This is a genomic window from Brasilonema octagenarum UFV-OR1 (genome assembly GCF_963888615.1).
Taxonomy (GTDB): Bacteria; Cyanobacteriota; Cyanobacteriia; order Cyanobacteriales; family Nostocaceae; genus Brasilonema; species Brasilonema sennae.
In genome coordinates, this window is record NZ_CAWPKW010000233.1 from 1 (window position 1) to 55,456 (window position 55,456).

Annotated in this window: 39 protein-coding genes, 3 tRNA genes and 3 rRNA genes; 23 read left to right on the forward strand and 22 right to left on the reverse strand. The window is 43.2% G+C overall.

Translation table 11 applies throughout. The features are described 5' to 3' along the window. Nucleotides 1-346: 346 nt before the first annotated feature. A complete protein-coding gene (locus tag AC5590_RS18765) occupies nt 347-817 on the forward strand; it encodes an MgtC/SapB family protein (protein WP_246163056.1) in 471 nt (156 codons plus the stop codon). A 418-nt stretch (nt 818-1,235) separates the two neighbouring features. Further along, nucleotides 1,236-1,964: a hypothetical protein gene (locus tag AC5590_RS18770; protein WP_498823639.1), complete on the forward strand. Its 729-nt coding sequence runs from the start codon at nt 1,236-1,238 to the stop codon at nt 1,962-1,964. Between the two features lie 71 nt (nt 1,965-2,035). Here AC5590_RS18770 and recF read toward each other — a convergent pair whose 3' ends face one another. The 7 genes from recF to AC5590_RS18805 all read right to left on the reverse strand — a co-directional run bounded on the left by recF (nt 2,036) and on the right by AC5590_RS18805 (nt 10,424). Next, nucleotides 2,036-3,235, reverse strand: coding sequence for a DNA replication/repair protein RecF (gene recF / locus AC5590_RS18775; protein WP_169265012.1), 1,200 nt, complete (start codon nt 3,233-3,235; stop codon nt 2,036-2,038). A 279-nt stretch (nt 3,236-3,514) separates the two neighbouring features. Next, a complete protein-coding gene (gene atpC / locus AC5590_RS18780; RefSeq protein WP_169265013.1) occupies nt 3,515-3,928 on the reverse strand; it encodes an ATP synthase F1 subunit epsilon in 414 nt (137 codons plus the stop codon). Nucleotides 3,929-4,094: 166 nt separating this feature from the next. Beyond that, nucleotides 4,095-5,543, reverse strand: a complete 1,449-nt coding sequence (atpD, locus tag AC5590_RS18785) for a F0F1 ATP synthase subunit beta (protein ID WP_169265014.1) — start codon at nt 5,541-5,543, stop codon at nt 4,095-4,097. A gap of 330 nt (nt 5,544-5,873) precedes the next feature. Continuing rightward, on the reverse strand, nt 5,874-6,125 hold the full coding sequence (locus AC5590_RS18790) for a hypothetical protein (RefSeq protein ID WP_169265015.1): 252 nt from the start codon (nt 6,123-6,125) through the stop codon (nt 5,874-5,876). A 377-nt stretch (nt 6,126-6,502) separates the two neighbouring features. Further along, nucleotides 6,503-8,815 carry a xanthine dehydrogenase family protein molybdopterin-binding subunit gene (locus tag AC5590_RS18795; protein ID WP_169265016.1) on the reverse strand — a complete coding sequence of 771 codons (2,313 nt, stop codon included), beginning with the start codon at nt 8,813-8,815 and terminating at the stop codon, nt 6,503-6,505. Next, entirely contained in the window at nt 8,812-9,810 is a 999-nt protein-coding gene (locus tag AC5590_RS18800; protein WP_169265017.1) for an FAD binding domain-containing protein, read from the reverse strand. The genes AC5590_RS18795 and AC5590_RS18800 overlap by 4 nt, the downstream gene beginning before the upstream one ends. 32 nt (nt 9,811-9,842) lie before the next feature. Next, nucleotides 9,843-10,424 carry a (2Fe-2S)-binding protein gene (locus AC5590_RS18805; RefSeq protein ID WP_169265018.1) on the reverse strand — a complete coding sequence of 194 codons (582 nt, stop codon included), beginning with the start codon at nt 10,422-10,424 and terminating at the stop codon, nt 9,843-9,845. Nucleotides 10,425-10,921: 497 nt separating this feature from the next. Here AC5590_RS18805 and AC5590_RS18810 point away from each other — a divergent pair, with 497 nt between their 5' ends. Together AC5590_RS18810 and AC5590_RS18815 are read left to right on the forward strand one after the other, a co-directional pair. Beyond that, a complete protein-coding gene (locus AC5590_RS18810; protein ID WP_169265019.1) occupies nt 10,922-11,746 on the forward strand; it encodes a SirB1 family protein in 825 nt (274 codons plus the stop codon). 135 nt (nt 11,747-11,881) lie between these two features. Further along, the gene (locus AC5590_RS18815; RefSeq protein WP_169265020.1) at nt 11,882-12,127 is read left to right on the forward strand and encodes a peptidoglycan-binding domain-containing protein; all 246 of its coding nucleotides are present in this window, start codon (nt 11,882-11,884) and stop codon (nt 12,125-12,127) included. Between the two features lie 88 nt (nt 12,128-12,215). On the opposite strand, the gene AC5590_RS18820 is transcribed toward AC5590_RS18815, so the two are convergent. The 6 genes from AC5590_RS18820 to AC5590_RS18845 form a co-directional block, all read right to left on the reverse strand. After that, entirely contained in the window at nt 12,216-12,674 is a 459-nt protein-coding gene (locus tag AC5590_RS18820; RefSeq protein WP_169265021.1) for a chemotaxis protein CheW, read from the reverse strand. Then, nucleotides 12,674-15,829, reverse strand: a complete 3,156-nt coding sequence (locus AC5590_RS18825; protein ID WP_169265022.1) for a hybrid sensor histidine kinase/response regulator — start codon at nt 15,827-15,829, stop codon at nt 12,674-12,676. The genes AC5590_RS18820 and AC5590_RS18825 overlap by 1 nt, the downstream gene beginning before the upstream one ends. A gap of 358 nt (nt 15,830-16,187) precedes the next feature. Beyond that, nucleotides 16,188-20,306, reverse strand: coding sequence for a GAF domain-containing protein (locus tag AC5590_RS18830; protein ID WP_169265047.1), 4,119 nt, complete (start codon nt 20,304-20,306; stop codon nt 16,188-16,190). Nucleotides 20,307-20,340: 34 nt separating this feature from the next. After that, nucleotides 20,341-20,874 (reverse strand): chemotaxis protein CheW, encoded by a 534-nt coding sequence (locus AC5590_RS18835; protein ID WP_169265023.1) that lies wholly within the window; start codon nt 20,872-20,874, stop codon nt 20,341-20,343. Between the two features lie 71 nt (nt 20,875-20,945). Then, nucleotides 20,946-21,338 carry a response regulator transcription factor gene (locus AC5590_RS18840; RefSeq protein ID WP_169265024.1) on the reverse strand — a complete coding sequence of 131 codons (393 nt, stop codon included), beginning with the start codon at nt 21,336-21,338 and terminating at the stop codon, nt 20,946-20,948. A 347-nt stretch (nt 21,339-21,685) separates the two neighbouring features. Then, complete coding sequence (locus AC5590_RS18845) at nt 21,686-23,125, reverse strand: response regulator (protein ID WP_169265025.1); 1,440 nt, start codon at nt 23,123-23,125, stop codon at nt 21,686-21,688. A 394-nt stretch (nt 23,126-23,519) separates the two neighbouring features. Here AC5590_RS18845 and AC5590_RS18850 point away from each other — a divergent pair, with 394 nt between their 5' ends. From AC5590_RS18850 to AC5590_RS18865, 4 genes are all read left to right on the forward strand, one after another. Further along, nucleotides 23,520-26,090, forward strand: coding sequence for a dynamin family protein (locus tag AC5590_RS18850; protein ID WP_169265026.1), 2,571 nt, complete (start codon nt 23,520-23,522; stop codon nt 26,088-26,090). 360 nt (nt 26,091-26,450) lie between these two features. Then, nucleotides 26,451-29,867: an acetate and sugar kinases/Hsc70/actin family protein gene (locus tag AC5590_RS18855; RefSeq protein ID WP_169265027.1), complete on the forward strand. Its 3,417-nt coding sequence runs from the start codon at nt 26,451-26,453 to the stop codon at nt 29,865-29,867. Nucleotides 29,868-29,968: 101 nt separating this feature from the next. Beyond that, nucleotides 29,969-31,123, forward strand: a complete 1,155-nt coding sequence (locus AC5590_RS18860) for a hypothetical protein (protein ID WP_169265048.1) — start codon at nt 29,969-29,971, stop codon at nt 31,121-31,123. Between the two features lie 54 nt (nt 31,124-31,177). Beyond that, a complete protein-coding gene (locus AC5590_RS18865) occupies nt 31,178-31,387 on the forward strand; it encodes a hypothetical protein (protein ID WP_169265028.1) in 210 nt (69 codons plus the stop codon). A 68-nt stretch (nt 31,388-31,455) separates the two neighbouring features. Here AC5590_RS18865 and AC5590_RS18870 read toward each other — a convergent pair whose 3' ends face one another. From AC5590_RS18870 to AC5590_RS18895, 6 genes are all read right to left on the reverse strand, one after another. After that, the gene (locus AC5590_RS18870; protein WP_169265049.1) at nt 31,456-33,336 is read right to left on the reverse strand and encodes an ABC transporter ATP-binding protein; all 1,881 of its coding nucleotides are present in this window, start codon (nt 33,334-33,336) and stop codon (nt 31,456-31,458) included. 229 nt (nt 33,337-33,565) lie between these two features. Next, a 5S ribosomal RNA gene (rrf, locus tag AC5590_RS18875) occupies nt 33,566-33,683 on the reverse strand. A 95-nt stretch (nt 33,684-33,778) separates the two neighbouring features. After that, nucleotides 33,779-36,665: ribosomal RNA gene (locus AC5590_RS18880) — 23S ribosomal RNA — on the reverse strand. Nucleotides 36,666-36,938: 273 nt separating this feature from the next. Further along, nucleotides 36,939-37,011 (reverse strand) — tRNA-Ala (locus AC5590_RS18885). A gap of 84 nt (nt 37,012-37,095) precedes the next feature. Further along, a tRNA-Ile gene (locus AC5590_RS18890) sits at nt 37,096-37,169 on the reverse strand. Nucleotides 37,170-37,327: 158 nt separating this feature from the next. After that, a 16S ribosomal RNA gene (locus AC5590_RS18895) occupies nt 37,328-38,819 on the reverse strand. The 16S, 23S and 5S rRNA genes sit together here with 2 tRNA genes alongside, the layout of an rRNA operon. 333 nt (nt 38,820-39,152) lie before the next feature. Between AC5590_RS18895 and glyQ the strand changes: the two genes are divergently transcribed. The 7 genes from glyQ (at nt 39,153) to AC5590_RS18930 (ending at nt 47,168) form a co-directional block, all read left to right on the forward strand. Continuing rightward, complete coding sequence (gene glyQ, locus AC5590_RS18900) at nt 39,153-40,046, forward strand: glycine--tRNA ligase subunit alpha (RefSeq protein WP_169265029.1); 894 nt, start codon at nt 39,153-39,155, stop codon at nt 40,044-40,046. A 292-nt stretch (nt 40,047-40,338) separates the two neighbouring features. Beyond that, nucleotides 40,339-42,696, forward strand: a complete 2,358-nt coding sequence (locus tag AC5590_RS18905; protein ID WP_169265030.1) for a ComEC/Rec2 family competence protein — start codon at nt 40,339-40,341, stop codon at nt 42,694-42,696. Nucleotides 42,697-42,747: 51 nt separating this feature from the next. After that, nucleotides 42,748-42,832, forward strand: a tRNA-Ser gene (locus tag AC5590_RS18910). Between the two features lie 84 nt (nt 42,833-42,916). Then, nucleotides 42,917-43,438, forward strand: a complete 522-nt coding sequence (locus tag AC5590_RS18915) for a Ycf51 family protein (RefSeq protein WP_169265031.1) — start codon at nt 42,917-42,919, stop codon at nt 43,436-43,438. Nucleotides 43,439-43,504: 66 nt separating this feature from the next. Next, nucleotides 43,505-44,680: an iron-containing alcohol dehydrogenase family protein gene (locus tag AC5590_RS18920; RefSeq protein WP_169265032.1), complete on the forward strand. Its 1,176-nt coding sequence runs from the start codon at nt 43,505-43,507 to the stop codon at nt 44,678-44,680. 168 nt (nt 44,681-44,848) lie between these two features. After that, on the forward strand, nt 44,849-46,033 hold the full coding sequence (locus AC5590_RS18925; protein WP_169265033.1) for an aspartate aminotransferase: 1,185 nt from the start codon (nt 44,849-44,851) through the stop codon (nt 46,031-46,033). Between the two features lie 106 nt (nt 46,034-46,139). Further along, nucleotides 46,140-47,168, forward strand: coding sequence for a 1-acyl-sn-glycerol-3-phosphate acyltransferase (locus AC5590_RS18930; protein ID WP_169265034.1), 1,029 nt, complete (start codon nt 46,140-46,142; stop codon nt 47,166-47,168). A gap of 229 nt (nt 47,169-47,397) precedes the next feature. Here AC5590_RS18930 and AC5590_RS18935 read toward each other — a convergent pair whose 3' ends face one another. Next, nucleotides 47,398-47,754: a Dethiobiotin synthetase gene (locus AC5590_RS18935; protein WP_169265035.1), complete on the reverse strand. Its 357-nt coding sequence runs from the start codon at nt 47,752-47,754 to the stop codon at nt 47,398-47,400. Between the two features lie 178 nt (nt 47,755-47,932). Between AC5590_RS18935 and AC5590_RS18940 the strand changes: the two genes are divergently transcribed. From AC5590_RS18940 to AC5590_RS18950, 3 genes are all read left to right on the forward strand, one after another. Next, on the forward strand, nt 47,933-49,330 hold the full coding sequence (locus AC5590_RS18940; protein WP_169265036.1) for a TldD/PmbA family protein: 1,398 nt from the start codon (nt 47,933-47,935) through the stop codon (nt 49,328-49,330). A 214-nt stretch (nt 49,331-49,544) separates the two neighbouring features. Next, the gene (locus AC5590_RS18945) at nt 49,545-50,189 is read left to right on the forward strand and encodes a Uma2 family endonuclease (RefSeq protein ID WP_169265037.1); all 645 of its coding nucleotides are present in this window, start codon (nt 49,545-49,547) and stop codon (nt 50,187-50,189) included. 11 nt (nt 50,190-50,200) lie between these two features. Beyond that, on the forward strand, nt 50,201-50,341 hold the full coding sequence (locus AC5590_RS18950; protein ID WP_169265038.1) for a hypothetical protein: 141 nt from the start codon (nt 50,201-50,203) through the stop codon (nt 50,339-50,341). Nucleotides 50,342-50,559: 218 nt separating this feature from the next. Here the strand turns inward: AC5590_RS18950 and AC5590_RS18955 are convergent, their stop codons facing one another. Both AC5590_RS18955 and AC5590_RS18960 read right to left on the reverse strand, forming a co-directional pair. After that, nucleotides 50,560-51,384, reverse strand: a complete 825-nt coding sequence (locus tag AC5590_RS18955) for a DUF4351 domain-containing protein (protein ID WP_169265039.1) — start codon at nt 51,382-51,384, stop codon at nt 50,560-50,562. A gap of 75 nt (nt 51,385-51,459) precedes the next feature. Beyond that, nucleotides 51,460-51,666 (reverse strand): hypothetical protein, encoded by a 207-nt coding sequence (locus AC5590_RS18960; RefSeq protein WP_169265040.1) that lies wholly within the window; start codon nt 51,664-51,666, stop codon nt 51,460-51,462. A 129-nt stretch (nt 51,667-51,795) separates the two neighbouring features. Here AC5590_RS18960 and AC5590_RS18965 point away from each other — a divergent pair, with 129 nt between their 5' ends. The 5 genes from AC5590_RS18965 (at nt 51,796) to AC5590_RS18985 (ending at nt 55,437) form a co-directional block, all read left to right on the forward strand. Next, nucleotides 51,796-52,761 carry an effector-associated domain EAD1-containing protein gene (locus AC5590_RS18965; protein WP_169265041.1) on the forward strand — a complete coding sequence of 322 codons (966 nt, stop codon included), beginning with the start codon at nt 51,796-51,798 and terminating at the stop codon, nt 52,759-52,761. 1 nt (nt 52,762) lies between these two features. Next, nucleotides 52,763-53,722, forward strand: coding sequence for an AAA family ATPase (locus AC5590_RS18970; protein WP_169265042.1), 960 nt, complete (start codon nt 52,763-52,765; stop codon nt 53,720-53,722). Continuing rightward, a complete protein-coding gene (locus AC5590_RS18975; RefSeq protein WP_169265043.1) occupies nt 53,719-54,882 on the forward strand; it encodes a hypothetical protein in 1,164 nt (387 codons plus the stop codon). Before AC5590_RS18970 ends, AC5590_RS18975 begins: the two co-directional genes overlap by 4 nt. Nucleotides 54,883-54,964: 82 nt before the next feature. Then, nucleotides 54,965-55,198, forward strand: coding sequence for a hypothetical protein (locus AC5590_RS18980; RefSeq protein WP_169265044.1), 234 nt, complete (start codon nt 54,965-54,967; stop codon nt 55,196-55,198). Nucleotides 55,199-55,203: 5 nt separating this feature from the next. Continuing rightward, a complete protein-coding gene (locus AC5590_RS18985; protein ID WP_169265045.1) occupies nt 55,204-55,437 on the forward strand; it encodes a hypothetical protein in 234 nt (77 codons plus the stop codon). Nucleotides 55,438-55,456 lie beyond the last annotated feature (19 nt).

The window sequence follows — 55,456 nt, forward strand, 5'->3', positions numbered from 1 at the left end:
GGGAGACCCTCCCGCAGCGCTGGACTCACCGTAAGGCGTGGCGTTAGCCATAGGGTCAAATTACTTGCGTAGGGAAGGAACTTTGAAGAAACACAGGGGTGTAGGGGAGCCAGTACTGCAGGAGGGTCTCCCGACCTAGGTATCTGGCGTGTGTAAGGGTGTAAGGGCAACGCCTAGAGCGCGAGCGCCGAACGGTGTAGGGGTGTTAGGGAAAAAGGTGTTTCTTTCATTCGTTGCGGGTGGCGCGCCGCCCGTCGGGCGCTCTCAAGAAAGCTCTTTGAGGTGTGCTTAGCTTCGCTAAAATCAAGTAAGTACACCAGTGATTGTATATTAATCTTTATCAAGAATGGACAAGGATTTCCCATTGCGCAGCATCTACTATCTTCCGGCTAATGATTGGTTAAACATCACCTTTAGGTTGTGCCTTGCTTTACTCGTTGGGGGAATAATTGGCATAGAACGCCAAATTAGACACAAACCAGGTGGTTTGCGAACTCATATGCTAGTGAGTTTTGGTGCAGCTGTGTTCACTCTCGTATCTTTGTTGACAGGTGCAGATAAACCAAATGGTGATGCTCTCTCGCGAGTGATTCAGGGTATTGCTGCTGGTGTAGGATTCCTTGGTGCAGGAGAAATTGTACGTCCATCTTCCCAAGAATCAGGGCGAACTGAAATTAAGGGACTCACCTCAGCAGCAGCTATTTGGGTTTGTGCGGCTTTGGGTATTGCTGCTGGATGTGGTTTGTGGCAATTAGGATTAATAGCAGCTTCCTTGTCTTTGTTAGTTCTAAACGTTTTTAAACGATTTGAGAAGTAGGATTAGTGAAATAAGTGGACAGATGTGTTTAATGTCTGCAGCGAGTGAAGCATTCGCCCTTAACGTGCCCTCTGGGCATACGCGGCGGACATGTTTACGATTATTTATGTCCACTTACTTATTAATTGATGATTTCTAATTTATAAGTAAGTCGGCACGAGAAAACCTATCTATCTATGTATGTATGTTTCGTTTGGTAAAAAACTGTCAAATGAGCTATTTCTAAACTATTTGCTTACTTGACGTTTCGTTATATAGATTCATTTTTAAACGCCGACTTACTTAACTCATTAAATATAGTTAGCTTATGATGATTTTTTTGCATATTATAACACAGGCTTAACTGAACCGTATTGATCTATCGAACGGTAACGAGGTAAAATATTAAGATGCAATAATTACATGGAAAATTTAGTTAATGATATCAAAAAAACAGTGTATAAGTTTAATGATTCTAGCAACACTATTTGGTGTTAGTGCTACTGCGGCAAGTGCTTTGGAACGGCGTACGGACAAGGAAATACCTATCAATGAGTTATTTAAAGAAATCTATCAGGCTGATATAAGCAGTAACAATTTGAACGCTGTACTTTGGATGCCATTCGAGTATTGGAAAGCTTCATTATCACATGATAAACAAGTTTCTCCTGAGGTAAAAAAATTGCTAGAGTCAGAGCTTGGTTCAGTATTTATCCTTGCCGTCGTACAAGCAGAGTCATCTCCTCAAACAAACTTGAATTTTAATTTTTTTCCTGAAGAAACGGTACGAAGAGGGCTAAAAGTTATACATGTTAGTCGTGATGGACAATTAAGAACTTTAAAGTTAGTAGAAAAAAATAGTAATTTTATGAATGTTCTTAAAGAGACTATTCGCCCAATGTTGTCACAAATAGCAGGTCAGATGGGTGATAATTTTTGGTTATTTGTGTATAGCGATATTGATTCTTCAGGTAGACGTCTAGTTTCACCTTATGAACCCGGAGAACTAAGGGTATCCCTTGGAGATAGAAGGGGTATTCAAAAGTCTCAAATAAAATTTGAGTTTCCTTTCAATTCGCTTTTTGTGCCAAGAATGTGTCCTAATGGCAAGCCTGCACACGTGTCATGGAAATATTGTCCATGGGATGGCACTCGGCTTTCAAACTAGAAATCTGATGCATTCGAAAGGGAACCAAATTTGTAGCTAAATCCAGAATACAGACAGAGAAAGCATTCTGGCTAATAACCAATAACTGTTTTTGATATCTTACCAGAATCCACACAAAGAATTTGCGAGGAATTTAGCCACTGTGAATCAAAAGAACCCAAATGAGTTGTGGTGATTAGGGTTTGAAAACGATCTTGAATGGCATCGAGTAGCTGATTCTGTCGAGATGGATCAAGTTCTGCTAAGACATCATCAAGTAGTAGCAGGGGTGGTTCGCCAACCACTTGTTCTATAAGTTCCAATTCTGCTAGCTTTAAGGCTAGTACTAGGGTTCGTTGCTGACCTTGAGAACCGTATTGACGGCATGGTGTTTGATTAATTGTCAATTCTATTTCGTCACGATGAGGACCAACAAGGGTTGTACCTTGATGTAACTCTTGCCAAGCACGCTGCTCTATTTTTTCTAAAAAAGCTTGCTGTACTTGCTCTGGATTGTTCTGGTCTAATGAAACATTGGGTGAGTACTTAAGTTGTAGAATTTCTGTACCACCACTGATACTAGCGTGCCAAGCACTAGCAATAGGGGCTAGTCGCTGTATGGCACGATCGCGTCGTCGAATCACCCGTGTTCCTGTCGTAGCCAACTGTGCATTCCAAATATCTAACTCAGAATGTTGTGGAGTTTGGGCTTTTGAACTTGTCAGATGCAGTGGTTTTTCTTGTGGACGCGCAGCCGTTTCCCGTAACGATGGCGACTGGTGTTGCAAAGTGCTTTTCAAGAAGGCATTGCGCTGCCGCAAAACCTGGTTATATTGCTGTAGAATATGAGCATAGACAGGTTCAAGTTGGATTAACAGAGTATCCAGCCAGTTTCGGCGACCTTCAGGGCCACCGCGAATAAGATCTAAATCTAAACTAGAAAACTGTACTGCATTCAGGACACCAAGAAAATCCATTTGACGCCGCAGAGTTTCACCATTTAAACCAACGGTACGGCGACCATTTCGACGCAAGGTGAGAGCAAGGTCACTGATGCCAGTTTGTCGCTCTAAAGTGCCAACAAGCATGGCTATGGTTTCTCCATCTTGAATTAAATCGCGATCGCGTGCCATTCTGTGCGATCGCAATGTTGCCAGCAATTCCACCGCCTCCAACAAATTGGACTTGCCCTGAGCATTATTGCCTACCAAAATTGTTTTGGGAGCACTAAACTCAACTTGCTGCTGTTTATAGTTGCGAAATTGTCGCAGATGAAGGGTTTTCAGGTACATATGCTATTGAGACTCCCCGGATTGCTTACTGCTTTGACTTTAGCGGAGCTTTCCTTTAGGAATCGCCTGTGACAAGCCGTCCCTTGAACGCACTGCAGAACTGGCAAAAGCTAATAATGCACTCCGAGGTAGTATCTGTCCTCAGACATTAGTCTACAGCCACGCCTAAAGTATGGTAGAAAGCAAGCTAAGCCTCCTAGTAACCTCATGTTCCTTCAGACTTGCTGGAAACTTCTGTCAGAGAACAATTTGTAGATAGAGCAACCTACCTACAAGTAACTAGACTGTACCACCTGCAGCTTGAAAACGAGCACGAGCGCGTTTGTATGCTTGGTTTGCTTGGATTTGGCTTTGGCGCTCTTCTGCTTGTACTTGATTCAAACGGGTTTCAGCTTCATTCAAAGCAGCACGGGCTTCCTCAATGTTAATTGCGTCACCCCGCTCAGCACTGTTTACTAGAATTGTGACTTCATCTTTTTCAACTTCGGCAAAGCCACCCAACAGGGCGATCGCTGTCCAACCCTGATTTTTCTCAGCACGCACTCGCATAACGCCCGTATCTAGGGCTGCTAACAGTGGTGCGTGTCCGCTGAGGATACCGAGTTGACCGGTGGTGCTGGGCAAAATGACTTCTTCAGCTGGGGCGTCCCACACAGTTTGATCTGGGGAAATTACACGAACAGTCAATGTCATATTTCAGTTATCAGTTATCAATTATCAGTTATCAGTGAGCCAGCGCGAATGACGGGTCTCCCGACCTAGGCGACTGCGAACCCGAAGGGTTATCGGTCATCAAGTATCAGTGAACAGTGATCAGAATTAGTATGATAACTGTTCACTGATAACTGTTCACTGAATATTAGCCTTTGAGTTTTTCGGCTTTGGCGACTGCCTCGTCAATATTGCCGACCAAGTAGAAAGCCTGCTCTGGCAGATTATCGAATTCTCCAGCAAGAATTCTCTGGAAGCCTTTGATGGTTTCTTCCAGCTTCACGTACTTACCAGGAGAACCGGTGAACACTTCTGCCACAAAGAACGGCTGGGACAAGAAACGCTCAACTTTGCGTGCACGCTGCACAGTCAGACGGTCATCTTCAGACAGTTCGTCCAAACCGAGAATTGCGATGATGTCTTGGAGTTCCTTGTAACGCTGTAGTGTTGATTGTACAGCACGAGCAGTGTTGTAGTGTTCTTCGCCAACAATATTGGGTTGCAACATGGTGGAAGTAGAATCTAGGGGGTCTACCGCTGGATAAATTCCCTTAGATGCCAAACCCCGAGATAGTACAGTTGTTCCATCCAAGTGAGCGAATGTGGTAGCGGGTGCGGGGTCGGTTAAGTCGTCGGCTGGTACGTATACCGCTTGAATTGAGGTAATTGACCCTTCGTTGGTGGAAGTGATGCGCTCTTGCAGTGCACCGACGTCGGTTCCTAATGTTGGCTGATATCCTACAGCAGAAGGCATCCGTCCCAACAGAGCTGACACTTCTGAACCTGCTTGCACAAATCGGAAGATATTGTCAACAAACAGCAGCACGTCTTGCTTGTTCACATCGCGGAAGTACTCTGCTATTGTCAACCCAGATAGACCTACCCGCATTCTTGCTCCGGGTGGCTCGTTCATCTGACCGTACACTAGGGCAATCTTCGATTCGTTGAGGTTATCTTTGTTGATTACCCCAGATTCAATCATTTCATTATAAAGGTCATTGCCCTCACGGGTGCGCTCACCTACTCCCGCGAACACTGACACTCCACCGTGTTGTTGTGCGATGTTGTTAATCAACTCCATCATAATGACGGTTTTGCCTACGCCAGCACCGCCAAATAGACCAATCTTACCACCGCGCCGATAGGGAGTTAGCAGGTCAACAACTTTAATCCCGGTTTCAAACACGGAAGGTTTGGTTTCCAAGTCTGTGAATTTGGGAGCATCCCGGTGGATGGGCAATTTTTCCTCAGAATCGACAGGTCCCCTATTGTCCACAGGTTCGCCCAAAACGTTGAAAATCCGACCCAGCGTGACTTTACCAACAGGCACACTGATAGGAGCGCCAGTATCAGTAACTTCAAGACCACGCACTAAGCCATCGGTAGTACTCATGGCGACAGTTCGGACTTGGTTGTCACCTAGCAGCTGCTGCACTTCGGTAGTAACTGAAATTTCTTGTCCTGCTTCGTTAGTGCCTTTGATAGTCAAAGCGTTGTAGATTTGAGGCATTTTCCCGTTGGGGAACTTGACATCAACAACCGGACCAATAACTTGGGTAATGTAACCAATGTTTGTTTTTTCTGCTGTGGTGACCATGCTGAGCCTTAATGATTGAAGCTATATTTGGGATCGGGTCCTCAAGGACATAAGATTTTGCTCTTGTCTCTTCAAGATTAGCACTGAACGATCCCCTCTATTGCGCTTAAATTTCTCCTTAAGAATCAGGCTGTTGAGCGGTAATTAGGTTATGCTCAATATCCGCGTCTAAAAAAAGTTCAGATTGAACAAAGAAGGTTTTATCACGGTCACAGTTAAATCCAATCGTGAAAACTAACTGTATTTCTTGCTGTGTAAGAATTTTGGCGCGACCATGCCTACTGATTACAGCGTAAATAAGCGTACAACAAAAAGGCATACAATACCTTATCAGTTATCATCGTTATCATCGTCATCATCGTCATCATCGTTATGATCATATCTAGTACCTGGCAACGATGTAGGCGTTGTGGTTGGCTGTACAGTTGATGTAGGCGCTGTAGTTGATTGTGTTGATGAAGGTAAAAAAGAAGTCTTTCTCAACACCAATGCAATTACACCAAGGACTATGGCAGCAGTTGCAGTTGTAGATAAGACTATAACTTTAACTTTTTTGTATTTGTTTTTATCCTCAATTTTCATGTTTAAGTTAAATCTAGTCATAGAAGGTTACAATTTCTGAACTGTTACCAACAACTGTCTACAGGTTAGTGTGTGTCGTTTAGGGGTGTGGTCAAAAGTCGTTGGTAGAAGGTAAAGTTGATAGCCCGTGGTTTTGCATAAAAAGAAATGACCAAAACATGGATTTAGCTGACGGTTTCCATCAGCTAAATCCATGTTGGTGTCAGAGATTACTTCAACGGTTCAAGCTTATACAGCAATAGCCATGTACGTTAGGACATATAATTAGATGAGCGCTGTTGAATATATATGGCTCTAGCCAGGGGACGAGGGGCGAGAAACAAAGATGTTTTGGCAAAACGTCTCTACTGTATTGCTTATCACCAACTGTATTGCCTTTACAGCAGCTTGTCAGGAGTTATTGGCAACTCGCGAATGCGCTTTCCTGTTGCATGATAGATAGCATTGGCAACTGCTGCTGCAACGCCAGTAATCCCGATTTCACCAACACCGCGCACGCCCATCTTACTAATGTGTGGGTCGGGTTTATCAATGAATAGCACGTCAATGTCAGAGACATCTGCTTGCACAGGAACGTGGTAATCTGCCAAGTTACGCACAACGAAACGACCGCTTTGTTGGTCGAGTACTGTCTCTTCCATTAATGCCATGCCTAACCCAAAAGTGATACCGCCTAGAATTTGGCTCCGTGCTGTTTTGTGGTTGAGGATGCGTCCAACATCAATAGCGCTCACAAAGCGGGTTACGCGTACCTGTCCCAAACGTGGATGAACGCGCACCTCCACGAAGTGTGCACCAAAAGATTGAAATGCATACTGTTGCATGTCGGAGTTTTCATCTTTGCCAACGCAGATTCTTACGACTTTGTTGTCCGTTCCTTGTTGTGACTCCGAGGCAGCAGTGTTTGCGATCGCTTCAACTTCTACTATCGGCAAATTATTACGCTGTAAAAGTTCCGCGTAAGTTTCACCTCTTGATGGCTCGTTGTTGAGGAAAACACGTCCGTTCTCGGTTGAAATTGCCTCTTGGGCGACTCCATACAATGGTGACAACTCGTCATCAATCGCAAGGCGAATCACCCGACTACGTAATTCTTGTGCGGCTCCTTGCACAGCGGGTGCAACACTTGCAGCTGACTGCGAACCACCAGCAACAGGTGCTACAGGCATGGATGATTCACCCAGCTTAAATTCAATTCGTTCGACACCTAGCCCAAGCACATCAGCGACGATTTGCGTCATGATAGTGTAAGTACCTGTACCAAGATCATGTGTTGCACTCGATACGATAACGCGTCCATCGGCGAAAAGTTGCGCTTTTGCTGACGCTGGAGAACGCAGCCCCGGATAGGTTGCACTGGCCATTCCCCAACCAATAAGATAGTCAGAGTCGCGCATAGAACGTGGTTTGGGGTTACGGTGTGACCAGCCAAATCTTTCTGCACCCAGTTGGTAACACTCCTTGAGATATTTGCTTGACCACGGCTTGCCTGTATGGGGATGCACATCGGCATGGTTAATAATGCGGAGTTCTACAGGGTCGATTCCTAACTCATACGCTAATTCATCAAGTCCTGATTCTAAAGCAAACATACCTGGTGCTTCTCCAGGTGCCCGCATAGCTGTTGGAGTGCCAGTGTTGACTCGAACTAAATTATGTGCCACTTCTAAGTTTGGAACTGCATAAAATTTTATACTTGTCAACCCGCACGGCTCAATAAATTCATCTACCTCGGCAGTTTGCATTGTTGTCACATGCTTAATGGCAGTAAGTTTTCCGTCTCTTGTCGCCCCAAATGCTAGTTGTTGAATAGTGCGCGAACGATGACCACAGGAGGTAAACATCTGCTGACGCGTGACCATAAGTTTGACCGGACGACCGACTAGACGTGCAGCGACTGCTGCCAAGATAGTGTGCCACCATGTAAAACCTTTGCAACCAAATCCACCTCCCACATAGTGCGATATGATACAAACATTTTCTTCAGGTATGCCAAGCGCGTCGGCGACAATATTGCGGGTACCAATCACCCACTGTGTCGCATCGTAAACTGTCAGTTGCTCACCATTCCACACGGCAATGGAAGCCGACGACTCCATTGGGTTATGATGTTCAATTGGCGTTGTGTAAGTCTGTTCAATCTTCACTTCAGCTTCGGCAAAACCTTTGGCAACATCACCTCGTTGTACTTGCAGTTCTGAACCAAAGAACTGTTTTGGTTGATATGCCTTGGGTGATTCTGATTCTATTTCAATGCTTGGCTTTTCTTCCTCATAACTAACACGAACGAGCGATGCAGCGTATTTAGCTTGCTCTAACGTTTCAGCGACAACTACGCCGATATGTTGTCCGTCATAGAAGACTTCGTCTGATTGCAATGGCACCAACTTTTCACCCAGCTTACCTTTGACCATACTTTCATCGGTCGTTGAGTTGAGTTTTGGCGCGTTGAGGTGGGTGATCACAATAAGCACACCTGGTGCTTTCTCTGCCTCAGAAGTATCAATGTCTATTATCCGACCTTTGGCAATAGTACTCTGGATGAGAACAGCATGAGCGATGTTATCTTGCGGAATCTCGGCTGCATAGCGAGCCGCACCCATAACTTTGAGTCGTCCATCAACACGGTCAATTGGTTTACCGACAATCGGCTCTCTTTGTTTTGGGGGGGAAATGATACCTGTACTCATGCTTGACCTCCTGAGATTGCTGCTACGGTCTTGAGTGCTTCTTCCAAAGTTCGTTTTGCTAACTCAATTTTGAATTGATTGTGTCGATATGGTCTAGCTTCACGCATCGCCGCATTTGCTGCTGCTGTGAAAGTCTCTTGTGTAGCTGGTGCACCGACTAATACTTGCTCTGCTTCTAATGAACGCCACGGCTTTGTTCCTACACCACCAAGAGCAATACGCGCGTTGCGAATCACTTCCTCATCTATTTCGAGGACTACGGCTGCGGATACGAGCGCAAAGGCGTAAGACGCTCTGTCTCGTATTTTTAGGTAGTGCGATCGCCAAGCTAATGGCATTTCTGGCAAATCAACTGCTGTAATAATCTCACCGTGTTCCAGTACCGTTTCCAAATGCGGTGTCTCACCAGGTAACAGGTGAAAGTCGGTGATGGGAATACTCCGCTCGCCTCTTGGTCCTTGTGTTTGCACAACTGCATCCAGCGCAACTAGCGCAACACACATATCACTGGGATGTGCGGCGATACAGTGTTCACTGGTACCTAAGACTGCATGCATCCGGTTGAAACCTTCTAATGCGGCGCAGCCTGAACCCGGCTGACGTTTGTTGCAGGCGAAGGCTGTGTCATGAAAGTAAGAGCAGCGTGTTCGCTGCATTAAGTTCCCGCCAACTGTTGCCATGTTCCGTAGTTGGGCGCTGGCTCCTGCAAGAATGGCTTCTGACAGCACAGGATAGCGCTCCTGAACTAACGAATTGTATGCAGCATCGCTGTTGCGCAATGTCGCTCCAATTCTGATACCACCGTTATCTTTAGTGACAATTTCTGTAGACGGTAATTTGCGAATATCTACAAGTTGACTTGGTGTATGTACACCTTCTTTCATCAAGTCAAGTATGTTGGTACCACCTGCAATGAACATTGCTTGTGGCTCGCGAGTGAGTGTTGCGATCGCGTCGTCTGAGTTAGCGGCGCGTACATAAGTAAATGGATTCATCCGTTTTGCCTCCGTTGTTTTGCTTGAGGTGCTCAGGCGTTTGCGTTAGAATTGTCCTCGCCGTCGCACAATTCACGAACGGCTGCAAAAATATTTGCATAAGCGCCACATCGGCAAATATTGCCGCTCATTTGTTCGCGAATGTCAGCGTCAGTTTTTGCGTGTCCTTCTAAGAGCAGTCCCACAGCAGACATAATCTGCCCTGGAGTGCAGTAACCGCACTGAAAAGCATCGTGGTGGAGAAATGCTTCTTGTACTGGGTGCAAATCTTCACCCTCGGCTAAACCCTCGATAGTCGTGATTTGCTCACCATCATATGAGACAGCAAGCGTCAGGCATGAGTTGATACGATATCCGTCACTAAGTACAGTACACGCACCGCACTGTCCGTGGTCACAGCCCTTTTTCGTACCTGTTAGTCCAATATATTCTCGTAGGACATCCAGTAGAGTGACACGCGGGTCAATCTGCAAATTGTATTCTGTACCGTTGATATGTAATGTTACTGGGATGGTACTAGTAGAAGGTACAGAAGAGGGAGAGGGCGAATTTGACTGTGGTATTTGGTCGAGTATTGAGACGCGTTTTGACGTAGTTGTGCTCGTGTTCTCCATGTTCTCGCTCCTTTAAGAAGGCTCTTGGGTATTTTATAACCACAGATGAACATAGATACATTAGTCTATTTATGTACATCTATGGTTTTATTTTCATCAATTTAACCGTATTAAAAGTTTAATTTTGTGAATGATTGTTTTTACTTATAACCGACAGCAGCTTGTCCAACATAATTGGTAACGTATATTAAGCTCTGTATCATTAACATGAGCTACCACAGACAAGCAACTTCTTTATACTTTTTAGATAGTATTCAAAGCAGATTTAGTATAATCTCTAAAAAATTTAACTTTTCTGTAAAAGTGATGAAAAAGATAGAGGTAAATCTAGCGGGAGTGTGCTAAAGCTACTGTCAGTTCCACTTTTGACTTGACTGTCGGCTGAATTTTGAATTTCCATTTTTTAAATCGCAATAGCAAGTTTAATATAGAACTAGAAAAAAGCTTTATACGCGTTTTCGTCTTTTTTTTGAACGTATATTCAAGAACATCTGCTTATGAACTTCTCGTCAGCGCGGCAATATTTTGAGCAACAAATTCAGCAGCCTGATGAGCATATTGACTTAGCAAAGGCAGCTTTATATATTGCACAGGAAGAATATCCCAACATCGACCCAGAGGAATATCTTAATGCTTTTGATACAATGGCTGTGGAGCTAGAAGAACGCTTACCATCCCAGAGATATCCCCTGCGAGTTATTCAAAGTATCAATCAGTATCTCTATTATGATCTGGGATTTGCTGGAAATCAAAAAGATTACTATGACCCTCGCAACAGCTTTTTAAATAATGTCATTGATCGTCGCTTGGGAATTCCTATTACCTTAGCACTTGTTTATATGGAGGTCTCCCGAAGAATAGACTTTCCTACAGTAGGAGTAGGAATGCCAGGACATTTTCTGATTCGTCCTGATATTCCAGATACGGAGATTTTCATTGATGCGTTCAATTTTGGGGAAGTCATGTTTCCACAAGATTGTCAAGAACGCCTCAATCAAGTTTATCAACAACCCGTGCCGCTGCAACCAGAATTTTTGGCAACAGTGAGTAAGAAGCAGTTTTTAGCACGGATATTGGCGAATTTGAAATATATTTACCTGAATCAGCAGGAGTTGGAAAAAGCTTTAGCAGCCGTTGAACGGATTTTACTACTGTTTCCTGGCGCGGCATTAGAATTGCGCGATCGCGGTCTTTTGTGCTATGAACTCCGTCTATTTGCTCAAGCTGCTAACGACTTGGAAACTTATCTGATAAAAGCTCCCCAAGCCGAGGATGCTGTTACAATTCGACAGATACTGAGTTTGCTTAAAAGAATGTCTTAAGTTATACTCCACCATTGGAAGGGGGTAGAAATATTTAAATTTTAATTACACTGCATAAGTAAATTTTACTGACATCTATTAAAACTAGAAAGAACTTTTTGACGGAATGACCTTTTTTTCACGGAGTTAAAACTTATGTCAGGACAAGCTCTAGGTACTGTAAACATGCCCAAATTAAGCAAAAATAGTCAAGGTGAAGCTGTCAAGATTTTACAACTACTTTTAGACAACTTTCATGGATACTCTATTGGTGTTGACGGCATTTTTGGTTCAAATACAGAAAATGCTGTCAAAGACTTTCAAAATTCTCGTGACTTTATTAATGATCCTCCAGGAGTTGTGGGTTATCAAACTTGGGAGGCTTTAGCTAATAGAGAATAATTAGTGTTTACAAAAGGTGGATCATCCCACCTTTGTCTTTCGACTAGAATAGTGGGAATTTTTTCATACTTTAGTACCTGTGTATTAGTTAAACCGGTTCTGCGATACGCTTCAAATCGAGCAGAAAGATTGTTTTTACAACTTCTTCTTCGGATAAAACAGCGACATGACTGACCATCTCAATAATAGGTTTACGATAATTGCTAGACCTTGGTAAAAAGCGAATCGTTTCTTTAGATAATTCCACTATATCGGGTGGTTCATCTACCAAAATTCCGTAGAGTTCCCGTTGTGAATTGTGTGCAACCAGCAAAAAAGATGGGTGATCAGATGAGTAAAGGAAATTATCTTCGCCTAAGAATTGATGTAGATCCAAAATCTTAATCATGTACTTACCGATCTGCACTAGCCCCATTGTTGGCAGGCTTTTGCTATTTGCAGATGATAAATTCACTACCTTGAGCACATCACTCATCGGGAGCGCAAAGAGATAATCTGCAATGTTAAAAACAAGAAACTTGTCTAACTGTGACTCGTTGTTGTGCATTAATCTCTCCTAGCAAGAACTCCAGTATTTTTCTCAAGGACATCTGTCAGTGTGCTCAACAGTATATGCTCCAGATAAGGTTTGATAATATAAGCGTTAGCTCCCAACTTTAAAGCAAGTTGGCGGTGCTTCTCACTACTTCTGGAAGTTAGCATCACAACAGGAATATTTACCAAAGTTGGGTCTTGCTGACGATCTTTGAGAAACTCAAACCCATTCATTCGTGGCATCTCGATATCACACAATACTAGATGAATATCTGTGTGAGCTTGGAGTCGTTCAATTGCTTCGTAACCGTCTTTTGCCTGAAGTACTTGATAGTCTGCTTTTTCTAAGGTCAAAGCTACAGTTTGGCGGACGGTAATGGAATCGTCCACTACGAGAATAGTTTTTTTTGGTCTTGGTTTGTGGTGACTTAGAGTTGGTGCTTCTGGCAGGGCAGTACTCGCTTGGGATAGTAATCGCGGCTGTTCTATCCTGGAGGTGAACATCAGGGGCGTTGAACTCACGCCCAGCCGTTCGCCCCTAAAAGCGCTGTTCCTTGCCCAATGACTATTATCCTGTTTTTGCCGTTGCGACAAACATTCCATCAATGCTAACCCATCAAGTACTAGCGTTAGCCGACCATCAGGTAGAATACTACTCCCGTAGATGTAAGGGGGAGGGACAATCATTGCTCCTAATGGACGGATAACCAATTCCTGATCACCGATGAGCTGATCTACTTCCAAACCGAAAAGTTTATCTTGAGAACGAATCAGAATAATTGGCAACTCAAGCTTCTGAGAAACACCATTCGGCTTGGTATTAAATACTTCAGGTTGACTGACAGATGAGAAATAATTCAGGACTTTGGTGAGTTGGTAACAAGGAATCAGTTTCATAGAAGCACCCTGACCCCACCGCAGGACTTTGCCTTCTTCCCAGGAGCGAATCTGGTCTGCTTTAGGAATAAGAACTTCCTCGATAGAATTAGTAAATAAGGCGTAGATTTGGTCGCCAGCTTGAAAAAGCAGTAAGTTGGCCAGCGTTAAGCTCAGAGGAATTTGCAGTCTGAACATTGTACCTTGAGTCTGTTTAGAAAATATTTCAACAGAACCTTTAATTGTTTGCAAATGAATGCGAACAACATCCAGACCAATTCCTCGTCCAGAGAGGTCATTGATACTAGAAGCTGTAGAAAAGCCTGGTTGAAAAATGAACTCTGTTAGCTGAGCTTCATTTAGACTGCTAGCTTGTTCTGGTGAGACAAGTTGACGTTCTACCGCTTTGGCGCGAATCTTTTCAAAATCTAATCCTTGACCATCATCCCTAACTTCAATCACTAAGTACTTACCCTGATGGTAAGCAGAGATTTCAATCTGACCTTTCTCTGGCTTGCCCCGTTTTTGTCGGATTGAGTTCAATTCAATTCCGTGGTCAAAAGCATTGCGAACTAGATGCAACAGGGGATCATACAGTTTGTCAACCACTGCTTTGTCAACTAAGGTGTCACTTCCAGATAAATTCAGTGTTACCTGCTTTTTGTGTATAACTTCTAGCTGACGCAAGATACTGGGAAAGCGTTCAAACAAGTGTCTCAAGGGCAACATCCGGGCTTCCATGAGAGAATCATGGGTATGAGTTAATAACCGACGTTGTTTTTCCAAAGTCTCCTGGGACTGACGATTAAACATCTCAATAGCATCGGTTGTTTCTCCCAATTGCACCATGTCTTCTAGAAGTGATTGAACAAGATTATGAAACTCGCTGTAACTAGTCGTCAGTTCCAGAGAATCGAAATATCCTTTGTCTTGCCCATTGCGAAATAACCACTTTTGTTCTGGAACACTGAACTGGCGTTGTGACAAATCTTGTAACTGATGAAGCAACTGCTGATGTTGTTGTAGTTTTAAAAGAAGTACTCGAACAGCAGCCGACAGTTGTTCCTTTTGAAGAAATTGGCGATTTTGGTTTGTTAGCAATTCTCCGATGAGGTAATTCAGTTGTTCTAACTCCCCAACATTAACCCGCACAGTACGATTTGAGGAGGAGATGGCAGGTTCGGTAGGTGAGGAGATCAAAAGGTGGGAAGAAGTCCGCACTGGTTCTTGTTCCTGCGTTAGCGTCACCTCCTGGTGAGGCTTGGCTTCAAATCCCACAGGACATGAAGGAAAAGAGTCGCTTTGATGAGTGTTTTGATAATCAGACGCTGATTCATCAGTATCTGGTTCAGTCTCAGGTGTCGTTTGAGTTACTCCTGGGGGGTATCTCCTGTGCAGACGCTGCCCCAACGACAGTTGCTCCTGGGGGAGCTCCTCTCTGTTGGACTGCCTCACCTCCTCTTGAGCATGGACTGGTTCATTTCGGGACGCTTGAGGTAAATGCTGGAGTCGTTCCCCCAGTTTTTCTAACGCTAAGGATACTTGACCGCCTTGACTTCTGTCACCGTTTAGTACGGCTTTTCGTGCTTCTTGGAAGTTTGCCAAAGCAATGTAGCCAACAACCATCGCTTGCTCGGGATAGTTTTCCAAAGCAATCAGCGCCGTTTGAGCTATAGCTCCAAACCCTGGTAAATTTAGCGACTCAGCTAAACCAAAGAAAACCTCTGCTTGTACCCGAAGCGTAGTAGCAACTTGTTCGGAATGACCACTGGTTATGGCTGTCGCTAGCAGATCTAAGCGTTGAGTGACTCCAACTTCAAAGATGGACTGCGTTAAATCAAAGCCCAATTCTTGTGAACTGGGAAGGTAAACTTCTTGACTAAAACAGTCTCCTAACTTTTCTTGCAGTTGGGCAAAAATACTGGCGATTCGGTCGAGAATATCAACATCATTCACCCACCCTGCTGTCAGTTCAGCAGTTAGGAGTAAGCGCAAACACTCATAACTCTCGAATAGTAAAGCTTCAATTTCTTGGTCAATCGATAAGTCAGGTTTGCAAATTGCTCTAAAAATATCTTCCAACGTGTGAGCTACAGTTGTAATCGCTTCCAAACAGATGCTGGCTGCTGCTCCTTTGAGGGTATGAGTAGCACGCATCAGCGTATAAACTTTATTGACACTGAAGTCAACTCTTAGACTGAACAATTCTTGTTCTATCACTTGCAGCAGTTCTGGTGCTTCTTGGAGAAAGTAGCGGTAGCTTTGCTCTTGAATGTTTGGGTCGTTAGTCATTAGTGGTTAGTCGTTAGTTATTAGTGATACCAAGTTGCGTTCTCTTGTAGTAGCGCTTTAGGGGAGATTGCTTCGTTCCACCCTTCGGGTTCGCCAGTCGCCTCTGTCGGGAAACCCTCCTGCAGCGCTGGTCTCACTTCGTTTCACTCGCAATGACAGGTGATACTTTTGATTGCAACTTGGTATTATTAGTCATAAGTACTTACACAAAAGAATAAATAACCAAGAAAGAACTCCGCAGAGTAGGAATATACCCTACAGGCACGCAATGCAAAGGCGTAGCATTTCCTTGATTTTGATTTTGAGTTCTGACCACTGTATTCTTTTGAAAAAGCAACAAATGACTAATATTTATTCATCAATCGACCTTGAACTGGTCAGCACTAGTTTGGAGATTTTGAGCCATTGCTAAGATTTCCTTAAAAGATGTGGAAATTTCCATCGAATCCTCCTTTGTATTGTTGGCAATATCTGCCACTTCTGTCATAGTTTGTGTGACTGATTGGATGCTTTGAGTTTGTACTTGTGTTGTTTGCGTAATACCTTCCACAAGTTGGCTGATTTGAGTCGTGGCTGCAACAATGGCGTTTAGATTTTGGCGAGCTTCATGTACCTGCGTTGTTCCTGTCGCAACTTGCTGAATCGCATTTTCCATAGCTACAGAAACTTCTGCTGTGCCCTTTTGGATTTCTTGAACCAGCTGCTCTATCTCAGTTGCTGCTTCAGCAGACTGACGCGCTAAAGAACGCACTTCATCGGCGACAACAGCAAAACCACGTCCATACTGTCCGGCTCTGGTTGCTTCAATTGCTGCATTTAAGGCAAGCAGTTGAGTCTGAGTTGTAAAGTTGCTAATCAAATTCACGACTTTGGAAACCTTTTGAGAAGATTCCGAGAAGCGCTTAAGGCGCTTACTGGTTTCTGCCACTGTTTCCCGAATGTCAAGAATTCCATCCACAGTCCGGTTCATAGCTGCATCTCCTTGCTGAATGGTCTGGTTTGCCACCTGCACTGCTTCTTCCACCTGTTGGGCGTTTGTGGTTACGGCTTTTGTGGAATTGACCATCGTTTGGATTTGCTCCAAAGCATGAGTTAAGAATTGAAACTGCTGCTGCGCTTGGGTGGCTAAACCAACGATAGAAGATTCGTTTGCTTGAGAGGTTTGAGCGAGTTGTCTCGATGCTGTCTGCACCTGCATGACGATTTTTCGCAGGCTTTGCAGGGTGACATTATAAACGTCGGCGATCGTACCTACTTCACCTTCGGTCACAGGTAAGCGAATAGTCAGGTTCCCTTGTAATGCTGGTTGCACTGCTGACAGCAACTGCATAACTTCTCGTTGAAGTTGCTCTTTAGCTGCTCTTTCCCTTTCGCTTGCTTGAACCAATTGCTGTGCTTGAGTTTTTAGTTGCTCCAAGTATTCTGCTTGTTGTAAAGCAAGACCAACTTGCACCCCTACGTGAGCTACCAAGTTGAGATCTATTTGCTCCCAATGACGTGGTGCATCATTCTGATAAGCTCCCAATAATCCCCAAAGTTGGTCGCCCTTAAAGACAGGAGCAACTATAGAAGCCTTTGTTCCCCACCTTTCTATGAGTTCAATGTAGCATTCATCGCATCCAGAAGCTCTGAGATTATCAATGCTGAGAGTTTCTCTACGGCGAAACCGACCACCTTTTGTTTCTTGAAGACAAGTATCGTCAGCTCGAGCTAGCTCAGTTCCCACAACTTTAACCCAATCGCTGCCAACATCCTCAACGATAAATTCACCATTCCAGTCAGGATCAAAGCGGAAGATAGCGATTCGGTCAGCTTTAAGCAGTCTCCGTAATTCCGAGACAGCCATCTTGAGCAGGTTGTCAAGTGAAAAATTCTCTTGAATCAGAGCTAAGCCGAGTCTATACACCAGTTTGCTGTAAAGTGTTTCCTGTTCAACTGACTTGGCTAACTTCTGTGATTGCACACGCAGTTCTTTAATATACTCTGCCTGTTGTAAAGCGACTCCCAGTTGCGAGGCAATCTGCATCAGTACCTTAATTTCAGCTTCTTCCCAGTGCCTTGGTCCACTGTGTTGAAACGCTGACAACAAGCCCCAGAGTTTTTGTCCTTGGAAGATAGCAACCACTAAGAACGATTTAACCCCAAATCCCTCTAAGGTTTCTATATGGCAATCAGATAGATTGGCTTTGTAGATATCATCCGCAAAATAAGGTTCATTGTCACGTAATCTACCACCTTGATGTTCTTGCACATAGCTATCTTCCCAACCGCTACCAACTAATTTAGACCATCCGCCGGACTCAGACTCAACGATAAAGTCACCGAAATAATCTGGACGAAATTTGTAGATAGCCAATCGCTCTACACCCAGAAGTTTCCTGATTTCCTGTGTTGCTGTTTTAAAAATGGTGTCTATATCCGATGTTTGACGAATCTTTTCAATAACCTTGGCTGCGCCTCGTTCTCGCTCTGCAGTTCTGGCTATGTGAGTGGCTTGCTCCTGTAGTTGTTTGAGGTACTCTGCCTGCTGTATGGCTATCCCTAGTTGATTGCTAATTTGGGTCATCGCCTTAATTTCATGCTCTTGCCAATCACGCGGACTAGAGTTTTGATATGCCGCTAATAAACCCCAAAGCCTGTCTCCTTTGACAATCGGAGTAATGACGTAAGCTCTTGTTTGCAACCGCTCCAAAGTGTCAATGTAACAAGGTAAAAATCCTGCTTGGTAAATATCGCTGACAACCCGAAAGTTTGTTTTAGTGGAAAATCGTCCCCCTTGAGTTTGTTGGAGATAGGTGTCTGTAATACTGGCTTTTCCTCCACCAAGAATTTTGGCACTGCACTCGCTAACGTTTTGTGGCAGGGTGGGGTTGTCAAATTGCTCCTGCATTACAGATTTCCATTCACTGGATACCGACTCAGCAACAAACTCACCGCTCCAATCTAAATTAAAGCGATAAATAACGACACGCTCTGCCTTGAGGATATTTCGGACTTCATAAGTTGTCGTCTTGAAAATGGTGTTAATGTCAGATAATTGACGAATTCTATCGATCGCATTCGCCACGATTTGCTCCCGCTGGGCCGCCAGTTGCTCTGATTTCAGTTTTAGTTGAGCTGCTGCCTTAATCTGCCTGAGAATAATGCTGAGACGACTACTGACTAGTGACAACAGAGCAACCTCAGAATCTTGCCAGCGTCGAGGTCCAGAGTTCTGATACACACCTAGTAAACCCCAAAGTTGTTCCCCTTCAAAAATTGGGGCAATGATGTAGGCTTTACTCTGGTATTTCTCTAGAGTTTTGATGTAGCAGTCAGAAAAACCAGCAGCATAGATGTCGTCCACACGATTAATTGTCTTGCCCTTGACAAAATCTCTTCCTTGTGTATCCTTCAGGTAGGTGTCACTGTGAAACCTAGCAACATTGCCAAACATCTTCACCGTGCAGCGGTCATAATCCAATGTATCTTTTGATTTCAAACTGACGTCTTTCTCTTGCTCTTGCATCAAAGCAACCCAGCCCGAGGCGAGAGATTCAGCAATAAATGCGCCACTCCAATCAGGGTATAAGCGATAAACAACGACTCGGTCAGCCTTGAGAAACTGTCGCAGTTCTTGGGTGATGTTGCCAAGGATAACGCTTGTATCAGAAGATAGTGGTATTTGTTCCAAGATTTGAGCTAAAACCTTTTCTTGCTTAGCCTCCTCTTTTTGTTGGCTAAGAAGTTCTACTGTTTGTAAATTTAGCCTCAGTTCAGTGACAATTTGGTAAAGCAGGCTCACTTCAGCTTCTTGCCATTGACGAGAAGCTGAACATTGCTGCATCACAAGCAAGCCCCAGACTTGTTCATCTATGACAATGGGCAAACTCAGACTGGCTTGGACTTGGTAATGTTTGAGTAGTTGGAGTTGATAAGCACTCTTGACGTTTTCGTAAACATCGTCTTGGATAACGACTTGCTGTTGTTGGTAGCTGTGTTGATTTTCACTGCCAAAGGCGATCGCACTCAGAGATTCCCCCAGGCTTGGAGTATATCCTGCTACCATTGATTCTGTTGCTACGATGCCATGCCTTTCAGACTGAAAACGGTAAATGAGCGCCCGATCTACCTGTAAAAGCTTACGAACCTCAATGACTGTAGTTCTTAACAAGGTGTCAACATTTTCTGCTTGACGCATCTGAGCGAAAATGCTGAATAATTTTTGCCGAGTCTGCTTCGTATGTTGCTCACAAGCGACAGCCAGATGAGTTTGATATTCTGTTTGCAACTGTTGAACGCACTTTTCCAGCAGAAGAACTTTTTGCTGAGCTTCAGGTTTTAGTGAATCTCCTAGAAGATCTGCTTTAATAGCATTCACTAATTCAGAAGCTTGATGTAACTCAGAATAACCGATGAACTCTGCTGTTTTTACATTACCATTTTGGGACTGGGAATCAAATATCTGCTTGGTTTGCTCAAAATCCTGTAAAACCATGTTTACATCCTTGAAGATTATCGTTTGATGATTGCTAAGAAACTGTTGTTCGGTGTATTTGCCACAGGGGATACTGAGTAATTGCTGTGACATCTAACACAATATTGCCATTTGGCAAAGCTCCTAGAACAAAAGGTAGGAGTTTAGGAGGAAATAAGCCAGGTGCTGCTTTTTGCAGTTGTTGCAAGTCGTATGATTCAATGTCATCAACTTGTGGTACTACTAGACCTATAGCTTGTTCGTTGACCTTAACGACTATTGCCACAGGAGTTGCCTGCATCGTCAGATGAGGATATCCAATAAGATGGTTTAAGTCTAAAAGCCACAGCATTTCTCCTCGCCAGTGACAAATTCCCAAAATACAACTTGGCATTTCAGGAATAGGTAGAATGGATGCTAAATTAACCCGCGATATTTCGGCAATTTGTTCTAGAGGTAATAGTCCACTATCCTGAAGTCCAAGGGGAAAGCGAAGCAATTTAGAAAGGTTAATTTCTGGGAGGAGTGGATTTAGTTCCAGTGGCTCAAAACTAGTCACTGCGAGTACAGATTTCGGTTCTGTCTGCATAATTTGTTTAGTTCTAAATTATCGTTACAAATTGCTATTCGATTAATTTTTTAATCCCAAATTGCGAATAACTAAGTGATTTTTCTACGCCAATATTGAAGCTGTGAAGTTAATTGCTGAATTGTTTGAACTAAGTGTTGGTGGTTTACTGGTTTAGGTATATAAGCATCAGCTCCCAACATCGAACCCCAAAGTTTATCAGCTTCTGTTCCTTTGGTTGAACACATCACGACTGGGATTCCTTGGGTATTAGCATTGGTCTTCAGTTCACGGCATAATTCAAACCCACTTTGTCCTGGTAAAATGACATCAATAATAACCAAATCAGGCGTCTGAAATTGCAATTTTAGCTGTGCTTCTTCACTGCTGATAGCAGTGACGACCGTTAAACCTGCTTGCTTGAGATAACTAGTTAACACTTGAGTTTCTGTCAAGCTATCTTCAACTAAAAGCACTGTGGTCATAAAAAACGTTCCTGTATACTCGGGAATAGGGAACTGTTAACTCTTAACAGAACCTCGTAAAATCTCACTTTTGCAAAAGGTCTATTAATAACTAATGATCCTGTGGCGCTCCGCCACGCCAAAAGGCTATCGGGTATGCCTGCAAAACGTCGTAAACGTTCATGCGTAGCCTGCGCTTTGCGATGAGCGCCAGTCGCTTGAGCCAGTGGAAAACAAGGACTGCATAGCGCTGGCTCACTAATGACCAGTGATTAATGACCAGTGACTAATGACCAGTGACTAATGACTAATGACTAATGACTAATGACTAGTGAATTTAATTGGATAGAAATCTACTTATCTAAAAACTAAACTTGAACTGTTTGTAGATGAGTTGATTGCACAGCCAGAGGAGTTGGTAGATGCTTCTGTAAAACTTTTAGTACCTTTTCTTTGGTAATGGGCTTTGCTAAAAAGCCAGAGGAGCCAACTATCTTTGATCTCACTCTATCAATTATACCGTCACTGCTAGTAACAATAACTACTGGCGTATTTTTGAAAGCTGATACGCGGCGAATTTGAGTACAGATTTCATACCCGTTGGCGATCGGCATGATTAAGTCTAAGAAAATGAGATTTGGTTTGTACTCTAGCAAAATTGGCAGTGCTGTGACTGGGTCTTGAATATTGACATACCTATAGCCAGCTAGCTTTAGAATCTCGCTCATTATGAGATTCTCGCTTTGGCTATCATCTATGTAGGCGACTATTGAGGCAGTCTCTTTAGGTTGAATCAATTCTATTTTTGGAGAGTCAAAGGTTGACTGAGGGCGATTGTTCTCCTTACTCGGTTCCGTTAACTCTGGAGTTTGAAAGGAGGTAATCTCTTTAGGTTGAATCAAGTCTATTTTTGGAGAGTCAAAGATAGAGTCAGGAGTAGTGTTATCCGTACTCAGTCCCATTAACTTTGGAGTTTGATGGAAGTCAGTTTTTGTTGAGGGGTTGGGTAAGATTTGAGACGATGAAGTATGTGTTTTGTTCCCAACTAAAACAGCTGAAGCTTGGGTTTGTTTTTGCCTGGAGGGCGCTGATATCGTTGCTCTGGGAACTCTTAAGTCTGGGACGTTTAAGAGTTCTATAACACCCTGATGGGCTAAATCCTGTACAATTGTTGCCGCAGTTGTCACACTTTGTCTGGTGTGTAAGGCGATATCCCAAATTGTGTTTTCACCATTAATGAGTTGCCTGAGACGGAAGAGAGTTTTAGAGATTTTTAAATTTTGTTCAGAAGTAAATTGTTTAAAAATCGGTGCCATGTCAGGGCAAAGTGTTCCTAAACCCATCTTTCGCCATTGCTTGCACAGATCAAGGGCTGTGTATAACGATTGATTTACTTCTATTAGGGCAATAGGATACAGTTTTTTAGGCAACCAAACGCTTTTCAAGTCTGAATGAGCTACTAAGCTAAATAAAACCTCTTCAACTATTTTTTCAATAATACTTTTTGCACTCGTCAGACTTATCTGGTTTTTATTAATACTTTCGTTCAGTAAGTGATATTCCCACAGTTCATTCTCTTTCAAATTACGAGCATCAAATATCAAGTTAGGGCAATCTTGCTTTAGTGCTCTATACCAACGTCGAACACGGTGAACTCCTCCCGTAGCATATAGCAAACGTCCTAAGAAGAAATACAGATGCCACTCGTTAGCCCCTGATGAAAAAATTAGTTCTCCACTAGCTCGTTGCTGACTTAACGCTGCTAAGCTTTGAGCAATATTCGTGAAGCTTGGAGGGACTGGTTGCATTAGGCAATTTTCCTTCATGAAAAGTTACTTATTTTCTCTTGGAAGTTGCACCCAGTGGTTTTTAATATATTAGGTTTCGGTTTTTACTGCTAAACAGCAATACTTCGGCTCAATACTTGTGGTAGACAAATGTTATTCCAATGATAGATCAGCAATATTACGTAAAAACAATCAAATTTTAAAGAATTATGAAGAAAGTCTTAAGCAAATTAACTCATTTCACTCTTAGAATGAGTGTGATTTTGGATCACAAGCAGTCGCTCAGCTACATAAGCTCGCTATACTACTGCCATGATAGAAGGAACAAATTGCTGAAATTGGTAAACTGGAAATTTTTATGTAAAAACATAAGATACAACAGAAAAATTATTTGAGTTCGGAATCAGCAAATTATATGAACAGCGATATAGCAGTAGAAAAATTGCGCCGCTACAAAGAGTATGGGGAATCTGTCATCCAAAGCCTTGAGTTGGTTTCACAAAACCCACCTCCTCAAGAAAGTTGGGTTCCTAGTAATCTTCATGAAAGTATCCAGCGCCTTCAGCAGTCTGCTCAAAGAACGGTGCAACTTGCATCCTCGCCAGTCAAAATCGGTATCATGGGGGAATTCAGTAGTGGAAAAACTTTACTTTTAGGCAGTTTGATTGGTTACGCAGATGCTTTACCAGTCAGTGAAACCCCCACGACAGGAAATGTGACTGCTATCCACCTTGTTCAACAACCAAACTTTCAAACAACGAAACTTGGCAAGTTTACAGTTGAATATCTTTCTAATGAAGGAGTAAAAGAGTGTCTGCGCTTTATCTTAGAGGAAGCGCAGCAACGAGCAAAAGCTACAGAACTTCCTGACTCACAGCTTGATGCTTTAAAAAGTTTACACCCCACGCGAGAAGTTGACATTAACGGTATCCTAAGATGGTGCGAGCAAGCGTGGAAGCTGCAAAGTTTGGAACTACGCTCTGTGCTTAAGGAACTGGTTGCTTTTGTCCGTACCTACAGCGCTTATAAAGAAGATATCTGTGGTAAAAGTTACCAAATTGACAACACGACTGCTCACAAAGGACTAAGACTTGCACAAGCGCCGATAAATATTTTAGAACTTAGCTTTGACCATTTGCCCTCTACTCCCAAACGCTGGGAGAATTTAGCACAGCCATCAGCTCAAGATTTGCAAAATAGCTTCTCGCTGATTCGTCGTGTAGATGTGACGGTTGAAATATCAAAAGAAATTTGGGATTTGTCTTCTTTACAAGGGACTAATGAATTTATTCTTTTAGATTTTCCAGGATTGGGATCTGCTGACTCTGGTGTGCGAGATGCTTTTTTATCTTTACGAGAACTCACAGATGTACAAACTATTCTGTTGCTGGTTAACGGTAGATATCCTGGTGGTGCAACCGCAGCGAAAATCCGCAGTATGCTAGAACGGGATAAGGGACAAGACCTGAGAGACCGTATTATTGTAGGTGTAGGGCGCTTTAATCAACTTCCCCTGACAAGCAGCGATGAACGGATTATTGATGAGCTTTTGTATGAGATGCTACTTTCAGAAGAAGTTGTTCTTGATGAACTCGGTATTCTGAAATTGGCGATCGCCAGCGCCAACAATTTGACAACAGAAAAAAAGAATATTGTTTTGTTGTCCCAACTTTATGGATTAACAAAACTCGCAGAACTTTCTTCTCTTGTACAAGTTTGCTCAAAAGAATTCTTAAGCGAACTGGACAAACCCAACAAACCAGAGGAAACTGAACTGCGGCAGAAATGGCAGCAATTAAGTGAAATGCTACCTTCTTCTAGTATCTTACACAAACAATTGAGTGACTATGCTGAAGATGGTGGTATTGGAAGATTACGTTCATTACTGAAAGAACATGTTGCCCTTCATGGTATGAAGCAACTTCTAGAAGACACTCAAAGAGCTGCTGAGGCTTTGCGCAAAGAGCAGAATAATCTCAACAATTTGCTTGAAGAAATCCCCGCTTACATACCAGTTGAGGAAAGTTCTACTTTTTTCACCCTGCGGGAAGCAATTGAATATGTTGTCACAACCTACAGACGATTTCAAGAAGATTTAGAGAAGCAGCCGATTTTAAAAAACCGTCATAGTATAGCGGTGAGCGAAGTTGTAAAAAATGAATTAACAAATAAAATCTTCTTTGATTGGAGCGAATGGACTTTGCTTTTTGATCGAACCCAAAATGGCACAATATCTCTAAGCAAAAGTGAAAGCATTTTTGATGAAGATGAAGTGGACGATACTATTCCGACAAAAAGCGATGATTTTTATGCAGCATTTGTCAACACTGTTAAAGAGATGCAAGGTTTTGCCCATGAGCAAACCACAGAGGCTGTAACAGACTTATTCAATAAATTATCTACTGATGTACAACTAGAACGCGAAAAACTCAGTTCAATTTTGCTACCAGAAAAGGAAAAGCAAATTGAACAAAAATTTGGAAAAAGTCAAGTCCGCTTTTTCAGAAATCTCTTGCGTGCTGTTGATCCTGCTAAGAAATGGCAAAATCTGATCATTCAACACAGTGGACTGGCTAGTAGTGCTGCTCCTATTAATGCTGACATTTTATTCCCTTTAGCACGCAAGGACGACAAGCATCAAAATGGTCAAATCTTTGACTGGAGTCCTGATAAACAGTTTCGTGTTCCCCCTAGACCATTCAATCACCAAATTGCCGTTTTGCGACTGCGAGATGAAATAACTGCTAGTGCAGGGTTGCATCTTGTGCAGTATGTGAGTCAGTTAACTAAACAGGTAAAATCTTCTTTTTCGAGAGCGTTGAAAGAAATTGTAGATAATTTGCAAGAACTTTTAAAGTCGAAAAATGAACCTTTACTCAGATACATAGCATCTGCACAAGAGGAAACCTCGACTCCTGTTCCACCGTGGTTAGAAACTCTTTCTCAAATTCCAACAATTTCTTATCCACAGGAGATGAGTCATTAGTTAATTGGTTAGTTGTTAGTTGTTAACAATAATACTACAGCAATTCCAGATAGCTAGTGAACAAAAAAGATAAAAACAAACCGCAAAGAGCGCATAGACACGTAAGCGCAAGCGCACGCCCAGAGGGCGAACGCCCAGCATGTCCCCTTGGGACTCAGTGGCTTCCCGATAGCCGTAAGGCGTGGCGTCAGCCATAGGGTAGGTCGCGAAGAAAGAAAAGAGGAAGAAGCTGTAGTAATTTTTTAATAGACTTCTGGCTAAAGATATGAGAAGGGATGTTTCTAATTACATGTTTTTCAAGATTGCTTGAGGTTTAATTGCTAACGACTAACTATATTTAAATTTCAGGGAATACATGAGATGGGTGTAAAAATTGAGCTTTTAAACCGCTACCAACTGCGTACGAAAGATGATGAGTTATTACTTCTGCCAGTTATTGAAATAAAACCTACTGAGAGTTTTAATTTACCTCATATCTCCAAAATTGATATTGTTGTCAGTGGAACGCCAGAAAAGTTAGCAGCACAATTACAATCTGCTTATAAAAGTGTTAACTTTAGCGCTAGTAGATTTCTGAGACTTTCTACACCACAGCGATTAAAGCAAACTGAGTGTAGGTGGAATGAACCACTACCAGCAGGTGTGAACTGCACTTTGCAAGTCATTGTTGAGTATTTTGATTCGGATGAAATAGGTAATCCTAATTTATCTACGAGCAAAAACTCTACGGCTGAGTGCAATATATGGACTTATGCAGGTATTGAAGATACCGTAATACAAATGTCAGTGAGAGATACGCTACCATTGCCACTACCAGAACCTTTTTACAAACCCCAATCACCTCAAGAAAGCAAAAAGCCAGAAATTACCTATCCAGGCTGGTTTGCTATCGATTTCGGCACCTCTAATTCTACAGTTACACTCTACGATCCCAAAGTCATTGTCACTCCAGATAGTTTACCTAGCGAGCAAGAGGTGCGGCTACGGGAACGTATGGCACTATGGTTAAATCAGCGTCCTGTGGATGATGTACCGGGTATCAGTCGGAGTGCTTGGGAACAGGAATGGCAAAAGTTTTTAACTGAATTGAGTAAGGATTTTGTTTCAGTTCCTCATTCTGTGAACAAGAATTTAGGAGAACAACTTTTTCGAGGTGTTGAGAGTATTAAGTTGTTGGAAGCTATCCGACAGATAGAAATTTGTTTGAGTAAACGCCTCGGTTGGTTTCGTCGGGCTGCTAGTCAACGGTTGAATCAAATATATCACGAAGTTTTCCGCGTACCACCCCTGGAATGGCAAAGTTTGATTCCTGTAGAATTGGATAAGGATCGTCGTCTCAATGAAATTCCTAGTGAGTTAGAAGTTGTTAATCTGGAACCTTCTTTGTCAAAAGATGACTCCGCAAAAGTGAAGGTTGTCTTGGGTGAACAATCTAGACAGCACAGATTAGATACGATTGGGAATGGGGAGGAAATTGAAGGGAGGTTTCTCCACTCACCCAAGCGCTATTTTGGTCAAGAACGTTCTTTTAAAATTACGCTTGATGATCAAGAGGATACAATTGAGGTTAATAAGCTTCTTCAAGCTGCTTATGCTGAACTGATTTCACTGACGCAGAATTATCGTCAACGTTACCCAGGTAAGTGTTCTGAGGGTAAATTCTACCGTGCAGTGGTGACTTACCCAACTATTGCTTCTCCATTTGTGCGCCGCGAGATTGAGAAGCTGGTGAAACAACTGGATATCGAAGATGTGCAGATGGCTTATGACGAAGCGATTTCGGTCGCCATCTTCTTTTTATGGCGAGAGTTTGGCGGTGATTTGAATGTGGGGATTGAATCTTTCAAAACCCGTTGCCGTTACAATGGGGATAAATGGTGGCAAAATGTCCTCGTTTTGGATATTGGTGGCGGAACCACTGATTTAGCGCTTATTCGCTTGACACTGGAAGAAATTAATCCTTTTGAACCTGGGGAAGACCGAGGCGACGGTGGACGGTATTATAAATTAACTCCTAAATTATTAGGTTCTTCCGGACATTTGCAGTTGGGAGGGGAGTTGATTACTTTGCGGTTGTTTTTGTTGTTGAAGGCGGCGATCGCAGACTGTTTACTCACAGCCGTAACTGAAGAACGTTTGCCAAAAGATGCGTTGAAAGTGCAGCCAGAAGAGTTGAGCGATCGCTTTCTTAATAACAGCAAATTCTTACCCGGTAGCTTGTTGGGTTGTGTAGATAAAGAAATTCGAGAAGGCGATGCTTACAAAGATGCTTTAAATGCAGCCGAAAAAGTACTTCCCACTCGCTGGAAATATTCATCATCTCGCGCACAAACTTTCTACACTCTTTGGGAACAAGCAGAAAATGCAAAAATAGGACTAGGTCAAAAACGCCAACAAGATGCACCCGAACCTATCTTCATTCTTGATGGACAAAAAATCTCTGAACTGCTGCAACAAAACGATATTGAGTTATCAACTGAAGTTGTTGATAACCTAAGTGTAACACTCACAGTACAGCAATTTGAAAGATCAGTATCTCCTGTGATTCGAGAAGCAGTTGGTATTGGTCAAGGATTGCTCGAAAATGCTTTAGAAAACAAGCTTTCCCATTCCCTAAATTCTCAAACCAGCAAAGAGCAAGTTGACTGGTTGATTCTGTCTGGAAAAACTTGCAACCTTGAATTAGTTGAACGTGAACTTTATCGAGTTTTTAGCAAGTCTGACTATTTTGTTTGGAATGAAGATAGAGTCACCTTTGAACCCGAATATACAAAGCTTGCAACCTCGGCTGGAGCCTGCTTTGCAGAAAAACTAAGACAATTGGGTTTTGCGCCGAAAGAATCTAAAGAATTGCTACGTAGAGGAGCTAATCAACTCTATATTGATGTCAAAAATCTCTTTTATTTTTTACCATGTTCTTTTAAAAGAGAGGTTATTGGAGGAACTTTAGATCCAATTTTTCAGTCAGGTCAAGAACTTTATCAACTCAAAGTTGACGATGCAATGGCGAAATACCGCAGTAGTTGGCAAGGTATGCAGTTAACTAACAACATCATTCGTCAGGATTTTGAGAATATCAAACCTCAACTTTGGGGTAGTTATAACGGCGATGCTTTGAGAAAGAAACTAGAAATGAGTGAGGAAGATTTTAAAAACTCTATCAAAGTCCAGTTTGAAATTAATCAAAAGCTTGATATTGATTTACTACTTTGTCGGGGAAATCCTCACTATTTAATTCCTGTAAATATTCCCTGTCTTGATGCGGCGAAAGTTATAGGAATACCAAATGTTATTTCTGATGATGCTCAGGTGGTATGTGATATTGCTGTAAATGTCGCTGAATCGGCAAATGCTCTCAAAACAGATGCTCATACTGTCGTATTTGAAGCGGATAAAAACTATAGCAGTAATTTGCGAGTGTTTCGATATGATGATGGTGCTATACAACCACAAATGATGGGGTTAATTAGTGAATTACCTCCCTTTCCTACGAGTGGTAAACATACATTCTACTTTCAATTTCACAATCCAAAATCTAATAAATGGGAATTGATTGGCGAATTACCCGAACCAGAAGTCAAAAGTGAATATCCTTGCCGATATTATGTCTCTCTCAATCAAAAAGGTATCCTGAAAGTACATGCATTTGAAGTACCTTATTTGACCTCAAAAAATCCAGAATGTCTTCAGCAAGAAGGATGTGTTTTTCGAGATAATCTCCAACCACAGCCTAACGATGTAAAGGCAGAACGTGATCCGTTTTCTGGAGAACATTGAAACAGTTATCAGTGAACAGTGAACAGTTATCAGTCCCTGTTCACTGTTCAGTGTGGAGAACTTGGGAACGAGAGAAATTTGAAACTCAAAACGGAGGATATATGCAGCACCTCAGCAAGTTATTAAAAATTGACAACTCAAATTTAGCTTGGGTACTGCGGTTGAGTTTGCACGGATTGCGGACTCAATTACAGGAAGCTTTAAAAACAGCAACTACAGATCCAGGAAGCACTGCTTGTCAAGAATTGCTGAGGGAATTAGATATACTTTTGCAAGAAGCATTTCAACAGGAGACTTTGAGTGAGAAAACTGTCTTGTCCTCACAGGAGAATTCTTGTTGGGAAGATGTGTTAGAACCAGTTAGCAGTGAAGTAAAAGACGAACTCAAATTAAGACAACTGAGTGAAGTTTTGCTATCTGACCGAGAAATATCAAATTATATCGGGGATTACCAAATTCTCAGCACTCATGATAGTGATTTGTGGAACGAGATGCAACGTTTGCTTTTACGCGTTCCTGAGAAGATAGCTCATATTTGGCAAGAGCAAATGTTAACACAAGCAAGTCAACTGGGTGCAACAGAAGATAGGCGATCGCACTTATCACTACCTTTGATCCGCAATGAATATATCTATCCTGGTTTGAAAGGGAAGGTAGAAGCGACTGGCTTATACTTATCAGACCAAGTTGATTTTGATCCACGATTAATGGTGCAAAGACACGATGGTGAACTTGATTTGTTAGCTGCAGTAGTTTCTATTTATCTGAAATTTCTTGAACTCGATTCATCTTTGTACCATGCGCTCAAAAGTGTTGATAGATTCGGTGTGAGGTCTTTAAACGATGAACGAGAAAAGTCTAAATATATTACAGCACTGATAGACCGTTTTCGCCGGGTACAAACCACTGCTGATAATGTCGATCCAGTTGTTGCTTTGCGTGCCAGACTAGATTTAGATGAAGCAATACACTCTTTGGTGTATTTGCCATGTGCTGAACGTTATTCTTGGTGGGGTAAATTGCAACAAGAAGCACGGCGTACTCTGGACTCAATGGTTGAGAAAACTCGTCATGCTGGCTATCATGTGCAAATTCGTCCATTATGGGGAACCTATGCTGATGTTTTTAATTGGTCAAAGGACGACTTGCAATTAGATATTGGTGGAGTGCGCGGCGAGGTGTCTGCATGTTTGCGGGTTTATGCCAAGATTAATGATGAGGTGCTTCCAGGAAGAGTTCTTTTTCGTTCTTCTTGAGTAAGGGATTTTCTTGTTAGGCTATTGCTGGATGTGATATGAAAAGCGATACGCATGATTGCATCTCTTGCTTTGCGCGATCGCCCCAAAGGGGCGCGCACTCCCTACCATCGCACCACTCCCCGAATTCCTAAAAGTAATAACTTGTCGCCCCATTCTCAGCTAACCATCGCTTCCTTTCCAAAAAATCAGGCTTCCCTGGGTATAAAAATATTAGGTTCTTTGGATAACGAAGGCGTGTTTACACTTGATTTGGTGACATGAGTTGGAATAGTAAGCGATTTATTAGGTTCTTTGGATAACGAAGGCGTGTTTACACATAGCCACAGACGTCAAGTTCCTAACATCTGCAAATTGTGCAAAGTCGCGTACATTCCTCCTTGTTCCAGCAACTGTTCATGACTTCCCTGTTCTATTAATTCTCCGCGCTTGAGTACGAAAATTCGATCCACATCACGAATGGTGGACAAGCGGTGAGCAATAATGATCGCAGTACGTTTTACTAACAGTTTGTCTAAAGCTTCTTGGATCAAAGCTTCCGTTCCTACATCCAGACTAGCTGTTGCTTCATCCAGTACCAAAATTTCTGGTTTGCGAATACTAGCACGAGCAAATGCTAAGAGTTGCTTTTGACCGCTAGAAAGGTTTGTACCTCGTTCTCTAAGTTGAGTATCATAACCTTGAGGCAGTTGTTCAATAAACTCAGCAATGTTAGTTTTCTCTGCTGCTTGTTGAATTTGCTCAAAACTGTAGCTATCTCCTAAGGTAATGTTGCTTTTGACATCACCTGCGAACAAAAAGCCTTCTTGCAAAATCACCGCCATGTAACGCCGCAGTTCTGCTTGAGGGATTTCTCGGATATCTATACCATCTACCAAAATGCGTCCTTGGTTGGGTTCGTAAAGGCGACACAAAAGACGGATAATAGAACTTTTGCCCGCACCTGTGGGACCTACTAACGCGACTTTCTCACCAGGATGAATGGTAAAGTCCAAATCTTTGATAATATAATCATCATCTTTGTACGCAAACCAGACGTGTTCAAACCGGATTTCTCCCAATTCAGGTTGGGAATTTTCGATTGGGAATTCCGAATTATCAGTTATTTCGTTTATGTAACCCAAGCGAGAATCCAAAATTGAGAATCTGGGATTAGCGCGATCCCGTATTTCTATCGGTTCATCCAAAACTTCACTCACGCGTTCTATCGCGGTGAAACCAGCTTGAATAACAGTGAATTTTTCCGCAAACTGTTGTAATGGATCGAATAAGCGCTGGGCATATAAGATGAATGCAGATAAGGTTCCAAAAGTCAAGCTTTGTTGCAGTAGTAAATAACCGCCCACCCACAAAACGCCTGCGATACCTATCAGGGCAATCCATTCAAGGGTTGCGGAAACTGCTGACTCATAAAAGATAGTCTGATCTACATCGTTGATGTAACGTTCATTTTCAAAACGAAACAACCCTGCATTGAATTTTTCTCGTCGAAACAATTGTACGACATTGATGCCAATAATATTTTCTTGTAACTGAGAATTCAGTCCAGAAAGTTCTTCTCTTGCCTTATAGTTTGCTTTGCGGTACTGCTTTTGTAAGTAGACTATAATACCTGTTATTGGTACGAGAACCATCAATAGCAAAAAAGCAAGTTGCCACTGCATAGAAAACATAAAGCTGAGAATCACCAGCATAGAAAATAAATCTGACACAATCCCTATAGCTCCAGTGGAAAAGACATCTCCTAATACTTCCACATCACTGGTGAGCCTGGTGATTAATTTTCCTACGGGTGTTCTATCAAAAAAACGCACCGCCAAGGATGTGACATGATGAAACAAGTCTCGACGAATTTCAGCAGTGATTTGCTGACCTAGCTTTTGTACCAAATAACCCTGAAAACCTGTAAATATCAGTCGTACACTTACCGTTATCAGCAACAAGACTTCGATGATATTTAGCCCTTGTGACAACGGACGATTTCTGAGAAACTCATAGGTGCTTGGTTCTTGGCGAATCAGGGAGATAACTTGTCCAATAAGCAGTGGTTGCACAGCATTAGCAACCGCTATTGGCACCAACAGTAACATAGCAAGCGCTAGCAATCGCCCACGACGGCGGGCATAAGGTAGTAGACGCAAAAATAACCGCCAGTCATTTTCACGCCGACGGTAACCTGTGTCAGATTTTTTCCGAGGTTTGGAGGTGCTCATCATAAGAGCATTATATTAATTTTTACAACCTAAAGTGTTCGCATTTCTACCCTCAATACTTTAGAGATACTTTACCTTTAGATCTCGTCTGGATTGAACGATGTCAACGCACTAAAGAAAGAATGTAGCGGTTATTTAGAGAAATTTTGTGGATAGAGGTTTGGATGTCAACGAACAAAAGGGTGTTGCGATATAGCGCAACACCCTTTTGTTGTTAGTTGAAATCAAATCCTGGCATCGAGCTATTGTCGCAGACAGCTACCCACCTACTATCGTCGCCGCTGCAGCGTTTCACACCTGAGTTCGGGATAGAATCAGAGTGGTTCCACCGCGCCATTGACACCAGGAAAACCTTGGGGGAAATTCAAAATTCAAATCTAGTTGATTTTGAATTTTTTCAAACCCTGAAGACTGCACAGAAACGCGATTAGCAATTGTTGTTGAAGTCAAGCCCTCGGTCTATTAGCATGGGTCGGCTGAACACATTACTGCGTGTACACCTCCCACCTATTAACAGGTGTTCTGCCTGTGACCTTACTGGCTAATGCCATGAGAGTACTCATCTTGAGGTGGGCTTCCCACTTAGATGCTTTCAGCGGTTATCCGCTCCGCACATGGCTACCCAGCGTTTACCGTTGGCACGATAACTGGTACACCAGCGGTGCGTCCCTCCCGGTCCTCTCGTACTAAGGAGGGCTCCTCTCAATACTCTTACGCCTGCACCGGATATGGACCGAACTGTCTCACGACGTTCTGAACCCAGCTCACGTACCGCTTTAATGGGCGAACAGCCCAACCCTTGGGACGTACTTCCGCCCCAGGTTGCGATGAGCCGACATCGAGGTGCCAAACCTCCCCGTCGATGTGGACTCTTGGGGGAGATCAGCCTGTTATCCCTAGAGTAACTTTTATCCGTTGAGCGACGGCCATTCCATTCTGTGCCGTCGGATCACTAAGACCGTGTTTCCACCCTGCTCGAGTTGTTGCTCTTGCAGTCAAGCTCCCTTATTGCCTTTACACTCAAAGCACGATTTCCAACCGTGCTGAGGGAACCTTTGTGCGCCTCCGTTACCTTTTAGGAGGCGACCGCCCCAGTCAAACTGCCCACCTGAAATTGTCTCCTTTCCGGATCACGGAAACGGGTTAGAATCCTAGCTTCGCCAGAGTGGTATCTCACTGTTGGCTCCACACTCCCCACAAGGAATGCTTCAATGCCTCCCACCTATCCTGCGCAAGCCAAGCCCGGACCCAATTCCAGGCTACAGTAAAGCTTCATAGGGTCTTTCTGTCCAGGTGCAGGTAGTCCGTATCTTCACAGACACTCCTATTTCGCCGAGTCTCTCTCCGAGACAGTGCCCAGATCGTTACGCCTTTCGTGCGGGTCGGAACTTACCCGACAAGGAATTTCGCTACCTTAGGACCGTTATAGTTACGGCCGCCGTTCACCGGGGCTTCGGTCGCCAGCTTTACCTTTCGGCTGACCAGCTTCCTTAACCTTCCGGCACTGGGCAGGCGTCAGCCCCCATACTTCCTCTTACGAGTTGGCGGAGACCTGTGTTTTTGGTAAACAGTCGCCTGGGCCTCTTCACTGCAACCCACTCACGTGGGCACCCCTTCTTCCGAAGTTACGGGGCTATTTTGCCGAGTTCCTTAGAGAGAGTTATCTCGCTCCCCTTAGTATTCTCTACTCCCCCACCTGTGTCGGTTTCGGGTACGGGTACTGAGCTTTCATCACATTCACAGCTTTTCTTGGCACTAACATAACTACACGACCTCCGTAGAAGTCTCCCAATCCAGTCAGGGCGTAGCTTACTTTCATGCGCACTGCAAATGCTCCCACTCAATAGTCAGGGATTGTTGACCCTGTGTCCATCGACTACGCGTTTCCGCCTCGCCTTAGGTCCCGACTAACCCAGAGTGGACGAACCTGGCTCTGGAACCCTTGGGGTTTCGGGGTATTGGATTCTCACCAATATTTTCGCTACTCAAGCCGACATTCTCACTTCCGTTTCGTCCACACCTGCTCGCCGCTAGTGCTTCTTCCTAATACGGAACGCTCCCCTACCAGTTCAGTTATCAGTTACCAGTTAACAGTTATTACAAACTTTTGGTTCATTCATAACTGATAACTGATAACTTTTTACTAAAATCCACAGCTTCGGTACATCGCTTAGTCCCGTTCATTTTCGGCGCAGGAGCGCTTGACCAGTGAGCTATTACGCACTCTTTTAAGGGTGGCTGCTTCTAGGCAAACCTCCTGGTTGTCTGTGCACTCCCACCTCCTTTGCCACTTAGCGATGATTTGGGGACCTTAGCTGGTGGTCTGGGCTGTTTCCCTCTTGACGATGAAGCTTATCCCCCACCGTCTCACTGGTTGTGTGTACATCTGGTATTCTGAGTTTGTCTCGATTTGGTACAGCTTTCGCCGCCCGCACCGAAACAGTGCTTTACCCCCAGACTATAATCACAACCGCTGCGCCTCAACACATTTCGGGGAGAACCAGCTAGCTCCGGGTTCGATTGGCATTTCACCCCTAACCACACCTCATCCGCCGATTTTTCAACATCGGTCGGTTCGGACCTCCACTTGGTGTTACCCAAGCTTCATCCTGGACATGGTTAGATCACCCGGGTTCGGGTCTAAAAACACTGATTCGCGCCCTCTTCAGACTCGCTTTCGCTTTGGCTACAGTTTTTCACCTTAACCTACCAGTGCCTTTAACTCGCCGGCTCATTCTTCAACAGGCACGCGGTCATCCGTTGAATCGGACTTCCACTGCTTGTGGGCGAATGGTTTCATGTTCTATTTCACTCCCCTCATTGGGGTTCTTTTCACCTTTCCCTCGCGGTACTGTTTCGCTATCGGTCACACAGTAGTATTTAGCCTTACGAGATGGTCCTCGCTGATTCACATGGGATTTCACGTGCCCCATGCTACTCGGGATACAGCTAGTATCTTTTTGTTTTTGACTACAGGACTCTCACCTTCTCTGGTACAGTTTTTCGCTGCTTCGTCTAACATAAGGATTCCTTGTTGCTGTCCCACTACCCCAAAAAGCAAGCTTTTTGGTTTAGGCTTTTCCCCTTTCGCTCACCACTACTTAGGGAATCTCTTTTGATTTCTCTTCCTCCAGCTACTAAGATGTTTCAATTCGCTGGGTTGGCTCTTTCCTGTCTATATATTCAACAGGCAGTTCTTGGGGTTGCCCCATTCGGACATCTCCGGATCTATGCTTGCTTCCAGCTCCCCGGAGCGTTTCGTCGGTCACCACGTCCTTCTTCGCCTCTGTGTGCCTAGGTATCCACCATTCGCCTTTCATTGCTTGACTACAAACAATCATTGCTTTTTGCTTGGAGTTTTAACTGTTAATAACAGTTAACTACCTGACATTTTTCGCGTTTCTATGCAGTTTTCAAGGTTCTTTTGCTGGAAATACCCCAGCATTCTTGCTTATATCACAAGATGCTGAATCTTATCCAATTAATTATCGGATGATAATTTTGCTTTTGCTTTTCTGACTTGCCTGCACTCTAGCCTTTGCTGCTATTTGAGTACACTCAACAAAGATGGAATCACAAAAGTTAATTACTTAGGGCGCAGGTGGAGGTAAGGAGACTCGAACTCCTGACATCCTGCTTGCAAAGCAGGCGCTCTACCAACTGAGCTATACCCCCCTAAATTTCAGTTCACAGTTATCAGTTCACAGTTATCATTTTTTCGTGACCACTGTTTACTGCACACTGTTCACTGTTTTCAGGTGGGCCATCCTGGACTCGAACCAGGGACCTCACCCTTATCAGGGGTGCGCTCTAACCACCTGAGCTAATAGCCCATATCCGAACCTAACTTATAGTTTGAAAGCTTACACTTACCTTACGACCGACCTCGGGATAAAACCAATTCAAAGTTTTATAATTCTAAATTTCCAAAAACTCTTTCTTGTTTTTGAACTTTGAATTTTTACTTTTGAATTGAGTCGGGTCTCCCTAAAAAGGAGGTGATCCAGCCACACCTTCCGGTACGGCTACCTTGTTACGACTTCACCCCAGTCACCAGTCCTACCTTCGGCGTCCCCCTCCTCGAAAGGTTAGGGTAACGACTTCGGGCGTGACCAGCTTCCATGGTGTGACGGGCGGTGTGTACAAGGCCCGGGAACGAATTCACTGCAGTATGCTGACCTGCAATTACTAGCGATTCCTCCTTCACGCAGGCGAGTTGCAGCCTGCGATCTGAACTGAGCCGTGGTTTATGGGATTTGCTTGCTATTGCTAGCTTGCTGCCCTTTGTCCACAGCATTGTAGTACGTGTGTAGCCCAGGACGTAAGGGGCATGCTGACTTGACGTCATCCCCACCTTCCTCCGGTTTGTCACCGGCAGTCTCCCTAGAGTGCCCAACCGAATTGCTGGCAACTAAGAACGAGGGTTGCGCTCGTTGCGGGACTTAACCCAACATCTCACGACACGAGCTGACGACAGCCATGCAGCACCTGATAGCCGCTCCCTTGCGGGCACCCCGCCCTTTCAGGCAGGTTCGACCATTTTCGAGCCCAGGTAAGGTTCTTCGCGTTGCGTCGAATTAAACCACATACTCCACCGCTTGTGCGGGCCCCCGTCAATTCCTTTGAGTTTCACACTTGCGTGCGTACTCCCCAGGCGGGATACTTAACGCGTTGGCTACGACACTGCCCGGGTCGATACGGGCAACGCCTAGTATCCATCGTTTACGGCTAGGACTACTGGGGTATCTAATCCCATTCGCTCCCCTAGCTTTCGTCCCTCAGTGTCAGTTATGGTCCAGCAGAGCGCTTTCGCCACCGGTGTTCTTCCTGATCTCTACGCATTTCACCGCTACACCAGGAATTCCCTCTACCCCTACCATACTCTAGTCACTCAGTTTCCACTGCCTTTATCTGGTTGAGCCAGATTCTTTGACAGCAGACTTGAATAACCACCTGCGGACGCTTTACGCCCAATCATTCCGGATAACGCTTGCATCCTCCGTATTACCGCGGCTGCTGGCACGGAGTTAGCCGATGCTGATTCCTCAGGTACCTTCAGTACTTATTCCCTGAGAAAAGAGGTTTACAACCCAAGAGCCTTCCTCCCTCACGCGGTATTGCTCCGTCAGGCTTTCGCCCATTGCGGAAAATTCCCCACTGCTGCCTCCCGTAGGAGTCTGGGCCGTGTCTCAGTCCCAGTGTGGCTGGTCATCCTCTCAGACCAGCTACTGATCGGTGCCTTGGTGCGCTCTTACCACACCAACTAGCTAATCAGACGCGAGCTCATCTTCAGGTGATAAATCTTTCACCGTTAGGCACATCCGGTATTAGCAATCGTTTCCGACTGTTGTCCCGAACCTGAAGCCAGATTCTCACGCGTTACTCACCCGTCCGCCACTAAGTTCCGAAGAACTCCGTTCGACTTGCATGTGTTAAGCATACCGCCAGCGTTCATCCTGAGCCAGGATCAAACTCTCCGTTTTGATTCTGTCTGTAGATAAGTGAACTAATCACTCATCTACTTGCTCTTTTAGCTGATTTTACCGTCAGCCTCGGTTTATTGTTTACTATCGCAAGGCTTTTTGTGTATACTAGCTTTCAAACTATAGGATTTTCAAGGTTCGTCGCCCTCGGCGGTGACTTGTTTTTGTGTCCGCGCTTCAGGCACTTATTCAATATAGCGAACCCAATCCTGGCTGTCAACTATTTTCTGAAACTTTTTTGAGATTTTTTTTGAGAGTGCTCAAAACTCCTCACTGTGACGGGTTTAGGCAAAAATGGGAGATGCACTTTCACTCTATTAAGGAAAAGTCGTTGTGAATTTTCAGTCAGTTATAGCTATATTGCATAAGTTCTGGAGCGATCGCGGTTGCCTAATTGCCCAACCCTACGACATTGAAAAGGGAGCAGGCACTAAAAACCCTCACACTTTTTTAAGAGCTTTGGGACCAGAACCGTGGGCTGTCGCTTATGTTGAACCTTGTCGCCGTCCTACTGATGGACGTTACGGCGAAAACCCTAATCGCTTCCAACACTATTACCAGTACCAAGTTCTGATTAAGCCTTCGCCAAATAATATTCAAGAAATTTATCTTGATTCCTTAAGAGCTTTGGGAATTCGTCCTGAAGACCACGATATTCGGTTTGTAGAAGATAATTGGGAAGATGCAACGGTAGGAGCTTGGGGAACTGGCTGGGAAGTTTGGTTAGATGGAATGGAAATCACTCAATTTACATACTTCCAGCAATGCGGAGGCATTGATTGCCGTCCAGTGTCTATTGAAATGACTTATGGCTTGGAAAGATTGACGATGTATCTTCAAGGAGTAGAAGCAATCACCAATATTCAATGGACGGACAACATCACATATGGAGATGTTCACCTGCAAGGAGAAATTGAGCAGTGTGTTTACAACTTTGAAGCCTCAAATCCGGAAATGCTGCTTACATTATTTAATCTGTACGAGCAGGAAGCGCAGCAATTAACCGAACGTGGACTTGTCTTACCTACGTTGGATTATGTTTTGAAATGTTCACACACTTTCAATTTATTAGATGCCAGAGGAGTTATTTCTGTGACAGAGCGAGTTCGCTACATTGCAAGAATTCGAGTTTTAGCGCGGAAGGTCGCACAATTATATGTGGAACAGCGAGAAAAGCTGGGTTTTCCGCTTTTGAATAAGTCAGCAAGTATAGTGCATGCTCACTAATGACCTCAAAGAAAACCTTAAAACCTAACTCACGGATAAAGGTTGTCCCGTGCTTCTTTTGTGAAAAATCTAGAAAAACCCAACATTTCAGACTAGATGCACTGCTGGTATGAGTTTTTGGTAAACCTATTGCCAAAATTGTGATGCACTTGCAGACTGGAAGTCTGGGGCTATACAAAGAAAGTTTATCTACGCAGGCTTAACATAGTAGTTTTCTTGCGTAGAAAACTTTTTGGCTTCTAGTCTACATAGCTACAAATTGTATCTGCCAGGTGTTTGTCCAAAAACTCTGATGAATAAGGTAAGTGGTGTCATAATCTGTCTTGGCTACATTCTAGGATTACTGTTTACAGCAATTCCGTGGGGTGGCTTTTGGGTATTCGCTTTGGGCATAGTGGGAGCTATCTTTTTTGGAAGACAACGCCAAAACATACGGAAACATCTGCCAAAAAAGGATAATTCCCAAGCAAAGACTAAGACAGCGCCACAATTATCGCAAACCACTCCTCACCCTAGAGTGTGGCTTATTGCTGGCGTAGTAGGATTATTCGCTAGTTTCTATTTTCAATCGCGAGTTCCGATACCAGAAGCCAACGATATCAGTAAATTCCTCCCGTTAGAAAATGCCAATAATCAAGAACAACTTTTTATTGTTCGGGGTAAGGTGCTTACTAAACCCCGCATGACTCGGAGTCAGCGTGGACAGTTGTGGTTACAAGCAACTGAGCTTAATGAGGTTAAAAATGAGAATGGCCCAGCTGGTACAAGTAAAGGAGTGACAGGAAAGTTATATGTGACTATGCCTTTACTTCAAACGACTGGGTTGCATCCCAGTCAACAAATTGCTGTGACTGGGGTTTTGTACAAACCAAAACCACCATTAAATCCCGGTGGTTTTGATTTTCAAAAATTTCTCCAGCAAGAAGGTGCGTTTGCTGGTTTGAGTGGACGGCAAGTCAATATTCTGGATGAAGGAAAAAGTTGGGGATGGTGGAAAATTCGAGAACGAATTGTGCGATCGCAAGTTCGTTCGTTAGGTGTTCCAGAAGGTCCACTTGTAAGTGCAATGGTTTTGGGTAGCAAAGTCGTTGATTTACCTTACGAAACCCAAGACCGTTTTGTGCAGGTGGGACTTGCTCATGCTTTAGCCGCCTCAGGGTTTCAAACATCGTTAATTTTAGGTGTCATTCTAGGATTGACATCAAAAGCCAAAAAGGGAACCCAAATTATACTCGGGAGCATAGCTCTGCTTCTTTTCTTAACTTTAACAGGTTTACAAGCATCGGTACTTCGAGCCGTAATTATGGGCTTTGCCGCGCTTATTGGAATAGGATTAAGGCGCACAGTCAAACAATTAGGTTCATTATTGGTTGCAGCAGTTTTATTATTGCTCTTTAATCCTCTGTGGATTTGGGATTTGGGATTTCAACTCAGTTTTCTGGCAACACTGGGGTTAATTGTGACAGGATCCCCAATCACAAAACGTTTTGATTGGTTGCCACTTATGATCACATCTTCAATTGCAGTTCCACTAGCCGCTGCAATTTGGACATTACCTCTTTTATTGTACGTCTTTAATGTAGTAGCGATTTACACTCTACCAGCCAACATTATCTCCACACCATTTATTTCTATCATCAGTATCGGTGGAATGATAAGCGCTCTAGTCAGCTTAATTTCACCAGAGCTTGGAAGCAGCTTGGCTAATTTGTTATATCATCCAACCCACTGGTTGCTTAACTTGGTGGAGTTTTTTGGGAGCTTACCAGGAAGTACAGTTGCTGTAGGTAGCATATCCCTTGGTCAAATGCTAGCAATGTATATATTGATTATCCTGGCATGGGTGGTGCGTTGGTGGCAACAGCGGTGGTGGTTTTCTGCCATAATTGCATTGGGTTTGGTTGTTGTTCCTGTTTGGCATTCTGCAAACACCCTGTTTCGGGTAACAGTGTTGGCAGCAGGCGAGGAACCAGTTTTAGTGATTCAAGACAAAGGAAAGGTCACACTGATAAATAGTGGAGATGAAGGTACGGGACGCTTCACTATACTGCCGTTTTTACAACAGCAAGCTGTGAATAAAGTAGATTGGGCGATCGCTTCTGATTTTCAACACAATGGCAATAATGCTTGGTTGGAGGTATTGCAACGTTTGCCAATTGGAACTTTCTATGACTATTCTCCCACGTCTGACAATGACACAACCAATCAAGTCATTAAAAAGGAAGTGCAAAACAGTAAAGGAATTTACCAACCTTTGTCAGTTGGTCAAACTATCACTACTGGTTCGGTAGTCGCGCAATTAACCAACAACCAATTGCCCATCTTACAGTTGCAAATTTTCGGGCAAAATTGGCTGTTGGTGGGTCAGACCAAAACAACTCAAGTGCTTGAACTTCTGAATAGTGGACGTGTAGTGCGTCCGCAAGTCTTATGGTGTCCTGGTGAATCTTTAAAAGAATTAATTCCTGTCCTGCAACCGCAGGTGGCGATCGCAACCACCACCAATGTTGACCAAAAAACACTATCTGAATTGAGCAAAACTCAGACAAAATTATTCTTTACAAGTAAAGATGGCGCTATCCAGTGGACACCCAACGGACAGTTTGAGACTTTTATCCCAGCAGGTGAAAACAAAACATCTATTTTGTAAAAAATTCGCACATCCATGATAAACTCCTTATAATAGGCTTGTTATGCCTCTGGAGAGGTGGCAGAGTGGTTGAATGCGGCGCACTCGAAATGCGTTTTAGGGCAACCTAACGGGGGTTCGAATCCCCCCTTCTCCGTTTAATAGTAATAATGTGGACACAACTGACTAAAATAGGTGTAGCAAAAACGAAAAAAGAAAACACGCCTAGTAGCTAACCTTTATGCTCACACCTGCTGAATTTCTCAAATACACCCAGTGGTCAGGTATTGCAACATTAGTATTTGCTGCCTTGGCGATTGCGAGTTTTGTTTTCAAATGGGGCATTCGCTTTCGGCTTGTTGGTTCAACTGGCTTTATGGTAGTACTGACAGGTGGTCTATTTGCTTTATCATTGGCTCCTTTGTCTCGCACTGTGATTCCAGGTGCTGTACGGTATAATCTGGTTTATGACAACGGAGGATCTCAAACAGTTATAGCCATCCCAAAACAAATTACCACCACACAATTAGAAGCAACCTTGCGTCAAGCGGCTAGTGATTTGTATTCTTATGGTCGTTTGGGTGCACTAACAGACAATAAGTTGACAATTCGAGCACGCACCATTATCCACCCAGAACCAGAAATTTCTGTGCCACTTTACCTAGGTAAAGTGAAGCGATCGCTTGCTAGTCGTGAAGATTCTCAAATGACTATCGAGATTTACCGGGAGAAATTTGCTCAATTACCACAAACGACATCTTGAAAAGTGAGGGTGAAGAGGTTCTCCAACACATAGAAAAGTGGTAGTGTTAACTTATTAATTAGTTGTATGTATCATCAATCGACTAAAACTTTGTCTACTCAAACCTCTAGTCCGTTACTCACTCTTTCTGTAGCTCCAGCAAGGGTTATCCGTGGCTCGGATATATTGACACAGGCAAGTGATGCAATTTCTCAGTTGGGAAGTCGTCCTCTAATTATAGGAGGTGAACGTACTCTTGCTGTCACCCAGGAAAGTCTACAAGAACTTCTCAAACAGCAACGGTTGCATGTTGCCCAAGCCTGTTATAGTCCCGATTGTAGTGAAGCCAGCTTGAAAACTTTACACAAAGCGGCAAAAGAGCACAAAGCGGATGTGATAATTGGAGTTGGTGGCGGTAAAGCACTGGATACAGCTAAGTTAGTTGCTTACAAGTTGGAGTTACCAGTAGTCACAATTCCCACTTCAGCCTCTACGTGTGCGGCTTGGACAGCCCTCTCGAATGTCTATTCTGATGAAGGGGCATTTCTCTATGATGTCGGATTGGCAAAGTGTCCTGATTTACTGATACTCGATTACGAGTTAGTGAAAACAGCACCACAACGAACACTTGTAGCGGGAATTGGGGATGCGATCGCTAAGTGGTACGAAGCTTCAGTCAGTAGCGGACACTCGGAACAAACCCTAATTATCGCTGCAGTACAACAGGCGCGAGTTTTACGGGATATCCTTTTCCAAAAATCTAGTATAGCTCTTAAAGAACCTGGTAGCGAAGCTTGGCAACAAGTTGTAGATGCAACAGTTCTCCTTGCAGGAGTCATCGGAGGATTAGGAGGCGCACAGTGTCGTACCGTTGCAGCTCATGCTGTACACAATGGGTTAACTCACATTTGTGAAAGTGGCAGCATTCATGGTGAAAAAGTCGCCTATGGTATTTTGGTGCAACTGCGTTTAGAAGAAATAATACAGGGCAATCAGCTCGCAGCAGCTGCACGACAACAATTATTAAAGTTTTATGCAGAGATCGGATTACCCCAAAAATTGAGTGATTTAGGATTAGGCAATATTACCTTAAATGAATTACAAAAAGCCGCTGAAATTGCCTTAGAAACTCATTCTGACATTCACCGACTTCCATTTAAAGTTGCACTAGAACAGTTGATGGCGGCTATGGTTTCCACCACTGCACCAGTGGAAGGACGAACCCATACGGGTTTAACGTCAACTATGAATAAGGATGAGTAATGATCAAATCAGTGAACAGTAAACACTGAACAGAAACTGAGAACTGAGAACTGATAACTGATAACTGCTGAATGGCATAAAATCCAGAATGCAAAAGATAAATGACGAGTTATGACTCTTTGTTTTTCAGCTTTTATAATTTATTATTTGTAAACCATAATTCCTTCGATGAGATCAGATTGGATTGCTCCAGCGGAACGGATACAGAAATTACCACCCTACGTGTTTGCTCGTCTAGATGAACTCAAAGCGAAAGCACGAGAGCAAGGGCTAGATTTGATTGATTTGGGCATGGGAAACCCAGATGGTGCAACACCGCAACCCGTTATAGAAGCGGCGATCAAAGCTTTGCAAAATCCAGCAAATCATGGCTACCCTCCTTTTGAAGGTACAGCTAATTTTCGCCAAGCTATCACGAACTGGTATCGTCGTCGTTATGGAGTCGATTTAGACCCAGATAGTGAAGCATTACCGCTTCTTGGTTCTAAAGAAGGATTGGCTCATCTTGCCATAGCCTATATTAATCCTGGTGACTTGATTTTAGTACCTTCTCCTGCCTATCCTGTCCATTTTCGTGGTCCAATTATTGCTGGAGGCAAAGTTCACAGCTTAATTCTCAAACCCGAAAATGACTGGCTGATTGATTTGGCTGCAATTCCTGATGCTGTTGCCGAACAAGCAAAGATTCTCTATTTTAATTATCCCAGTAATCCGACAGCTGCGACTGCACCCCGTGAATTTTTTGAAGAAATTGTTGCTTTCGCGCGTAAATATGAGATTCTGCTCGTACATGACTTGTGTTACGCTGAGTTAGCTTTTGATGGCTATCAACCAACGAGTTTGTTAGAAATTCCTGGGGCGAAAGACATTGGCCTTGAATTTCATACTCTTTCCAAAACCTACAATATGGCAGGTTGGCGCGTCGGTTTTGTAGTTGGTAACCGCCATATCATTCAAGGTTTGCGGACACTAAAAACGAATTTGGATTATGGCATTTTTGCAGCATTGCAAACCGCAGCCGAAACCGCATTGCAGCTGAGCGATGATTATTTACATGAGGTACAAGAACGTTACCGTACTCGCCGTGATTTTGTCATTCAAGGCTTAACCGAGTTAGGCTGGAATCTGAGTAAAACCAAAGCGACGATGTATTTGTGGATTCCTTGTCCTGTTGGCGTGAGTTCTACAGAATTTGCTCTCAAAGTCCTACAGCAAACTGGTGTTGTGTTTACTCCAGGTAATGCTTTCGGGGTTGGGGGTGAAGGGTATGTACGAATTAGCTTAATTGCGGAGTGCGATCGCTTGGGTGAAGCTTTGCACCGTTTAAAGCAAGCTAATATCCGCTTCCAATAACAGACTAATCATCCAAACTCTATCAGTCCAGAGTAAGATGGCAACTAAAAGTTCTAAAGCTATAATTACCGATTAATCCAATTCTTTGGGAAGCTACTCAGCTATTGTGATTAATCAACACTCTGATAACCTGTTAAACCTTCAACTAAAAAAAACATCAGTTGAGGGTTATAAATTTAGCTGGTTTGATTGGTTTTGTCTTTGGTATCCTCCTGGCTGGCTGATTTTATTCAACCGACACTGGCAGCATTATCACAAAGATCCAGATGGTTGGAATTGGTTAGAATACGGGTTATTTTTGATTCCCTGCGGATTTTACTTGGCACTTTTGATTCGTTGGTTGCGACTTGGCTGTCGTTCACCTCGTCGGGAAATAGGTGAATTTGATCCAAATTATCAAAAAGCTTTTCGAGACGAAATAATTGCTCCTATTGTTAAATATTATTTTCGAGGTGAGTTACACAAAATTGAGAATTTGCCACAAACAGGTCCAATGATTGTGGCAATAAATCATGCAGGAATGTGTTTCCCATGGGACTTTTTAACGTTAGGTTACTTGTTAAGTAAAACACAAGAATGGTTGGTGCAACCGTTAGCTGGAGTTTCTTTATTTGATCATCTTTGGATCACTTGGTGGTTACCACCTGGATGGTCAAAAGTTTTGGGTGGTGTGAGAGCAGAATTAAATGATTTTAAGAGTGTAATGCAAGAACGTAAAATTCTTTTGTATGCACCAGAAGGTTTACGCGGACCTAGAAAAGGTTGGGTACAACGCTATCAATTAGAAAGGTTTGATTTGAGTTTCATTCAATTAAGCCAACGTTATCAAATTCCGATCTTACCTGTTATTTGCATTGGTAGTGAGAATTTACATCCTTGGACTTTAAATATAAAAACATTGCAGAGGTTATTTAATTTACCATTTTTGCCAATATCACCTCTGATGCCATTATTTATTCTGTTTCCATCAATGGGAGTCTGGGCGATGAGAACTCGCCTGCGTTACTTTATTCAACCTTTGTGTACAACTGAGTTAAATGGTGAAAAGACGAAAAGAACAGAAATTTATCGTCAAGCACAACAGTTACGAGAAAAGTTACAAAATCAAATTAACCAGTTGTTAAGTCAGGGGTAACGTGCAATACAGTTCGCTTAAGCCCAAAACATTGGGCTGTGCGCTCACTTACAGCACATTGCAAGTAAATGAAGTACAACACACAGAGCTAAAAGCTGGACTTATCAGCACTTTTTACTTTGGTAAGTGAGCTTTGTCCAAGCTCTGACTCCTGACGCCTCTATTCTGCTGTATATTTCAAGTTGCTGAGCGTGTTCACATTTCTCCTTTACGTTTTGGGTATGACAGATCATAAGTCTGAATGTAAATTTTGCCACTCACCAGAAAAGATAGACTCAGTTGCAGTCGCGATTCTCAGCAAATCTTGCAGTAGTAAAGGCGACCATTGAACGCCCGCCTTGCGCCCTGCAGCAAAAAGTTGTTGAGTCTTTATGCTCAATAGATACAAGGCGTAAGCTAATTTTTTGTCTACAACAGCAGTATCTTTTACAGCTTCAAACACCACTTTCAATGCCAACAAAATCGAGGTAATCTGACCTGGTATTGGTGATTGTCCCCGCTGTAGACGTATCAACAAGGCATCAGGGCTTTCCTCGTTATAAAGTGTTTGGTCAATCAAAAATTTGCAAGCGGTTTGGTAATTCATGTTCGAGGGGCATCCATTACACCTTTGCCTACCCATTGCAACATTTGACTCGTGGATTAACATTTTACCTTGATAGCTCTACAAACGTGTCATATAAAAAGAATTCCCTGATTCAGTGGCAAGTAATACTGGCATAATTGCACAATGAAGGCAGTTCCTGATTGTTCTTGTCCGACAAATGCCGACTTTACTTGCTGACGCTCAAAACTTACTCTCTGACTTACTCAAGCGCTACTCATCCCGTGTAGATTATTTGATGATTCGTCTTGAAGAAGCTGAAGGAACGGATATTTTCTTACGTGGCGACAAAGTAGAAACCCTTAGTGAAGGTATTTCCATTGGCGGACAGATTCGCGCCTGTCACAAAGGTGGATGGGGGTTTAGCAGCTTTAACCAACTGTCGACAATTAGCGATCGCATTGAAGAAGCCATCACCGCTGCCAAAATTGTTGGTGAAGAAGAAACTATTTTAGCTCCCATTGACATTGTGCAAGCAGTGTGCGACATGCCACTAACTGGAAGCGACCCCCGGCAAATCTCGTTGAAAAAGAAAAAAGAATTGTGCGATCGCTACACCGAATTACTCAAAAGCGTTGACAGCCGGATTACCACCACTTCTGTTCGTTATGGAGACAGTGCCCAAAGAGTTATCCTCGCCACCAGTGAAGGAACTTTGATTGAGCAATCTTGGGTAGATATGGAAATGCGCTTCGCCGCCACAGCCAGAAACGGCGAAACTGTGCAAACTGGAAGAGAAACCACAGGTTCGCGCAAAGCTTTTGAAGATTTGACGGCTTTGGATGAACAAGTCAAAGAAGCTGCACAAAGGGCAGTTGCAGCTTTATATCTGCCATCGGTGAAAGGTAATACTTATACTGTGGTGATAGATCCGATTCTTTCCGGGTTATTTGTTCACGAAGCCTTTGGGCATCTTTCCGAAGCAGATATGGCGTACGAAAACCCAGATTTGTTGGAAGTGATGACGATTGGGCGGCGATTTGGACCACAAGAACTACAGATTTTTGATGGTGCAGCGCCCCAAGGACATCGAGGTAGCTATTTTTACGACGATGAAGGCACACCTGCAACCACAACTCAACTTATAGAAGATGGAATTTTGACAGGACGTTTGCATTCGCGCGAAACGGCTGGCAAATTGGACGAAGCGCCAACAGGGAATGCACGGTGTCTTAGTTATCACTACCCTCCGATTGTACGGATGACGAATACCTGGATAAAACCGGGAAAAACACCGGTTTTGGACTTATTCAATGGTATAAAAGAAGGAGTTTATGCCCGTAACTGGTTGGGTGGAATGACGAATGGAGAAATGTTCACCTTCAGCGCTGGGGAAGCGTGGATGATTAGAAACGGGAAGATTGCTGAACCTGTTAAAGATGTGACGCTTTCAGGGAACGTTTTTCAAACTTTGGCAGATATTGAGGCGATCGGCGATGACTTTTACTGGGATGAGTCGGGCGGTTGCGGTAAAGGTGGACAAAATGGTTTGCCTGTAGGTTGCGGTGGTCCTAGTTTAAGGATACGTGATGTGGTGGTGGGAGGAGAAGCGGCTTAGAGGATGTTTCAGAAGTATTGTTTTAATCATTAGATCATTTAGATCCCCCCTACTGGTTAAAAAGGGGGGTAAAAGTCATTTCAAGGGTAGGTTATCTCGCTCCCATGCTCTGCGTGGGAGTGCCATATACGAGGCTGCCTTTCATAATTATATTAAGGTAGCAGCCCACAGTTAAGCATCCCTTGACAGAACCAGGGAATGAGGAAGGTGAATTATGGTTACAACGGCAATACCAGCAGAAACTAGGACAATACTATCGAATATCAGCTGGCAAACATTTAAAATTATGCTGGCGGAAATGGGTTCGGAGCGAAAAAACCGACTTGCTTACGACAATGGAATATTAGAAATTATGACACCACTGATGCCGCACGAAAACTCCAACCGTGTGATCGAAGGTTTTGTTGTTGCGTTGTGTGAAGAGTTTGGCTTGGAGTTTAAACGTGCTGGTTCACTAACTTTAATACGAGACAATTTAGAACGAGCAAGTGAACCAGATAGCAGCTACTATATTCAGAATGAATCTAGAGTCAGGAACAGAGAAAACATAGATTTAGCAATTGATCCACCGCCAGACTTAGTGTTGGAAGTTGAATACTCCAAACCCAAAGTTGATAAGTCAAAAATTTATACAGCAATTGGTGTGCCAGAATTCTGGCGGTACAACGGCAGTGCATTGCGAATTTATATACTTAATGATGGGCAATACACAGAAGTTGAAACTAGCCCGACTTTTGCATCCGTACCAGTAAAGGAAATTCCCCGGTTTATTCAAGAAACTAAAAAGAATGGAGAAATGGCAACAACACGCGCTTTTCGTGCTTGGGTCAAACAGCAGATTGCTATCATACATCCATAAAAGGGCGTACTATGAGCAAAACAAACTTCTCAGCTGATATCTCCCCTGAGGAACGTCATAGAAAGCTCGTTGAAATGTCGGAGGAAGAAATCGATTACTCTGATATTGCACCGCTTGATGAAGACTTCTGGAAAAATGCTGAGGTTTCGTGACCTCAGAAGAATCAAATGTCAAAATAATTACATTTGATTTCACTCCGTTCTCATCCGCCTAGGACTGAAAGTCCCAGGCTAATAGGCGAAGTCCATTAAAATGGACTAAAATTGGAGCTAAGGTTTGAGTATATTTAAACACGATTGTCTCGCTCCCATGCTCTGCGTGGGAGTGCCTAAAAGGAGGCTCTGCCTCCTATAATTTAACTATCTAGAAGTTAATTGCTTGCCCGCTCGTCTAACCAAGTCACTAAATCAGCGATTGATGACATTCTAAAAAGCGCTCTAGCTAAAGCTTCTAACTGTTCTTTGTTGAAAACTTGAACTCGCTCAAGAATTGACGAATTTATTTCACCAAAGCGTTCATTAAGTAAAGACAGACACAATCTAAGTTCTCCTTTCTGTTCTCCCTTCTGGAAAATATCCTGATAAATAACTGACTCTTGCATAATATCCTCGCTCAAAAATTGCCGAATCAAGTTTTTCTCAAATTTCAAACCCGCTAATATTTCTGTGTAAGCTGCAATATTCTGCCTTGTCTCCCTATCCGAAATTCTAGCAACGCTCTGGGCAACCTGCGATAATAATCCTTGGGGTGAGTTTGTTTGCGTTAAGGGTGCTAACGGTAAGAGTGCAGGATTATTGAGAAATTGCACGGAATCTTGTTCCCACATCCGCAAAACGCGATAGCGATGAGTTGTCGTCTCACTGCGATATTCTTCGGTGAAGGCAATTTCGTCATTTGTTTGTTGTAAAAAAATGACGACTTGGGTTACAGGGACTTTATACTGACGTATCAATCTGACAGAATAATCCAACATCCGAAAAGAAATCGGTGTTTTAGATCTTGTTATGGTTTGAAATTCAATGTGTAAAATGGGGTTTTCTGTTTGCAGAAATGTCAAGGAATCAGCGCGAATTGGTTCAATGCTCAATTCTGTTTTTAAGACTTCGATGCTTCGTGGTTCAACCGCTAGCAACCAACGCGCAAAATCGGTTGGATACTTTTCAGCTAAGATTTTACAACCGTTGTCGTAGCTCACAAATTAAAATCTAATTTACACTGATATAATTTTATTACTTAGTTGCTATCAACAAGATTTTTCAATAGAAATAACCTAGTTCAGAAGAATCGTTGGTTGGGTTAAGCGATCGCCCTTGGCGGCTGCTTCAGGAGCATCGCCACTGCGTTTGCGTAAGCAGATAGCCCAACCCAACAAAACCCAAGACTGAGGGTGAAGAGTGGAAGTTTGAAGTTCTGAAGTGGAAGTTTCGAGTTCTAAAATGGAAGCATACACCACAAGGTAGGGGCACAACATGCTCATTGGTTTCAACTGAAGCCCCGAGTCTTAAGGGCTAGACAAAGAATTCACACTTGTACATAACCGAAAATATGCAATTTGGATGTGTTTTAGTTTATGAATGTATATACACACTAACCTGACTCAGGCACAATGCAGTTAGATGGTGAAAAGTTAAAACAGTTACAAGATGCCTTACTCAGCGCTTTTCCTGACCAAGGAGAATTAGAACAGCTAGTTAGATTCAAACTGAATGAAAGTCTTAACACAATTGCGGTTGCTAATGGCGCGAATTATTCTTATGTTATATTCAAGCTTATTACATGGGCTGAATCTGAAGGCAAGTTGAGAGAACTGATTTCTGCGGGATGTAGTGAAAAGCCTGGGAATTCTCAGTTAATGTTATTTTGTGAACAACTGCGACAACAGCAAGCTACAACAAAACAATCTTATAGATTGATGAATCCATGCACATTTGACTTGGGCGAATTAATTAGAAGCTGTTTGAACATATTAGAAGACAAACAAGGACTTGTTGGACTCGCTGTTCCCTATAACCAAGATCCTTTTTTGATATACTTCTGCGAACGTCTGAAGGAAAGAATTGGTAAAAGTCACACTGACAACAAACAGCCTTTGACATTGGATAATTATCGCACTTCTGTAGACACAGCAGTAACGACAATGAAACGATACAAAAAACTTCTACAAAAAGGCGATGTCATTTGTCCAATTCGAGTTGCTGTCTCTGACCCCAATTCAAGTCATGAATTCTGGAAAAAAATTTCGGCTGAATTTCAAGATCCTCAAAATTCTTTTGAACACCGCTTCATCATAATTATGGTGAGCAGTGAATACAAATTTTTTCCACAAGGTGTCACTCAGCTAACACCTCCACAGTTCACGAAAGCGGATGCTCATGAATGGATTCTTGAGGTGACAGATAATTTGGGATGGAGAGAAGAAGATAGAAATAAGTGGAAGCGATATATGATTGATGAATGTCTTGAGAGTGAATGCTTAAATATTAGGTCAGTTTATGAGCATTTAGACCACGCTATTAAACTTTTGCAACAAAACCATACAGCAGAAGCTTTTCTACAAGAACTTGAGATTTGAGATGTCTAAACGCTCTATTGATACCTCTACCAGCTTCTCTACCATCGCTTACGAATCCTTGGAGGACTCTCGTGAAATCGAAACTCTGGAAATCGCAGTATCTGAAGAAAACCCTGCAAAAAAGACGATAACAATATATAAGGAACCCTACTTACCTGATGACAAGTTAGTTGAAGCAGTTAATTTGGCGATCGCCCTTGGTCGCCCCTTACTATTACAAGGCGAACCTGGTTGTGGTAAAACACGGTTAGCCTATGCTGTCGCTTATGCCTTGGGCTTACCTTTGGAAGTCAGTTATATCAAGTCTACCAGTCGTGCTCAGGATTTACTTTACACTTACGATGCTGTCAATCGCCTTTATGATGCTCAGTTAGGGACTGAAGGATCGCGTAGTCGAGACATTCGCAATTATATTCATTTAGGTTCATTGGGAAGAGCGATCGCACGCGCTCAATATGGGCGTCGTTCTGTGGTGCTAATTGATGAAATCGACAAAGCTGATCTCGACTTTCCCAACGATTTGTTATGGGAGTTGGATCGGTTGGAATTTCGCGTTACTGAAGCTCCAGAGATATCTTACACTGTTGGCGACAACCCAGCATTACGTCCAATTGTGTTTGTCACGCACAATGAAGAAAAAGCATTACCAACTGCGTTTCTGCGTCGATGCATTTTTCACTACGTGGAATTTCCCGAAACAGAGGAGGATTTGCAACAGGTTTTAGCAACTCACCAGATTTCTAACCAAGAATTGAGCAAAAAAGCTATCAAAGTTTTGTTAGAACTTCGCAAACTTGATCTTAGCAAGCGACCAGGTTTAAGTGAACTGCTGGACTGGGTGGGTTATTTGGAAGCGGTAAAAACTCCGGTAGAGGAACTTGACAAATTGCCATATTTGGGAGCGTTGCTCAAACTAGAGAGCGATCAAAAACGCGCAATGGAGGTATTTGGCAAGCAGTGAAGCAACCCAAGTTACCCGCGTTTCTCTGGGAGTTATTTCAAAAGCTACGCCGTCGTGGGTTTCCACTCACACCAGATGACTATGAAACGCTGCGACAGTCTTTGCAAGCTGGCTTTGGTTGGTCATCACAAGAAGCGCTGCGAGATCTATGCAATTCCCTCTGGGCAAAGTCGCGCCAAGAACAGGAAATTCTCACTGCGTTGTTTAACCAACTTGCACCAAAAAACGAAGATTGGCAATTGTCTTCTGTGCAAGCGCAAAACAATTCTGATGGGACAGATTCGTCAAAAAAAGAGCAGCATCAAGATGTTCCGGAGGCTCAGAAGCATGACGAGATTGTAACCGAATCTCGTAGCGGCTTACCTCCGATCTTCTTAAAGGATGTGCAACTTTCTGAACGTCGGTTTATCTTCGTACCGCAATTTCCATTAACTTATCGAGAAGTCGCTCAAACTTGGCGGCGCTTACGCCGTCCCGTGCGGGTGGGAGCAGCAACAGAACTGGATGTTGAACTCACAATTGCGCGTCGTTGTCAACAGGGATTTGCAACTTCTGTTGTGTTAAGACCGAGACGCCGCAACGTTGCGCGGTTACTCATGCTTGTGGATCGTCAGGGTTCAATGACTCCTTTCCATCGCTTTTGTGAAGAGGTTTGCAGAGCAATTCAACAAGCAGGGAGATTGGAAGAAACAGCAATTTATTACTTTCACAACGTTCCTGCTGAAGGTGCGGATGAGCAAGTGCTAGAACCTCTGGGTAAAGAACTCTTTCCAGTTCTCGATTCCATTTTGCCCCAGATAACTCCCCTCAAAACAGGTTATCTCTACGAAGATTCTGAATTGCTTTCTCCTATTGCATTGGAGGAAGTTCTTCAAAAATATGCACCGGATGCATTCGTAGTGATGATAAGTGATGCTGGTGCTGTGCGTAAATATTATAATGTCGTGCGTCTGTTAGATACCATCTCTTTTATCAAAGCACTCCGCGCTTACACTTTAAACTATGTTTGGCTGAATCCCCTGGCAAAGTCATATTGGAAAGATAACACCGCCGCCCAGATTGCACGCCATGTACCGATGTTTCCTTTGAATCGGGAGGGCATCCAGCAGGCAGTGAATGTGCTACGCGGACATCAATATATAATAGAAAAACCTCTATGAGTACTCTATAAAGTAAAATTAAGAAAGCTTTATTATTTCAAATTTTACCTTTCACCTCCTCAAGTCAAATAGGAAGCTATCATTGGATTTTGAAATCATTGGAGAAATTACCAACATAGAAATCATTGCAGTTGGTAATTCGATTCGTGAGTTAGAGCGCCTGCGAAAAGTTTATGGCTCTAGTAGATGGAGAAAACTTAAAGGAATAGCAACTATCAGTTTAAATGATGGCACTGTTTGCGAGGCTGAACTTCATTGGTATGAAGCACACGGCATTGGTAAAAAAGAAATCAAAATAAAGTATATTTTGGATTAACCATTATGAATGAGAATGCTATCAAAACACAATTTGTCGTCTGCATCAAAAATGAGAATTACGCCGCATCCTTGGAAGTGCGAAAAATATATCAGGTCATTCCTGATAGTAAAGCTATTGAGCATCACATGATGCGAGTGATTGATGAATCACAAGAGGATTATCTATATCCAGAAAATTATTTTGTGCCTATTGATTTACCAAAAGTGGCTGAAGATATTTTTTCAATCAGTGCCTAACATCATGTCTTAACTTGTA

Bases quoted from the DNA above. Each gene is read 5' to 3' on its own strand.
- AC5590_RS18940 (WP_169265036.1), top strand. From the start codon at position 47,933: ATGCCGACTTTACTTGCTGACGCTCAAAACTTACTCTCTGACTTACTC.
- AC5590_RS18795 (WP_169265016.1), bottom strand. From the start codon at position 8,815: ATGAGTACAGGTATCATTTCCCCCCCAAAACAAAGAGAGCCGATTGTC.
- AC5590_RS18845 (WP_169265025.1), bottom strand. From the start codon at position 23,125: ATGCAACCAGTCCCTCCAAGCTTCACGAATATTGCTCAAAGCTTAGCA.
- atpC (WP_169265013.1), bottom strand. From the start codon at position 3,928: ATGACATTGACTGTTCGTGTAATTTCCCCAGATCAAACTGTGTGGGAC.
- AC5590_RS18985 (WP_169265045.1), top strand. From the start codon at position 55,204: ATGAATGAGAATGCTATCAAAACACAATTTGTCGTCTGCATCAAAAAT.
- AC5590_RS18770 (WP_498823639.1), top strand. From the start codon at position 1,236: ATGATATCAAAAAAACAGTGTATAAGTTTAATGATTCTAGCAACACTA.
- AC5590_RS18815 (WP_169265020.1), top strand. From the start codon at position 11,882: ATGTCAGGACAAGCTCTAGGTACTGTAAACATGCCCAAATTAAGCAAA.
- AC5590_RS18945 (WP_169265037.1), top strand. From the start codon at position 49,545: ATGGTTACAACGGCAATACCAGCAGAAACTAGGACAATACTATCGAAT.
- AC5590_RS18935 (WP_169265035.1), bottom strand. From the start codon at position 47,754: ATGAATTACCAAACCGCTTGCAAATTTTTGATTGACCAAACACTTTAT.
- atpD (WP_169265014.1), bottom strand. From the start codon at position 5,543: ATGGTCACCACAGCAGAAAAAACAAACATTGGTTACATTACCCAAGTT.
- AC5590_RS18925 (WP_169265033.1), top strand. From the start codon at position 44,849: ATGAGATCAGATTGGATTGCTCCAGCGGAACGGATACAGAAATTACCA.
- AC5590_RS18790 (WP_169265015.1), bottom strand. From the start codon at position 6,125: ATGAAAATTGAGGATAAAAACAAATACAAAAAAGTTAAAGTTATAGTC.
- AC5590_RS18800 (WP_169265017.1), bottom strand. From the start codon at position 9,810: ATGAATCCATTTACTTATGTACGCGCCGCTAACTCAGACGACGCGATC.
- AC5590_RS18820 (WP_169265021.1), bottom strand. From the start codon at position 12,674: ATGCACAACAACGAGTCACAGTTAGACAAGTTTCTTGTTTTTAACATT.
- AC5590_RS18765 (WP_246163056.1), top strand. From the start codon at position 347: ATGGACAAGGATTTCCCATTGCGCAGCATCTACTATCTTCCGGCTAAT.
- AC5590_RS18850 (WP_169265026.1), top strand. From the start codon at position 23,520: ATGAACAGCGATATAGCAGTAGAAAAATTGCGCCGCTACAAAGAGTAT.
- AC5590_RS18860 (WP_169265048.1), top strand. From the start codon at position 29,969: ATGCAGCACCTCAGCAAGTTATTAAAAATTGACAACTCAAATTTAGCT.
- AC5590_RS18970 (WP_169265042.1), top strand. From the start codon at position 52,763: ATGTCTAAACGCTCTATTGATACCTCTACCAGCTTCTCTACCATCGCT.
- AC5590_RS18905 (WP_169265030.1), top strand. From the start codon at position 40,339: ATGAATAAGGTAAGTGGTGTCATAATCTGTCTTGGCTACATTCTAGGA.
- AC5590_RS18840 (WP_169265024.1), bottom strand. From the start codon at position 21,338: ATGACCACAGTGCTTTTAGTTGAAGATAGCTTGACAGAAACTCAAGTG.
- AC5590_RS18805 (WP_169265018.1), bottom strand. From the start codon at position 10,424: ATGGAGAACACGAGCACAACTACGTCAAAACGCGTCTCAATACTCGAC.
- AC5590_RS18965 (WP_169265041.1), top strand. From the start codon at position 51,796: ATGCAGTTAGATGGTGAAAAGTTAAAACAGTTACAAGATGCCTTACTC.
- AC5590_RS18960 (WP_169265040.1), bottom strand. From the start codon at position 51,666: ATGAGCATGTTGTGCCCCTACCTTGTGGTGTATGCTTCCATTTTAGAA.
- AC5590_RS18835 (WP_169265023.1), bottom strand. From the start codon at position 20,874: ATGCAGACAGAACCGAAATCTGTACTCGCAGTGACTAGTTTTGAGCCA.
- AC5590_RS18920 (WP_169265032.1), top strand. From the start codon at position 43,505: ATGTATCATCAATCGACTAAAACTTTGTCTACTCAAACCTCTAGTCCG.
- AC5590_RS18950 (WP_169265038.1), top strand. From the start codon at position 50,201: ATGAGCAAAACAAACTTCTCAGCTGATATCTCCCCTGAGGAACGTCAT.
- AC5590_RS18825 (WP_169265022.1), bottom strand. From the start codon at position 15,829: ATGACTAACGACCCAAACATTCAAGAGCAAAGCTACCGCTACTTTCTC.
- AC5590_RS18865 (WP_169265028.1), top strand. From the start codon at position 31,178: ATGATTGCATCTCTTGCTTTGCGCGATCGCCCCAAAGGGGCGCGCACT.
- AC5590_RS18810 (WP_169265019.1), top strand. From the start codon at position 10,922: ATGAACTTCTCGTCAGCGCGGCAATATTTTGAGCAACAAATTCAGCAG.
- AC5590_RS18870 (WP_169265049.1), bottom strand. From the start codon at position 33,336: ATGAGCACCTCCAAACCTCGGAAAAAATCTGACACAGGTTACCGTCGG.
- recF (WP_169265012.1), bottom strand. From the start codon at position 3,235: ATGTACCTGAAAACCCTTCATCTGCGACAATTTCGCAACTATAAACAG.
- AC5590_RS18855 (WP_169265027.1), top strand. From the start codon at position 26,451: ATGGGTGTAAAAATTGAGCTTTTAAACCGCTACCAACTGCGTACGAAA.
- AC5590_RS18830 (WP_169265047.1), bottom strand. From the start codon at position 20,306: ATGGTTTTACAGGATTTTGAGCAAACCAAGCAGATATTTGATTCCCAG.
- AC5590_RS18915 (WP_169265031.1), top strand. From the start codon at position 42,917: ATGCTCACACCTGCTGAATTTCTCAAATACACCCAGTGGTCAGGTATT.